The organism is Paenibacillus sp. SAFN-117 (genome assembly GCF_051966115.1).
GTDB lineage: Bacteria > Bacillota > Bacilli > Paenibacillales > NBRC-103111 > Paenibacillus_L > Paenibacillus_L residui.
Window position 1 is genome coordinate 1 of sequence record NZ_JBQCLK010000028.1, and the last position, 57,671, is coordinate 57,671.

General features: G+C 50.5%; 50 protein-coding genes and 1 tRNA gene (1 of these 51 running past the window's edge). 6 read left to right on the top strand and 45 right to left on the bottom strand.

Annotation, left to right across the window (positions count from 1 at the left end):
- Positions 1–259: 259 nt before the first annotated feature.
- The 5 genes from ispG to ACTHRH_RS17685 all read right to left on the bottom strand — a co-directional run bounded on the left by ispG (position 260) and on the right by ACTHRH_RS17685 (position 5,898).
- Positions 260–1,357, bottom strand: coding sequence for a flavodoxin-dependent (E)-4-hydroxy-3-methylbut-2-enyl-diphosphate synthase (ispG, locus tag ACTHRH_RS17665; RefSeq protein WP_379287776.1), 1,098 nt, complete (start codon positions 1,355–1,357; stop codon positions 260–262).
- 90 nt (positions 1,358–1,447) lie between these two features.
- Complete coding sequence (gene clpX / locus ACTHRH_RS17670) at positions 1,448–2,701, bottom strand: ATP-dependent protease ATP-binding subunit ClpX (protein ID WP_144938847.1); 1,254 nt, start codon at positions 2,699–2,701, stop codon at positions 1,448–1,450.
- 19 nt (positions 2,702–2,720) lie between these two features.
- Positions 2,721–3,305: an ATP-dependent Clp endopeptidase proteolytic subunit ClpP gene (gene clpP / locus ACTHRH_RS17675; RefSeq protein ID WP_440416837.1), complete on the bottom strand. Its 585-nt coding sequence runs from the start codon at positions 3,303–3,305 to the stop codon at positions 2,721–2,723.
- 288 nt (positions 3,306–3,593) lie between these two features.
- On the bottom strand, positions 3,594–4,895 hold the full coding sequence (tig, locus tag ACTHRH_RS17680) for a trigger factor (RefSeq protein ID WP_144938853.1): 1,302 nt from the start codon (positions 4,893–4,895) through the stop codon (positions 3,594–3,596).
- 97 nt (positions 4,896–4,992) lie between these two features.
- Positions 4,993–5,898: a hypothetical protein gene (locus ACTHRH_RS17685; RefSeq protein ID WP_144938857.1), complete on the bottom strand. Its 906-nt coding sequence runs from the start codon at positions 5,896–5,898 to the stop codon at positions 4,993–4,995.
- Positions 5,899–6,071: 173 nt separating this feature from the next.
- Between ACTHRH_RS17685 and ACTHRH_RS17690 the strand changes: the two genes are divergently transcribed.
- Positions 6,072–6,148: transfer RNA gene (locus ACTHRH_RS17690), tRNA-Arg, on the top strand.
- 1,104 nt (positions 6,149–7,252) lie between these two features.
- On the opposite strand, the gene ACTHRH_RS17695 is transcribed toward ACTHRH_RS17690, so the two are convergent.
- The 13 genes from ACTHRH_RS17695 to ACTHRH_RS17755 form a co-directional block, all read right to left on the bottom strand.
- Positions 7,253–8,023, bottom strand: a complete 771-nt coding sequence (locus ACTHRH_RS17695; protein WP_144941962.1) for a hypothetical protein — start codon at positions 8,021–8,023, stop codon at positions 7,253–7,255.
- The gene (locus ACTHRH_RS17700) at positions 8,010–8,465 is read right to left on the bottom strand and encodes a TFIIB-type zinc ribbon-containing protein (protein ID WP_144941965.1); all 456 of its coding nucleotides are present in this window, start codon (positions 8,463–8,465) and stop codon (positions 8,010–8,012) included. Before ACTHRH_RS17700 ends, ACTHRH_RS17695 begins: the two co-directional genes overlap by 14 nt.
- Before the next feature lie 614 nt (positions 8,466–9,079).
- Positions 9,080–9,832 carry a DUF1266 domain-containing protein gene (locus tag ACTHRH_RS17705; protein ID WP_144941967.1) on the bottom strand — a complete coding sequence of 251 codons (753 nt, stop codon included), beginning with the start codon at positions 9,830–9,832 and terminating at the stop codon, positions 9,080–9,082.
- A 724-nt stretch (positions 9,833–10,556) separates the two neighbouring features.
- Entirely contained in the window at positions 10,557–12,398 is a 1,842-nt protein-coding gene (asnB, locus tag ACTHRH_RS17710) for an asparagine synthase (glutamine-hydrolyzing) (protein WP_144941969.1), read from the bottom strand.
- A 250-nt stretch (positions 12,399–12,648) separates the two neighbouring features.
- Entirely contained in the window at positions 12,649–12,981 is a 333-nt protein-coding gene (locus ACTHRH_RS17715; RefSeq protein ID WP_144941971.1) for a hypothetical protein, read from the bottom strand.
- Between the two features lie 629 nt (positions 12,982–13,610).
- A complete protein-coding gene (locus tag ACTHRH_RS17720) occupies positions 13,611–15,185 on the bottom strand; it encodes an FAD-dependent oxidoreductase (protein ID WP_440416841.1) in 1,575 nt (524 codons plus the stop codon).
- A 211-nt stretch (positions 15,186–15,396) separates the two neighbouring features.
- On the bottom strand, positions 15,397–17,253 hold the full coding sequence (locus ACTHRH_RS17725; protein WP_440416843.1) for a hypothetical protein: 1,857 nt from the start codon (positions 17,251–17,253) through the stop codon (positions 15,397–15,399).
- Positions 17,250–18,182 (bottom strand): helix-turn-helix transcriptional regulator, encoded by a 933-nt coding sequence (locus tag ACTHRH_RS17730; RefSeq protein ID WP_144941667.1) that lies wholly within the window; start codon positions 18,180–18,182, stop codon positions 17,250–17,252. Before ACTHRH_RS17730 ends, ACTHRH_RS17725 begins: the two co-directional genes overlap by 4 nt.
- 164 nt (positions 18,183–18,346) lie before the next feature.
- On the bottom strand, positions 18,347–19,834 hold the full coding sequence (locus ACTHRH_RS17735; protein WP_186328522.1) for an extracellular solute-binding protein: 1,488 nt from the start codon (positions 19,832–19,834) through the stop codon (positions 18,347–18,349).
- Between the two features lie 122 nt (positions 19,835–19,956).
- On the bottom strand, positions 19,957–21,780 hold the full coding sequence (locus ACTHRH_RS17740) for a cache domain-containing sensor histidine kinase (protein WP_144941672.1): 1,824 nt from the start codon (positions 21,778–21,780) through the stop codon (positions 19,957–19,959).
- The gene (locus ACTHRH_RS17745) at positions 21,777–23,354 is read right to left on the bottom strand and encodes a response regulator (protein WP_379287790.1); all 1,578 of its coding nucleotides are present in this window, start codon (positions 23,352–23,354) and stop codon (positions 21,777–21,779) included. Before ACTHRH_RS17745 ends, ACTHRH_RS17740 begins: the two co-directional genes overlap by 4 nt.
- A 215-nt stretch (positions 23,355–23,569) precedes the next feature.
- Entirely contained in the window at positions 23,570–24,508 is a 939-nt protein-coding gene (locus ACTHRH_RS17750) for a carbohydrate ABC transporter permease (protein WP_144941676.1), read from the bottom strand.
- Entirely contained in the window at positions 24,508–25,455 is a 948-nt protein-coding gene (locus ACTHRH_RS17755) for an ABC transporter permease (protein WP_144941678.1), read from the bottom strand. Before ACTHRH_RS17755 ends, ACTHRH_RS17750 begins: the two co-directional genes overlap by 1 nt.
- A gap of 1,148 nt (positions 25,456–26,603) precedes the next feature.
- Here ACTHRH_RS17755 and ACTHRH_RS17760 point away from each other — a divergent pair.
- On the top strand, positions 26,604–27,530 hold the full coding sequence (locus ACTHRH_RS17760) for an IS1595 family transposase (protein ID WP_440416847.1): 927 nt from the start codon (positions 26,604–26,606) through the stop codon (positions 27,528–27,530).
- A 526-nt stretch (positions 27,531–28,056) separates the two neighbouring features.
- On the opposite strand, the gene ACTHRH_RS17765 is transcribed toward ACTHRH_RS17760, so the two are convergent.
- The 3 genes from ACTHRH_RS17765 to ACTHRH_RS17775 form a co-directional block, all read right to left on the bottom strand.
- Positions 28,057–29,109 (bottom strand): flavin-containing monooxygenase, encoded by a 1,053-nt coding sequence (locus ACTHRH_RS17765; RefSeq protein ID WP_379288242.1) that lies wholly within the window; start codon positions 29,107–29,109, stop codon positions 28,057–28,059.
- 157 nt (positions 29,110–29,266) lie between these two features.
- Positions 29,267–31,210 (bottom strand): ATP-binding cassette domain-containing protein, encoded by a 1,944-nt coding sequence (locus ACTHRH_RS17770; protein ID WP_440416849.1) that lies wholly within the window; start codon positions 31,208–31,210, stop codon positions 29,267–29,269.
- Positions 31,194–32,075, bottom strand: a complete 882-nt coding sequence (locus ACTHRH_RS17775; protein ID WP_186328439.1) for an energy-coupling factor ABC transporter ATP-binding protein — start codon at positions 32,073–32,075, stop codon at positions 31,194–31,196. The genes ACTHRH_RS17770 and ACTHRH_RS17775 overlap by 17 nt, the downstream gene beginning before the upstream one ends.
- Before the next feature lie 104 nt (positions 32,076–32,179).
- Between ACTHRH_RS17775 and ACTHRH_RS17780 the strand changes: the two genes are divergently transcribed.
- On the top strand, positions 32,180–32,776 hold the full coding sequence (locus tag ACTHRH_RS17780) for a biotin transporter BioY (protein ID WP_144939889.1): 597 nt from the start codon (positions 32,180–32,182) through the stop codon (positions 32,774–32,776).
- Positions 32,777–33,209: 433 nt separating this feature from the next.
- Here ACTHRH_RS17780 and ACTHRH_RS17785 read toward each other — a convergent pair whose 3' ends face one another.
- The 3 genes from ACTHRH_RS17785 to ACTHRH_RS17795 all read right to left on the bottom strand — a co-directional run bounded on the left by ACTHRH_RS17785 (position 33,210) and on the right by ACTHRH_RS17795 (position 35,768).
- Positions 33,210–33,845 (bottom strand): XTP/dITP diphosphatase, encoded by a 636-nt coding sequence (locus tag ACTHRH_RS17785; protein ID WP_144939891.1) that lies wholly within the window; start codon positions 33,843–33,845, stop codon positions 33,210–33,212.
- A complete protein-coding gene (rph, locus tag ACTHRH_RS17790; protein ID WP_144939893.1) occupies positions 33,832–34,587 on the bottom strand; it encodes a ribonuclease PH in 756 nt (251 codons plus the stop codon). Before rph ends, ACTHRH_RS17785 begins: the two co-directional genes overlap by 14 nt.
- Positions 34,588–34,718: 131 nt before the next feature.
- Positions 34,719–35,768, bottom strand: coding sequence for a GerMN domain-containing protein (locus ACTHRH_RS17795; protein WP_144939895.1), 1,050 nt, complete (start codon positions 35,766–35,768; stop codon positions 34,719–34,721).
- A gap of 181 nt (positions 35,769–35,949) precedes the next feature.
- Between ACTHRH_RS17795 and ACTHRH_RS17800 the strand changes: the two genes are divergently transcribed.
- The gene (locus tag ACTHRH_RS17800) at positions 35,950–36,501 is read left to right on the top strand and encodes a phosphatidylglycerophosphatase A family protein (protein WP_379288199.1); all 552 of its coding nucleotides are present in this window, start codon (positions 35,950–35,952) and stop codon (positions 36,499–36,501) included.
- A gap of 35 nt (positions 36,502–36,536) precedes the next feature.
- Here ACTHRH_RS17800 and ACTHRH_RS17805 read toward each other — a convergent pair whose 3' ends face one another.
- The 4 genes from ACTHRH_RS17805 to ACTHRH_RS17820 all read right to left on the bottom strand — a co-directional run bounded on the left by ACTHRH_RS17805 (position 36,537) and on the right by ACTHRH_RS17820 (position 40,749).
- Positions 36,537–37,538, bottom strand: coding sequence for an MBL fold metallo-hydrolase (locus ACTHRH_RS17805; protein ID WP_379288201.1), 1,002 nt, complete (start codon positions 37,536–37,538; stop codon positions 36,537–36,539).
- Positions 37,535–38,278, bottom strand: coding sequence for a class I SAM-dependent methyltransferase (locus ACTHRH_RS17810; protein ID WP_144939901.1), 744 nt, complete (start codon positions 38,276–38,278; stop codon positions 37,535–37,537). The genes ACTHRH_RS17805 and ACTHRH_RS17810 overlap by 4 nt, the downstream gene beginning before the upstream one ends.
- Positions 38,279–39,759: 1,481 nt before the next feature.
- Positions 39,760–39,984, bottom strand: a complete 225-nt coding sequence (locus tag ACTHRH_RS17815; RefSeq protein ID WP_144939903.1) for a helix-turn-helix domain-containing protein — start codon at positions 39,982–39,984, stop codon at positions 39,760–39,762.
- A gap of 120 nt (positions 39,985–40,104) precedes the next feature.
- The gene (locus ACTHRH_RS17820) at positions 40,105–40,749 is read right to left on the bottom strand and encodes a YhcN/YlaJ family sporulation lipoprotein (protein ID WP_144939905.1); all 645 of its coding nucleotides are present in this window, start codon (positions 40,747–40,749) and stop codon (positions 40,105–40,107) included.
- Between the two features lie 227 nt (positions 40,750–40,976).
- Between ACTHRH_RS17820 and ACTHRH_RS17825 the strand changes: the two genes are divergently transcribed.
- Entirely contained in the window at positions 40,977–41,981 is a 1,005-nt protein-coding gene (locus ACTHRH_RS17825; RefSeq protein ID WP_144939907.1) for a ketoacyl-ACP synthase III, read from the top strand.
- Between the two features lie 67 nt (positions 41,982–42,048).
- Entirely contained in the window at positions 42,049–43,029 is a 981-nt protein-coding gene (locus ACTHRH_RS17830) for an NAD(P)H-quinone oxidoreductase (protein ID WP_144939909.1), read from the top strand.
- 3 nt (positions 43,030–43,032) lie between these two features.
- Here ACTHRH_RS17830 and ACTHRH_RS17835 read toward each other — a convergent pair whose 3' ends face one another.
- The 17 genes from ACTHRH_RS17835 to ACTHRH_RS17915 all read right to left on the bottom strand — a co-directional run.
- Complete coding sequence (locus ACTHRH_RS17835; protein ID WP_144939911.1) at positions 43,033–43,311, bottom strand: hypothetical protein; 279 nt, start codon at positions 43,309–43,311, stop codon at positions 43,033–43,035.
- On the bottom strand, positions 43,308–43,640 hold the full coding sequence (locus ACTHRH_RS17840) for a restriction endonuclease subunit S (protein ID WP_144939913.1): 333 nt from the start codon (positions 43,638–43,640) through the stop codon (positions 43,308–43,310). Before ACTHRH_RS17840 ends, ACTHRH_RS17835 begins: the two co-directional genes overlap by 4 nt.
- Positions 43,641–43,660: 20 nt before the next feature.
- Positions 43,661–43,948 (bottom strand): nucleoside-diphosphate sugar epimerase, encoded by a 288-nt coding sequence (locus ACTHRH_RS17845; protein ID WP_144939915.1) that lies wholly within the window; start codon positions 43,946–43,948, stop codon positions 43,661–43,663.
- Positions 43,949–44,029: 81 nt separating this feature from the next.
- Positions 44,030–45,409 (bottom strand): UDP-glucose dehydrogenase family protein, encoded by a 1,380-nt coding sequence (locus ACTHRH_RS17850; protein ID WP_440416855.1) that lies wholly within the window; start codon positions 45,407–45,409, stop codon positions 44,030–44,032.
- Entirely contained in the window at positions 45,406–46,371 is a 966-nt protein-coding gene (locus tag ACTHRH_RS17855) for an SDR family NAD(P)-dependent oxidoreductase (RefSeq protein WP_144939919.1), read from the bottom strand. The genes ACTHRH_RS17850 and ACTHRH_RS17855 overlap by 4 nt, the downstream gene beginning before the upstream one ends.
- Positions 46,368–47,264, bottom strand: coding sequence for a UTP--glucose-1-phosphate uridylyltransferase GalU (gene galU, locus ACTHRH_RS17860; protein ID WP_440416882.1), 897 nt, complete (start codon positions 47,262–47,264; stop codon positions 46,368–46,370). Before galU ends, ACTHRH_RS17855 begins: the two co-directional genes overlap by 4 nt.
- A gap of 40 nt (positions 47,265–47,304) precedes the next feature.
- Positions 47,305–47,904 carry a class I SAM-dependent methyltransferase gene (locus tag ACTHRH_RS17865; protein WP_144939921.1) on the bottom strand — a complete coding sequence of 200 codons (600 nt, stop codon included), beginning with the start codon at positions 47,902–47,904 and terminating at the stop codon, positions 47,305–47,307.
- 131 nt (positions 47,905–48,035) lie between these two features.
- A complete protein-coding gene (locus ACTHRH_RS17870; protein WP_440416858.1) occupies positions 48,036–49,166 on the bottom strand; it encodes a glycosyltransferase family 2 protein in 1,131 nt (376 codons plus the stop codon).
- A gap of 207 nt (positions 49,167–49,373) precedes the next feature.
- Positions 49,374–50,687: a glycosyltransferase family 4 protein gene (locus ACTHRH_RS17875; RefSeq protein ID WP_440416860.1), complete on the bottom strand. Its 1,314-nt coding sequence runs from the start codon at positions 50,685–50,687 to the stop codon at positions 49,374–49,376.
- Between the two features lie 30 nt (positions 50,688–50,717).
- Positions 50,718–51,665: a GDP-mannose 4,6-dehydratase gene (locus ACTHRH_RS17880; protein WP_144939925.1), complete on the bottom strand. Its 948-nt coding sequence runs from the start codon at positions 51,663–51,665 to the stop codon at positions 50,718–50,720.
- A complete protein-coding gene (locus tag ACTHRH_RS17885) occupies positions 51,662–52,696 on the bottom strand; it encodes a mannose-1-phosphate guanylyltransferase (RefSeq protein ID WP_144939927.1) in 1,035 nt (344 codons plus the stop codon). The genes ACTHRH_RS17880 and ACTHRH_RS17885 overlap by 4 nt, the downstream gene beginning before the upstream one ends.
- 559 nt (positions 52,697–53,255) lie before the next feature.
- Positions 53,256–53,576, bottom strand: coding sequence for a hypothetical protein (locus ACTHRH_RS17890; RefSeq protein WP_379288215.1), 321 nt, complete (start codon positions 53,574–53,576; stop codon positions 53,256–53,258).
- 47 nt (positions 53,577–53,623) lie between these two features.
- Entirely contained in the window at positions 53,624–54,748 is a 1,125-nt protein-coding gene (locus tag ACTHRH_RS17895) for a CgeB family protein (protein ID WP_440416863.1), read from the bottom strand.
- Complete coding sequence (locus tag ACTHRH_RS17900) at positions 54,745–55,926, bottom strand: CgeB family protein (protein ID WP_379288217.1); 1,182 nt, start codon at positions 55,924–55,926, stop codon at positions 54,745–54,747. Before ACTHRH_RS17900 ends, ACTHRH_RS17895 begins: the two co-directional genes overlap by 4 nt.
- 71 nt (positions 55,927–55,997) lie before the next feature.
- Positions 55,998–56,714: a sugar phosphate nucleotidyltransferase gene (locus tag ACTHRH_RS17905; RefSeq protein ID WP_379288219.1), complete on the bottom strand. Its 717-nt coding sequence runs from the start codon at positions 56,712–56,714 to the stop codon at positions 55,998–56,000.
- 63 nt (positions 56,715–56,777) lie between these two features.
- Positions 56,778–57,509: a glycosyltransferase family 2 protein gene (locus ACTHRH_RS17910; protein WP_379288221.1), complete on the bottom strand. Its 732-nt coding sequence runs from the start codon at positions 57,507–57,509 to the stop codon at positions 56,778–56,780.
- A protein-coding gene (locus tag ACTHRH_RS17915; RefSeq protein WP_379288223.1) for a hypothetical protein crosses the window boundary here: on the bottom strand, positions 57,506–57,671 show its 3' portion. The gene runs 698 nt beyond the window's last position; only the last 166 of its 864 coding nucleotides appear in the window; its start codon lies off the right edge, out of view — the gene reads right to left on this strand; the stop codon is at positions 57,506–57,508. The genes ACTHRH_RS17910 and ACTHRH_RS17915 overlap by 4 nt, the downstream gene beginning before the upstream one ends.

The window sequence follows — 57,671 nt, forward strand, 5'->3', positions numbered from 1 at the left end:
AAACGGCTGTTTTGGCGCAAACTAACTGTAGGTTTTCCAGTTAGTTTCCATATTTCTTCCGAATATAGAAATCTAACGGTATGAAATCCATTTAGTTTTCAATTTCCATTTATATATAATTTCACCAATAAAATTAAAACCGATTTTCTCTATATTAAAAAATCCCGGCCACATAATACAGGACCGGGACAAATGCTTTTAACGCATATATTTTTATCGGATGGCTTATCTTACCTTGTTCGAGCAATTGTAATAAAAATTAATGCTTGCGTCCGGGGATAACCCCGGTTTCCTCATAAACGGCAACGATATGATCAATTTCTTTCTTCAGTTCGCTGACGAGCTCCGCCTCAGGAACCTTGCGTACGACTTCCCCATAACGGAATAGCAAGCCTTCCCCGCGGGCGCCGGCAATACCGATATCCGCTTCACGAGCCTCCCCTGGCCCATTCACAGCACAGCCCAGCACCGATACTTTAATCGGCACCTTAAGTTTGGAAATATACTCTTCCACTTCATTCGCGATGGAGACAAGGTCTATGTCAATCCGCCCGCAGGTCGGGCAGGAGACAAGAGTCGCTGCATTGGAAATCAGACCGAACGTCTTCAGCAGTTCTCTGGCAACCTTCACTTCCTCCACCGGATCGGCGCTTAATGAAATGCGGACGGTAGAACCGATTCCCATCGACAGCAAAGCTCCAATCCCTGCCGAGCTTTTGATCGTTCCTGTATGAAGCGTGCCTGATTCCGTTATTCCTAAATGGAGCGGGTAACGGATCACTTCGGCCGCTTTGGAATAAGCTTCAATCGCCATCGGAACATCGGAGGCTTTAAGCGAGACGATAATATCGTGGAAATCCAGCTCTTCCAGAATTCCAATATGGAAAAGGGCGCTCTCAACCATCGCCTCCGCTGTAGGATAACCGTATTTCTCCAGCAGATGCCGTTCCAGAGAACCGGCATTCACCCCGATACGGATCGGGATTCCCCGTGCCTGACACGCCTTCACTACTTCCTGAACTCTCTCCCGCTTACCGATATTGCCGGGATTGATTCTAACCTTGTCGATCCCGTTCTCAATCGCCTTCAAGGCAAGCCGGTAGTCGAAATGAATATCTGCAACAAGCGGGATGCTGATCTGTTTCTTGATCTCCTTAATGGCATCTGCCGCTTCCTGGTTATTCACAGTAACCCGGACTAACTGGCATCCGGCCTCTTCCAGCCGATGAATTTCGGCAACGGTCGCCTTCACGTCGGCCGTCTTGGTCGTGCACATGCTCTGAATGATAACCTCATTATTCCCGCCGATCGTTAAATCCCCTACCCGGACGGGAACGGTCTCCGTACGATGGTACATAATTCTTCTCTCCCATGACGGCAAATATCCTCCCGAGCAGTCCGATATCGGACTGCCTAAGAGGATGATCGGCCGGAAAATAGTTGCTTGTTATGCACTTTCTTCCTTTTTCTTATCATCTTTGGTCGTGAGCATCGGAGCAATCTTCTCCTCCACGACTTCTTTGGTCACCGTGCAATTGCGCACATCCGTCCTGGATGGGATGTCATACATAACATCGAGCATAATCCGCTCCAGAATGGCACGCAGACCACGGGCTCCTGTGCTCCGTTTGATCGCTTCTTTGGCGATGGCCTCTAGTGCATCCGCTTCGAATTCCAGAGCTACGTTATCCAGCTCCAGCATCTTCTGGTACTGCTTAACCAGTGCGTTCTTCGGCTCCGACAGAATGCGGACAAGCGCATTCTCATCCAGAGGCTCCAGCGTGGAGATTACCGGAAGACGACCGATAAATTCCGGGATAAGCCCGAATTTAAGCAGGTCCTCAGGCAGAACCATGGATAAATATTCTCCCGGCTTCAGATCTGCCTTGATGCCATCCGTACCGAATCCGATCACCTTCTTGCCGATTCTGCGCTTGATGATCGATTCCAGACCGTCGAAGGCCCCGCCGCAAATAAACAGGATGTTCGTCGTATCGATTTGGATGAACTCCTGATGCGGATGCTTTCGGCCGCCTTGCGGAGGAACGGAAGCTACCGTACCTTCCAAAATTTTCAGCAGTGCCTGCTGTACCCCTTCACCGGAAACGTCTCTGGTAATGGACGGATTCTCCGATTTACGGGCGACTTTATCGATTTCATCGATGTAGATAATGCCTCGCTCGGCTTTCTCCACGTCGTAATCCGCAGCCTGAATAAGCTTGAGCAGAATATTCTCAACGTCTTCGCCGACATAACCGGCCTCGGTCAAAGAAGTCGCGTCGGCTATAGCAAACGGTACGTTCAATATCTTCGCCAATGTCTGTGCTAAAAGCGTCTTCCCGCTTCCCGTCGGGCCAAGCAGTAAAATATTGCTCTTCTGCAGCTCCACATCTTCAATCTTACTCTGGGAGTTGATGCGCTTGTAATGATTATATACTGCGACAGACAGAGATTTCTTGGCCTGATCCTGCCCTATGACATACTGATCGAGAATGTTGCGGATGTCCTTAGGCTTCGGAATGTCCTTGAGATCGATCTCTTCCTCATGCCCTAGCTCCTCTTCCACAATCTCCGTGCACAGCTCGATGCACTCATCACAAATATATACGCCAGGACCGGCCACCAGCTTGCGAACCTGGTCTTGGGATTTACCACAGAACGAACACTTCAGTTGACCTTTTTCTTCATTAAATTTAAACATGGCTTCACCCCTATTCCTTTCAGATCGTTCCGGTAATCACTTGATCGATGAGCCCGTACTCCTTAGCTTCCTCGGCGCTCATGAAGAAATCCCGGTCGGTGTCCCGCTCTATGACTTCAATCGGTTGTCCCGTGCGTTCTACATAAATCTGATTCAACCGCTGCCGGGTACGAATAATCCAGTCGGCATGAATCTTAATATCGGAAGCTTGCCCTCTGACCCCGCCAAGAGGTTGATGGATCATCACTTCGCTGTTCGGAAGGGCAAACCGCTTGCCCGGAGCCCCGGCTGTTAATAGAAGGGAGCCCATACTTGCCGCCATTCCAACACAAATGGTCGACACGTCCGGCTTGATGTGCTGCATCGTATCATAGATCCCCATGCCGGCCGTCACCGAACCGCCAGGAGAATTGATGTACAAGTGAATGTCTTTCTCGGAATCTTGAGCAGCCAGAAACAGCAGCTGGGCTATAACCAAATTGGCAACATCATCATCTATGGCGCTACCAATAAAAACAATCCGGTCCTTTAACAGGCGCGAATAAATGTCATAGGAACGTTCTCCGCGATTTTCCTGTTCGACGACCATGGGTATTAAGGCCATGTGGGGATCCCTCCTACTCCTTGATTAAAGCAAAATGAACCGGTCTGAAACAGCCTTTCAGTCCACCTTCATTTTATCATGTTTAACGTATTGTGTCATATTTACACTATCCTATGCAACCCTTCATTAACGTTCCGGTTAAACGCCTTGGCATGCATTAACTTATTCCTGAACAGGGGCATCTAGAGCAATCGGAAAGTCGGTTCATCTTCTTCATAATGAACTTAAACTTTCCGATGTGGTAAAACAAAGGCACGTAACTAGACGCGCCTCTGACTAGACTATGTTTTAGCTTGCAGCAGGAACCGACTTGCTGTTATCCACTAGGAAATCAATTGTTTTGCGGATGCTGATATCCTTGCCCATATTTTCCAAGGTTCCGTTCGCTTCCAGAATGCTCCGGATTTCTTCCGTCGTCCTCTGGTAAGTCTTGGCCATGTTCTCGAGCTCTGCGTTGATTTCCTCTTCACTGGCTTCAATGTTCTCGGCTTTGGCAATGGCCTCGAGCACCAGATTGTTGCGAACCCGCTTCTCTGCATCTCCGCGCATTTGCTCCCGAAGCGCTTCTTCGTTCTGACCGGAGAATTGGAAGTACAGCTCCAGATTCATCCCCTGCATTCTCAAACGATCTTCGAAATCTTTAAGCATGGTTTCCACTTCGTTATCGATCATGACAGAAGGAATGTCCACCTCTGCCGCCTCCGAAGCTTTGTTCACCAATTCTTCCTGAATTTGCGCTTTGTTGGCTTGCTCTTTTCTTTCCGCAAGCTTGCGGCTCAGGTCTTCTTTAAACTCATCCAACGTCTCAAACTCGCTCACATCTTTAGCGAACTCATCATCCAGCTCAGGCAGATTCTTGCGCTTGATCTCATGAAGCTTCACCTTAAACAGGGCCGGCTTTCCTTTCAGATCCTCTACATGGTACTCCTCAGGGAAAGTAACCTCGATGTCCTTCTCTTCTTCCTTAGCCATTCCCACGATCTGAGCTTCGAAGCCCGGGATAAAGCTGTTAGAGCCAAGCTCCAAGGAATACTTCTCGGCCTTGCCGCCTTCGAAAGCTTCGCCGTCGACAAAACCTTCAAAATCGATGACGACCATGTCGCCGTCTTCCGCCGTGCCCTCTTCCACAACAATAAGCTCGGCATGACGCTGCTGCAGTCGTTTCAGCTCGGCATCCATCTCTTCTTCCGTAACTTCGGAGCTGCGTTCCGTAACTTCCAATCCCTTGTATTCGCCAAGCGATACTTCAGGCTTCACTTCCACTTTGGCTTTAAATTTCAGAGCCTGTCCCTTGCCGATTTCTTCAATATCGACTTCCGGACGGTCAATCGGTTCGATTCCAGTTTCCTTCACGGCCTGTATGTAGGCTTCGGGAAGCAGAATATCTAATGCGTCCTGATACAGGGCTTCGGCCCCGAACCGTTTTTCGAAGATCGCGCGCGGAACTTTTCCTTTGCGGAATCCCGGAACGTTAACTTTTCCAACTACTTTCTTAAATGCTTTATCCAATGCGGCGTCAAATTGTTCCGCTTCGACTTCGACGGTAAGAACGCCTTGGTTCTTCTCTATTTTTTCCCAGCTTGCTTTCATTTTATGCTTTCCCCTCCAAAAATGTACCTAACTTTTTCACGTTTCAGCTTACATAACCATTTCATTATATCATAAAACCTTTTCATTTCAAGAATAGCTATGAACGCGGAAAAACATCCCTGACAAAGCTCTTAAACATAGTAGTCGCCCGCGCCAGAGCGAACTTGAGCCTATCCGTCATCCCATACAGTTCCAGTATGTCCTCCTCATCGGGGGTGCCAACCATTGTTTCCTCCAGCACGAGATGAAAGGCGCAGGCCCACGCGTCCATCTGCTCCTCCGATAAGGACAGAAGCTCACGGTAAATGGAAGTTCCGTAAGCATAAGCGAGAAACTCCTGCCAGGTTTCCGAGGCAAAATACGCCAATACCGGATGCTTGGACTCGCTGAACGACAGAAATCTTTCTACAATAGAATAGGCTTCCTGAGGAAACTCTTGAAATGAGGGTGGAGTATCCTGGATATCCAGCACGATCTTCTCGCCAAGCTTCTCCAGCGTTACCGTCCCCCCTTCCCCCCTTCGTTTCAGTACCTGCAGAACCTTGAACTGAAGAATCGGAGGAAGCCTCGGGGAAACAAGCCAATTCTTGAGCGCTTCATTAATAGAAGGGTGATCCAGGCAGCTTAATTGCTCCAATGCAAGAGCTTGCTTGGCCAAGTTCGTCCCGTCCTGCAATATTTGCAGCAGTTCGTTAACGTAATTGGCGTTGTTCTTCTCTTTACCCGTCAACTGCCGGCGTCTTAATTCTTCTTCGCTGATGTCCTCTTCTTCCTCCGCGTATAGCTCTGGCTGCATCGTACGCAGCCAATCCAGTAGCGCCTGCCACTCCTCATTCGTCCTTGGGTCGCCGCTGTCACACTGTACTAAAAAATGGAGTAATTCTATCGCTTCGCGGTATCGCTCGGTCTCGAGCATCCGCGTCAATTCCATTTGGTAATAATCTATCGTTTTCGGAAATAAAACGACGTTATCCTTAGGTTTATCGGTTATTGCCTTCACCATCTTTCCATAATAAAGCTTTAGCTAGATACTATCGTTTTCGGAACAAAAATGCAAAAAAATGAGCCCAAAAAAATACGAAAAATACCTGTTGATTTTCTTTTGGTGCTGTGTTAATATTAATCATGTTTCGCGCTAAAAATGATTAACCGCCCTTGCAACAGTTTATTTATCAAGTCCCAGTAGCTCAGCTGGATAGAGCAACGGCCTTCTAAGCCGTGTGTCGGGGGTTCGAATCCCTCCTGGGACGCCATACTTAGATATCAAAGTCACCATGTTATGGTGGCTTTTTTGCTGTTTCCAACTTTCCAGCCATACAACAGTGAACCTACAACTTGATCTATATATGGTGTACTCTCTGCTAGAACGCTGGACACATCATGTTTGCAGATGCTTAGCACGGTTTGCTGGCTGCACGGCATGCATACACTGTATAATTCTGTATTCGCAGGGATTCACAAGTTGGACCGAATCTAGAATCTTATGGGACATCGCCCTGTGGGTTGACCAAATAGCTACTTGCAGGGGGATTATGAATTCAGGAAGGCATTCTGAAAGGTACATCATACATCGCATGGGCGGCATGACGTATACCCATGTAAACTGCCAGTATGCCGGCCATTTGCAGATACACAGGTATATACAGCTTTCTGGATATGAATTCTCAGGAGCTTCCCACCCATGTAGAAAAGAGAATGGTGATCTATGTCGGATTCTGGGCATAGCATATTTCAAAATCAAGGTGCTTGGGTTCTGAAATTTTAGGGTGTCATCTGGCATACACGGTGTATGGGCTGGACATGCCCTGTATGGTACAGATTTAATGTACATTGTACACATTCAAATACAGCATCCCCAGCAATGTATACCGCATGTACAGCAGATTTTGATTACAACCATACATGGCCCAATTTCAGGAATTCTCAAATGCCGAGCATATTCCAGGGGTAGTGAGTAATCGTTGAAATCCGCATTCGCAGGGATTCCAAAATCCCAGAGAGCCATCTGGATATACACTATACATGAGCTTGGGCATGTATCCCAGCCATACATGCATATGTGAGTAAGCCTGAATAAGCATGGAACACACCCATTCCCCCTTGTATAGCCTTACCAACCCGAACTGAATAAGAACTAAATGAATAAAATTTAAAAATGGGGCTACATGAACCTCGTAGACCCCACGTTTCCAGAGAGTATACACCATTCTCCACATGTACAACCTCTGGCTTATTCTCTTTACTCATTTTACTCACTACTTACCCACGAGCATACACTGCTTACCCATATACACTGGATTTAATAAAAGTGGTTTACTCAACCATGGACTGCAGACATTCAAGTTGTTCAACCTTTTTTATAGAGCTTTGCTTACAAATTCAGTCAATTCAACAACTGCCGCACTGAATTGGGCAGTTCCGTTAAGAGCCTGCAACCCTCTTATCGCTGTGTTGATAAATCCTTTTCTTGGGGGGGTATTTCTAATTTCCTGCTTGATTACTTCAATGTAATCATTTAGTTGTTCTTTTTCATCAGGAGAAAGATCGTCTGTAACTGATTCCATCACTTTTGAAATCAAACTTTCTAACTGTGTAGCATCAATACCATTGTTTTGGGTTGCATTCACGGTACCATTGTCATTGGCTACGTTTACTTGCGCAACACCACCACTAACATTAATCACATATTTCACATCCTCGTCATAACCCATTTTAATGCCTATTTCTGTAAGATAGCCTTCAATATAATTCACAAAAGGCAGAATTATACGATTGCAAAATTCTTTTACTGAATCATTGGTATCTCTTGCATAGTTTAATGTCATATCGTAATAAAAATCATGAAAATTATCTGCAGCATATTTAAGGTATTGGTATGTATAAGAGATTTCTTCCTGTTTGGTATTACCCATAGAATAGAAAGCAGTACTTCTTTCAACAGGTTCAAAATCTTCTGGTTTTACATACTCTTTTATATAATCTGAGATGATTTCATTTTCATCTATATAGGCTAAAAATTTCTTTAATAGAGCCATGCCCGTTTGATGATTACAGGTAATCAAACGATTAGCAATCGTTCTAAATTCCATGGAAATAATTTTTAATTGTTTTTTATCAATATTCTTCATATCTCACTCCACAAAATGGGCAATAGCTGCCACATAGTTTATAAATAGGTTTAATCTTAGCTTCGCGCTTACAGCATGGATATTTAACAATTTCTAAGGCCTCTATACCATAATTAATCGGATATTCTTCTTCGTGAGTTGGTTTTTTACCCGCTTTGAAAGAAACAAAGGAACCTTTGAATTTTGTTTCCAGACTTTTGAATTCATTATGGATTAAATCGTAAGCATGATTTTTGGCTTTCTTAAACGCTAATTCGATTACATCGTCGGTGAAATAATTATCGGCTTTTAACCCACAGCTTGGACACCATATTTCTATTACATCATCTGCGTGATAATCACTTGGGCGAACCTTAAAAAACTCTCCGCACAGTGGACATTGTAGTAATACAAATCCCTGATCATCTGCTGGTATCGAGATTTCTCCTAATATTGTGCTCAACTGTTTCCTCCTTTCTACATGCTGAATAAACAAAAGAAGAAGCATATATTTCATTCTCTAAAATACCGTATTGTACATATTTCCCATCATACCAATAATATACAACTATGTATAGATCATCAGCACTACTTTCTACATATACAGCAAGGGACTGGCAGCATTCGTCAGTCCCTATATAAGAAGGTGTGTGTATATTGGGGGGAGTGTAAAATTTTCTATGTACCAAGAGTTGGAGCCTTCACAGGCGACAAAAAAGTAGGGTATTCTCGGGATTGCTAAAGTCACCGTCCCGATGGATAACCCTACCAGCTTACACAAACTTCTTGACGATACCATTGTGTTTGAAACTAATCTTACAGGATTCTAGAGACTGCTGCTTATCTAAAGTTAATGTTCTCAAATTTGATAATGTTGCAATAATCTCCCAATTAATAATCAGTAGTAGGCCTTAGTCAGAGGTCAGGTTGCCGTCTCAACATTTGCATACAAACTGAGAACCCAGGGACGGCATCCCCTGGGTTCTCCATTTGAACATAACGTATTCTATTAATTGAAGGTTCCTATGTGCATCAAGCACACACTCTCTCAGACCTTTTCCAAATGCTACTTCCTGTTCAGGATCGCTTAATGCCAAATTCATTCCAGATCGAGTCCTTTTCCTCCAGCAATTCTTTTCCATTCCAAAGGATATCGTAAATGTCCCCTTCGTAAGCAATGGCTCGGCCAAATGCAAATGAAATAAAATAATCCTTCCAGGATTGGAAGATATGACTGGCGGAATCAGCAGCTCTCTTCATATAGCCCCATGCCTGTTCTTCGGTAATATAGCCCAGTATGCAGCTCCATCTTGCAATGTTTACAGCCCGGTCAAAATCCCAGGCAGCAATCGTGTTCACCCGGTCAAAATCGGATTGCGTAAAGGAAAGCTTCTTCATCATCGCTTCTTGGGCGGATTCATAGCATTCCTGCGATTTGCCCACTTCCTCCTCTGTAAAAGACTGTCCAGCTTTCAACGCCATAAGAAGCTCATCATATTTCGCACGATGCCCTTCCGTAAGCAGCCATTCCAGGGTTTGTACAGCTTCTTCCCGATTACTAACGTCCCAGGCTGAAGAAAGGCCTTCCTTCAAAATTTCATGATCTATCTTTACCCGCAGTATCCGTGGCGACTCAGACCGGTAAAGAGCGAGATTGGCACCGTAGGCAAGCAAATGCTGTTTCTCCTTCGGTAAAGAATTAGCCATCTCCATTTCTTGTCGCATTTTCTTATTCTTTTTCTCAATTCGCTTGCTCGCGGTAATCAAACCCACAATAAGTAAAATCACAACGGCCACAATAATTCCCACAACAATTAGAAAAGTCTTCAAACCAGCATGTTCCTCTCCATGTTTTATTCGGCGCAGTTTAAATATACGTTTAAATATGAATACATGTTTGTTTTTTGTTAGCGTACTTTAATGTTTAACAAATCCCCCTTTCCATCGAACCCATCATCCAGATAAATGGGTAAACAATTTGGCAGCTTTAAAGCAGGGACTCTCCATTCGCAAATGTGCCAAACCAGCGGGCATTTCCGTACAGAAACCTTTACTTTGGCGATACAAAATTCTTCATGTGCTTGCTCTGGCTAAGGATCAGTCTCCGGTACGGCAACCACTAGCATGATGTTCTTCCTTGACGAACGAAAGATCAGCACTTACTACTTTTCATTAAATGAAGATATGTATCTTACTGCACGGAATATTTGCTAAAAGTCGCTGGTAATGGGCTTTCAGTATATGCGAGACAACCATGAGATGCCCTTCTAAGCTGCATAAAATTTAAACTGTGCCTTTTATGTATTTTCAATCGGAGGACGGGGTACCCCTTCCAACCAATTGTAAGGCCGAGTGCTGGTAGCACTCGGCCTTCCCTAGGTTATTTTATCACAATAAATTTTATACTCAACTGCTAACTAGATTAAAACACACAGAAAACACATAATTAAACTAACGCAAGCATTGCCTGCTGTGTTCCGAATTGCACGAAAGCGGACCTGCCATTAAATGCCGGATATCTCACTACAAATGGTTCCGGCTTTACATTAACGCATTATCGAATGGATACCCGGTAAGTGCGAAGCCAAAAGTCGACTTGTGCCAAATAGGCAAACATTTGCGGACCGTTCATTAGTTGCCCAAACCAGGGGGAAGTAAACGGGGCTGTTCCCTCGGCCATTTGGCGGATTTTCGACGCATTGATCAAGGGTAGCAGCGGAGAAGAGGCATCGTCAAGTATGTCCAGCACCCATTTTTTCACGGCGGCCAAATAGTTCGGATTATGTGTTTTCGGGTAGGGGCTCTTCTTGCGGGTCAGAATATCTCGCGGGAGAAGATCTTCCAGTGCTTGACGCAGTATTCCTTTTTCGTGTCCCCCGGCCGTTTTCATTTCCCAAGGGATATTCCATACATACTCCACCAGCCGATGATCACAGAACGGCACGCGGACCTCCAGCCCGGCGGCCATACTCATCCGGTCCTTCCGGTCCAGCAGCGTCGGCATGAACCGGGTTATGTTCAGGTATGACATCTCTCTCATTCGCGCCTCCTGCGGGTTCTCTCCGGGTAGACGGGGGACCTCGGCAATGGCCAGATTGTAGCTTTCCTTGATATAGGAACCGGGGTGCATCCAGGAACGGACATCCTCGGAAAGCAGGCCTGCCCTTTCCTCTGCTGCCAGAGCCCACGGGAATGTTCCGGCGTTCAGAGCTTCCTCGCGATAAAACCATGGATAACCGCCAAATATTTCATCGGCGGCTTCTCCGGAAATAGCGACGGTGGCGGATCGTTTAATTTCCCGGCAGAACAGGTACAAAGACGCGTCAACGTCCGCCATTCCCGGCAAATCCCGCGCGATTACCGCTTGCTTGAGAGCAGAGACAAGCTCCGGCGTATCAAACTCGACGTGATGATGGCAGGTTCCCAAATATTCGCTCATGCGGCGGATCCAGGGGGCATCGTTGTTCGGTTGAAAAAGGCTGGCTGTAAAATGCTTGTCATTATCCGTGTAATCTACCGAATAAGTGTGAAGCTCTCCCCGGCCGGTACGACGATAATAATCTGCGGCCAAGGCCGTTAAAGCGCTTGAATCCAGCCCTCCGGAAAGCAGGGTGCATACAGGCACATCCGAAATCAATTGGCGCTCCAGAGTATCGCGAAGAAGTTCCCTGATCTTCTCCGCTGTCGTACCGATGCCGTCGGAATGCGGTTTGCTTTCGAGGCGCCAATAACAGCTGAGACGAACCCCATCGCGGTTAAACAGCAGGCTGTGTCCCGGTTTGAGCTCCGATAGATTCGAATATATACCGCATCCCGGGGTTCTCGCCGGCCCCATCACCAAGATTTCCGCCAAGCCTTCCAGGCCGACCTGCGGTTTAACCGCCGGGTGTGCCAATACCGCTTTCGGCTCGGATGCGAATAAGAGCGCCCCATTCACTTGCATATAAAAAAGCGGCTTAACCCCCAATCGGTCCCTGCACAGAAAAACATGACGCCTCTGCTCATCCCATACGGCAAAGGCAAAAATTCCGTTTAACCTGGCGGCGCATTCCTCTTTCCACTCCATGTAAGCGGCCAAGAGCACTTCCGTGTCGCATTGCGTCCGGAAGCGATGCCCCAACAGCTCCAACTCCTTTCTTAACTCGGGAGCGTTATACAATTCTCCGTTATAAACGATAACATAGGTATAATCGCCGCTCTGCCGGAGCATAGGCTGAGCGCCGTTATCCGGGTCTATGACGCTTAACCGGCGATGTCCAAACGCACAATGCCCGGAAATCCACAGCCCGGAGGCATCAGGCCCGCGTGCAGCCAGTGTTGCGGTCATCGCCTCCATATACAGCCTCTCGGAGGCTAAGTCCCTCTGCCAGTCAATCCATCCGACTATTCCACACATACCTTGTTCATCCTCTCGTTGCGAAGATAGAATCGTCTTCAATCCGTTGGTTAAAAACCGCCCGATTTCACCGATTCTTCCAGAGTGAATGCGCTACGATGAGATATAAGAAGGAAGGCCGTTAAGGCTTATCATGCTTATATCGTAAAAAAGGTATATGTACAGAGGAGAAGGATGATGTATGTCCCCGCCCCCCGTTTAATATTTTTCTATGGTAGATAGACAAACAATCATAGATTCAACCTTGGACTCATACGCACTTATTATCGAAAAAAAGCAGCGGAAGATAGACGGTGACCACAATGACCACTATTCCCGCACAAACCAAGAGAAGGGGAAGTTCAACGGCCCATAACCGGTAACGCAGCCGCTTGGAGCCTAACGATCGCCGCCATTGAACTGCGATCCAAACCAGACTGAACACAATGATCGCTGACAAGCCGATAAACATTCCCAATCCCTTCAGTTCCGCTAAGCTCTGAGGATATGCCCCCTCCTCGTCAACACACGCATGAACCCTGGGAGCATAAAGCAGGATTAAGATTAGAAGCACCCATAAATAGCATAGTATTGGTCTGTGCATTTAGCCCTCCCCGACCTTTGATTCCATTAACAGGAAATAATCAAAATTATAGCATGAATCCGTTCGGAATAGACGGCAAAAAAGCCCGCTTTGTCTAAGACAAAACGGGCTGGACTTCCAACCGTTGGCATCCCTCTTCCCCAAACGTAAAGCTCTAGCGGTTCTGCCCCGCCAAACTGAGCGAAGGGGATAATAGTCGAAGGCAGTAGGAGCGATTTCGTTAGTCCCGGTCATACCTCTTTGCTCCGCTCTCCTCTTGGCAAACATAAGGCTTCCAGCAATTCTACCCGCCAAACCCGAGCGAAGGGGATAGTAGTCGAAGGCAGCTGAAGCGATCTCGCTAGTCCCGGTCATACCTCTTTGCTCCGTTCTCCTCTTCGCCAAACATGAAGCTCCCAGCGGCTCGTCCCGCCAAACTGAGCGAAGGGGATAGTAGTCGAAGGCAGCTGGAGCGATCTCGTTAGTTCCAGTCATACCTCTTTGCTCCGTTCTCCTCTTCGCCAAACATGAAGCCCCCAGTGCCTCATCCTGCTAAACCTGAGCGAAGGGGATAGTAGTCGAAGGCAGTAGGAGCGGCGATAGTTATCCCCGTTCCCAAATTTCCTCCGTGCGCCCGTTTGCTCTACCCGCTAGACCGCGTGAATCGACGGCCACTTCAGCTCCACCCCGGCCTGTACCAGAATCGACTGGTAATCCTCCAGCTTCTGCTTATCATTGCGCACTTCGCGCGGCTTGACTCCGTGCTCCACACAGTAGGCGGCCAAATAACCCGCCGCTTCGCCGATGTTCCATTCGACCGGATGCAGCCGATAGCAACCGTTTGTAATATGGGTCGTGCCAATGTTTTTGCATGCGGGCAGCAAATTGTTGACCCGGACCGGAATGAGCGAGCCCAGAGGAATTTGAAACGGCAGGCTCGGAACATCAATATACGTGCGCAGCCCCGTGCTCGGATGCAGATCGATCCGGTAGCAGCCGATGCCGACCGAATCCGGGTAATCTTCAGCCGTTAATCCCGGTCTGCATGCGGGACTCAGATGCTGCTCCACAACGGTCAATTCGGCCCGAATTCTTCTTGCCTCGCGGATGTACGGACTTTTGGCCAACCCGTCCTCCGTGCCGACAGCATCCTTCCTAAGCCTCAGCCCCGGGTAACCGTACCGTCCGTCCGGACGCGGGGCCTCGGTTTGCATCCAATACAGCAGGGACAAGCTCAATTGCTTGGCGTTCTCCAGATGCTTGATGCGTTCCTCCTCCGGAACATCGATGATGGAGCCGAGCCAATAATCGTTCTGCGGCCAGTTGACGATCGTCATATCGCTGGCAAAAGTCCCTTCCGCAAACAGGGAACGGTCAATGACTCTCCGGTATTGCCATAACGAGAACGACTTGCCGTCCGGGAAGAAGCTGTAACGGATCGGCTCCAGCGTATGCGGAACAAGTCCCATCCAGCTTAACTGTTTGTCAGGCCAGAAATCCGCCTGGTACCCCCTCCAGAAATCATACTGGGCCGGTTTCGGAATGGTGAAATCCTCCCCCTCGAGATGATCGACCAGGAAGCAGTAAGTAAAGGCCTGCATATCCTGAGGATCGGCCTCTCCTTCCAAGGCATGCGGCTCGCCGGTCTGGCTGACGGATTCCGAGCCGGTTACATACTCGACTCCGGCCAAGGGGAGCACATCCCCCTCTTCCGTGGCATCCAGAAAATACGGGGCGGTCAGCACGACCTCATCCCCCGTGTCCAGGCTCCGGACATGGACCGCTGCAACTTCGTCGCCCGATGTTTCCGCACGGACACATTTATAACGAGTCAGTACGATTAGCGTCCCGCTATGAATGTAGGGAGCCAGCATGTCATTCAGGACAGCCAAGGCGGTACGGGGCTCATGGGCTACCCGGCTTACAGTGGCATTGCCCGGGTTCAAATAAAGATCGGAGCGGGCTGCTGCCGTCAGCGGAAAATTGCGGCTGTAATAATCGCGCACCCGATTTCGGAATTGCCGATAGCTGGCGGTGCAACCGAACTGCTCGATCCACGGATGCTCATCCGGGGGAACCGCCTGGCTTGTCAATTGGCCTCCGATCCAATCCGTTTCCTCGGTCATGAGCACCTTTTTGCCCATCTTGGCACAAGCCAAGGCAGCCGCGCATCCCCCCGTTCCACCTCCAATAATAACAACATCTGCATGCAGCTGTTTCATCATCCGCCTGGCTCCTTTCCAATATCGTAGAATAAAAACTCGCTCGCTTAAGCAATACTGAGCAATCGTTTGGTCAGATGTCAGATTCTGCGCCATCCGATTGAAGTTTCGTCTTAAATATAGACGTAGACTTATCCCTGCAGGATTGGGGGTTATCACTCTGATAGACCATCATTCGACGGATAAGAATTATTAATTATTTCTATTAGAACAATTATTCATCAAAGACCGACTCATCCAGCAGGCCAAGCAGCAGACCCGCCGAGGTTATCGCGTTGGTCCATCCGCTTTCCATGCAATACGGCCCCCATCCGGTATCCCCGTTGTTGCCGAAATATTCTCTATGGCGCAGATCATACGCCCGCATCCACCCTCCATCGAACAGCGGATTGGGACTTTCGATTTGAATGCCGCACAGAAAACGGGACAAGTTTTGATATAATTCCGCGTATTTATCTTCTTGGGTCGCTTTCCATGCTTCCCACGCATTCATAAGCAGGAAATTATTCGTATATAATTGGTCGGCAATCTCCTCCCCGTTATATAGAAACACTCCCGTATCCTCTTGCCCGAACCGTTCCGGATCGGGGTTGTCCGCTTCTTCAATACCGCCCAAACTATGAAGATGGCTTAACAAATAGTGCGTAACCTCATCCAATCCTTGACGGATCCGCCCCGTCGGGTCCTTGCGGCTGAGATACCCCAAAGGGAGAAGGAAACGGGAAAGCCCGGATGTCCGGCTGTACATAAATTTAAGCTCTCCCATACGCTCCAGTAAAGCCAGAGAGCCCCGCATCGCCGTATCCAAATAGGCGGAGTCTTGCGAAACGAGATAAGCCTGTAGGAAAGCCGCATGAGCTATACTTTCGAAATGCGGATTAAAGCTCGCCGCATGCTCCGCCGATGCTTGGGCGGCCCCTTTGGCCTCCATCTCCGCCCCGATCAGCATGTTCGGCCTCAGGCCTGTCTCATGCTGCGTAGACAGCAGTGCCTGTGCGACCGCCATTCCTCTCCGCTTATATTCCTCCTTGCCGGTCCGGCGGTACAAATACAGAAGCACGAAGCAGACCCAGGCATTATCGTCCGTAAAAATCTGATCCGGCCTCTCCCCAGGGAACTGATACCATTTGAAAAATCCGAACGTCTCCGATTCAGGATTCATATCCTGATACCCTTGATCGAATAAATATTGCAGCAATCGGTGGGCCCTCTCGCTCCAGCTCGGGTCCTTCGTATACCGGGAATACAAATGCATCATCAATGCGGTATGCGCATGGCAGTCGGGGCGGCGGTCCGGCGATACCCGGGCGGTCACGGAGTGGACGTTCTCATACACACCCGTGGATCCGTCCTCTTCGGGGAGCATGCCGGAACGAAGGAACCATTGCGCATTCCGGCGCACAGCCTCCTCGGCCGGCTTATCGGCGCCTGTACGGATAATCGGGTCCAATCCGGCCAACGGAATGCCCGTAGCCTGCGATAGCTTCGCCAACACTTGGTTCCACAGCCAATGGGGCCTCAGGACCGTTCCATGAGGGCGGGATAGCAGCGAGAAGGCGCTGTAGACGACAAGACCTTCCCCCATCTTCTTAGACAGCAGACCGGGAAATGCGGACGTTCCGTCATCTTCTCCCGACTCGCGGGTTTGCCGGAAGGCTCCAAAGTCCAGCCAAGTTTCCGTATGAATGGAAAACCCGTAGGCCATCGCGCCCTCCCACTCCAGCAATGCCCCTTGGGGAAGGGAAGCATCCTTGAGCGCTACCCTCAGCTTCTCAAGTGTTCTTCTCGATTTGGGAAAATCCTGCTTCCAGCCGAACAACCGCGAGCTGGGAAAATCGAAGGCGCTGATCAATTCCGCATACAGTCTTCCCCCTTGCTCTACATAACGCCACAGCTTCTCTATTACCGGTACAGATAGAGCGGTTTCCTCGTCCACCTTGCCCGATCCTACGACCAGCACAGCATCATACGCATTCAACTCGTGATGCTCCAATTGGTTCAGCGAATACTGATTCGCCTCTATGGACAATGGATGGTCCAATTGCCTTTCCGAATAGATGGCAGCTTTCATGATAAGTCCCTCCGTTGATGTATTGAGGCCGCCAATGCAGGTCGGCCATAAAGCTCCTGATATTCCGTCGGTGACAAGCCGGCAATTTTCTTAAATGCTTTACTGAAGGAGTGAACCGATTGATAATGCAACAGCTCCGCAACCCGGGTAATCGTTGTATTGCCGGTTTGCAGCATTTTCATGGCGCGCAGCATTCGGCTGCGCGCCCAGTAGGTCTGCAGGGAAACTCCCATCTCCAGCCTGAAAACGTGGGACAAACGGGAGTAGCTGTAGCCTAAGGCATCGGCGATTTCATTCAGTTCCTTAATTTCCGTCATGCTCTCATCCATATAACGGACCGTTTGATAAACGAGCTCCTTCGCTCCGTTAATGGGAGCAGGCTTTCTCGCGGCCTGCTGCTGGCCCGGACGGGCGCGGAAAACGCTCACAACGATTTGCTGCAAAAAACTCTCCGCCATAGTCTTGGCCATGGAATCCGGGCGTTCCAGCTCCCTTAACAAGCCCAGCAGCATGGTTTCAATGGTACCGTCGTCCTTCAACAACTCCATTTGCTCGCAAGTCAGCTTGCCGAAGCGTTCGGCCACCGGTCCCCGGGCACCGTTGGAAAGCCGGAAGCGAAGCCCGAGCAGGCGCAAGGGATAATTCTCGGAGTTTTCTACCCGCCAACGATCCGGGGCTTGGCATACGATAATATCCCGCTCCTGCAAACGAAGCTGGTCACCTGCGCATAGAAGCGAACCCGTTCCGTTCATGACGTAATACAATTCCGTACTGTTCGCATGGACGGGGGAAGAGGAGAAGCCATCAAGAAAACAGCTATCTCTTACCTGCTCAAGAACAAAATGCCCCAATGCAATCGGCCGGTCTAAAAACCGTTTATCAAAACACCATCCCTCCGAACGGGCAGTATCGCTTTCCCTCGCCAACACCGATATTCGCCTCCCTTGCCGCTCCTCCCGGAGCCTCTTTTATGTCCATTGTGATAGGTCTTCCGTTAAATGATAAGAAGGCTATCTTACGATAACGGGGAAAATATTAAGGTTATGTAAAAGAGAAATAGAAGAGCCGGGGAAGTTCTCCCCGGCTTGCTTCCTTATTTGGACTGATCATACCAACCCGACAATTCCCGAATGACTTCTTCTCCGCCCTGGGATTTCCATTGGCTCACGAAATGGTCGAATCCGTCCAAGCTTTCGGCCCCCGCGATGACTTTAATGATGTAATCGGACTCGAGCTTGGTCAGCTTCTGCATGTTATTGCCGACGACAGGCAGCGGAGGAGCCAGAACGGTCGGATCTTTACGGGAGATCGGACCCTGCTTCTGAATTTCCTCGAACGCCTCATACAGCACCTGATCCTTGCGGACCCTCAGCAGCCACAGCTCCTCGTAAGCCGTAGAATCCGTGCTTGTCATGAACCAGTCGGCATTCCCGCGATCATCGTTGAACTTCGGCAGGATCGGGAACAGCTTGCCGCTGTCATCCTTCTTGTGATGAACGTTCTCTTCCCCGATGGAAAGGCTCTTGAACAGATCCGGCTGAACCTTCATGTTCATATATTTCATAGCATCCTCTTTATGCTTGGAGGATTTCGGAATGGCGATATACCAGCTTACTCCACCGCCCTGCAGCCAGTTTCCTGTCTGACCGTCCTTGCCTTTCAACGCCGGAATCTGGGTAATTTTCGCTTCAGGCATATTTTTCTTCAAGGCTTCGGTTACTGCCGGAGCTATTCCCCAGCCGTAGGTAATGACTCCCGCTTTCCCGGTCGTAAACTTCTGCTGCACGGTGGCTGATTTATTCACCGGCCATTCGGGATCAATCAATCCTTCGTTATACAGCTTGTTCATAAACTCCAGATATTCCTTCATACCCGGATGGTCCAGCCTGTGAATCAGCTTGCCGTCCTGAACCTCCCAAGGGGTTACAACCCCGAAGGCGCCGGAAATTTCCGGGATGATGCTCTCAAAACCGCTAAACGGGACAATGCCTTTCTTTTCCTTGATCGCTTTAAGCAGCTCATAGAACTCATCGATGGTCTCCGGTACCTTCATGCCCAGCTCATCCAGCAAATCCTGGCGGATAGCCAGAGAACTGCCGACGAAAGCCCGCGGATGCTTCTCGGGAATCCCGTAAATTTTTCCATCGACTTTAGCATTCTCGAACAGCTCCGGCGGATTGACTTCTTTTATCGTTTGTCCGTACTGTTCCAGCAGCTCGTCCAACGGCTCCAGCGCGCCCTGTGCCGCTAGGCGGTTGTACTGCGAGCCGGACAGCTTAATAATATCGTAGGGCTCCTTGTTGGCCATCAGCAGGTTAAGCTTGTCGTCCGGATTTTCGAGCGGCAGCGTTTCGTATTTGACTTTATATCCCGTTTGCTCTTCCAGAAATTTAGCTACCGGGTCGGAATTCGGATCGAAATTTCTCTGGAACCCGAGCTGTCTCAGCTCCGGCTTCTCGCTGCCCGCGCTGCCGCTTCCTTTGTCGCCATCGGCTTGGGTTCCGGAGCCGTTGCTGGCACAGCCCGCCAAGACTGAAAACGCTAACGAAAAACTGATCATACCGGCTATCGCCTTTTTCATGCTTGCTTCCCCCATTGGTTTAATATTGTGTTTAAGTCAGAGGTTGACTGGTTTGAGTATAGCATGATTAGGATTTGTCGTATTTGTCCACAGTTGCTTGTTTTGTTGTCCTGGCCGATAATTCAGCCCGTACCCCCGCCGGAATTCTCCACCTCGTTATACGGCAAAGCCGGATAGCGGATAACGACCTTCGTCCCTTCTCCAGGCTCGCTATAGTAGGACAAACCGTAGCCTTCTCCGTAATGAAGCTTGATTTTGTCGATGACATTGCGGACTCCATAACCGCTGCCGGGTCTCCCCGCCAGAATCTGCTCCGTCTCTGTGCGGCTCATTCCTACCCCATTATCCTCTACGCTAATAAAAATTTGATCTTCTTCACGGCAGGCGTGAATCCGGATTTTGCCTCTCTTGTCCTTCCGTTCCTGGATACCGTGCAGAATAGCATTTTCTACGAGCGGCTGCAGTATAAGCTTCACCGTCGCGCAGTTTTCCACCCCGGGCTCGCATTCCAGCTCATAGTCCACCATTCCGCCGAACCGTTTATTTTGCAGGTCAAGGTACATTCTGACATGCTCCAATTCATCCTGCAGTGTAATGATATCCCTGCCTCCCCTTAAGCTTAGCCGGAAAAATTTCGCCAGCATCCCGACCACTTCACTGATTTCCGGAGCCTTATGCTTTAAAGCCATCCAATGGATCATATCCAATGTGTTGTAGAGGAAATGGGGATTAATTTGCGCCTGCAGCGCCTTCAGCTCCGCGCTTTTCTTGAGAACCTCCTCCTCATATTTCTCCTTGATCAGCCTCTGCATATTTTCACTCATCAAGTTGAAATGCTGCTGCAGAACCCCCAGCTCGTCCGTACTGTCCACCCGAGCCCGGAAATCCCACTGCTCTTCTTCAATCTTGCGGATATGCCGCAGCAGAAGCCGAATCCTGCGCGTAATTCCCGACGATATCCAAAACGCCGTCAAAATGGCGATCACGGTCACAACAATTAATACAAGCAACAGATCCCGCGCCAATGGATTGATTTGCTGCGAGATTTCCTCCTGCGGGATAATCGCGACCAATCTCCAGCTCGTCCCTTCCACCTGCTTATGAATGACTATGGACGGTCTGCCGTCCGGTCTGGCCGTCAAGGTTCCTTCCGCTCCCGCCGTCCCGGAAGAATCATTTTGCAGCAAATCCAGGTCAATCCGCTTGCCGATCTGGGCTTTATCCAGCCCGGACATGATCACCCCATCCTGATCTGTTAAATAGACCTGTCCAAGGCGGGTAATATTGGTCTGGCGGATAATTTCGCTGATGCTCTCCTCCAAAATATCGATGGCTATGACGCCCAGAATCCGTCCATTAAAACCGCCATCCAACTGCAAGGGACGGACACAGGACAAAATCTGCTGCACCCCCCGCATATCCTGAAAATCGTATTCGTACGTCGGGCGGCAGTAGATGCCGTCCTGATTGCTCAGCATATCGCGGAACCACTCGGTTTGCATTGCTTCCTTCATCGGCAGAATGGTGCTGTTCTCCCGGGAGTAGATCCAGTCGTTATTGACATACAAGCGGATTCCGTAGATTTCACGGCTGTTTTGCGCTGAACGGATAATTTCCAGCAGCATCTGATAATCATCGATCTGCTGGCTTAACGTGTAGGAAGCATCCTTGTTGGCAAGAATTTCATTCAGCGATTTGTTCATGAACAGCATGCTGGAAACGTCCTTGACGTTATTGAGCTTGTAAGAAATAAACGTGTTCGCTTGCTCGAAGGACCGGCGGGTGGAATCTACAATCCGCTGCTCGACCATTCCTGATGTTTTATGATAAGAGATCCACGAGATCGATCCTACCGGTATAACGATCAGCACTATATAGGTCAACAGCAGCTTTTGCTTGATGCGCAAATTATTGAACAGCGCAAAGATTGAGAAACTTCTGCTCATAGAAATCCTTCTTCCGTCTTCTCGCGGAACTCGGAAGGGTTCATTCCCGTCAGCTTGCGGAACACCTTGGCGAAATAGTTGGCGTCCTGGTATCCGACCTTGCCGGCGATTTCATACAGCTTAAGCTTGCGGTCCTTAAGCAGCTGCTTGGCTTTCTCGATACGAAATTGAGTAATATAATCATTGATGGAGATGCCCTTCTCTTTTTTGAACAAAATGCAAAGATAGGTCGGCGTTAAATAAACATGCCCGGCAATCGAAGCAATCGAAACATCGCCGTCATAATTCGCTTGAATGTATTTGACGACTTCCCGGATAACCGACTTCTCGGCGGGCTGGCCGATGATCTCCATATTTTCCTTAATGATCCCCAGACGGCGAATCATGAAATTTCGGATAGTATATAATTCGCCGGCAACGAACACTGACGACCACAGCTCGTCATTCTCGAATTCCCACATCGTCTCGGGATACAGCTTCGTCATCGCTACATACCAGCGAAAAAGCTTCGTCCGGACGGCATCGATATCCGGCGAAGGAAATAGAACCAGATCGTTGACGCACTGGTCCAACAGGTCGATGGCCGCATCGATATCGCGCTGTTTAAGCAGCTCCTCGAAACGGATATAGTTCTGCTTATCGAATAACAACTGCTTAAGCTGCCCTTCCTGCGGGAGCTTGCTGTACCAGATCGATGTGTTCCAACCACGGTAAAAACGATGCTGAAGCGCTTTCAACGCTTCCCTGTAAGACCGCCCCAATGCGGCCGGATGGTGGCATATACTCCCAACGCCCGCAGAGTAGGCTTGCTGGTTGTCCTCCTTGCGGAGCATGCGATTAAGCCATAAGGAGATTCGCTCTAGCTCACTGTCGGAACGAATGCTGAAGCAAACGACCCCCATCCCATCCATAACTGCTGTAAGCAACAACAGCTCCTGAGCTTTTCCCTCCACGATAGCTTGTCCTTCCCATAAGTCCCATTCCGCCGCTTCCCTGGCAGTGAATACGCAGCATATATATTTACCCTCTCTCGGAAAACCGCCATGCAGCGTAAACAGCTCCTCAAGGATTCTTTCGGTGCCGGGATCGGCCGGGGAAGAGAGCTGGAACAGCTCTTTGAGCGCCTTACCCGTCAGTTCCGCCAAATTCTCGTCCAGCGCTTTGCGGATTTGCAGCAGTTTGCTGTTTTCTTCCCTGGACTTGCTGATTTCTTCCGCCGTCCTGCCCAGCAGCGCTTCCAGTTCGTGAATCTGAACGGGCTTTTCGATATAATCGACGGCCTGAAGCTTGATAGCGGATTTCAAATAGGCCACATCCGAATAGCCGCTCAAGAAGATAATTTTACAATCCGGGGCCAGCTCCTTGAGCTTCCCGGCCAGTGTAATTCCGTCCATTCTCGGCATCCTCACGTCACATAGGACAATCTCCGGGCGCAAGAGCATAAACCGCTCCAATGCCTCTTCCCCGTCCTCCGCTTCGCCGACGACCTCGAGTCCCAGCTGCTCCCAAGAAATGAACTCCCTCAGCCCGCTTCTAGTCATCTCCTCATCGTCTACCAACATGACCTTAATCAAGAAATGTCCTCCCAACTCTTGGAATTTCTAAGCGTAAAAGAAAAAGAGGTCTGCCCGGACAAACGGACATACCTTTAACAGAAAAATGTCAAAATAAGGAATTTGCTATGATGTTGTGCGAAAATCAAAGATTAACCGGCTTCGTCATTTTATTGAAAATGACGACAGCCCGTTTGTCAAGAAATATAAGCTTAATTTGTTGAACGCTTTCTTTACTACCCTTTAACAGAGCCTACCAGTACCCCTTTAACAAAATACTTCTGCAAGAAAGGGTATACGCACAGAATCGGAACGGTAGCCGTTATAATGGATGCGGCCTGCACAGCCTCCGGTGTCTTGTTCAATTCCCGGCTTACATCAATTTCCCCGGCCTGTGTCATCACCTCGTTGGTAGATGCAATCAGCTCTTTTAAGTATAGCTGAAGGGGCTTGAGTTCCGGGGCGGTAATGTATACCATAGCGGCAAAGTAGCTGTTCCACAAAGCGACGGCATAGAACAGGCCGACCGTAGCCAGCACCGGCTTCGACAGCGGAAGAATGATGCTGAACAAAATCCGGCCGGTTGAGGCACCGTCCAGTTTGGCGGATTCCTCAAGACTCTCCGGTAAAGCTTCGAAATAGTTTTTGACAATCAGCATGTTGAAAACAACGATCATGGTCGGGAGGAACAAGGCCCACATCGTGTTGACCAGACCGAGATTTTGCATGAGCAGATACGTCGGAATGAGTCCTCCGTTGAACAGCATAGTAAAAACATAAATAAGCAGAAAAGCTTTGCGTCCCACCAGATGGGGCTTGGACAGCGGATAAGCTGCCAGAACCGTCATCAGCATGGCGGATAGCGTCCCGATTATGGTGACGATGATCGTAATTTTAAAGGAATTTATAAATTGTTTATTGCCAAGCACCAGCTGGTAGGTCCCGGTTTGAAAGTCGATCGGATAGATTGTGACGAGACCGGATACGACCGCCGCTTCGCCGCTGAACGATTTGGCGATAATGTTCAGGAACGGGAAAAGCGTGGCCATCCCGAGCAGAATAAAAAAGACATAGTTCAATACTGTAAAAATACGTTCGCCGAGCGACTCGCGAATTCGTCCGCCCTGGACTTTAACCCGGCCAGAGGGTTGCAGAGTTTTACCAGTGTCCGCCATTACCAGATGCTCCTTCCTAAGTACTTGCGGCAGATAAAGTTGCCGGTCACTACGAGGGTAAATGCGACAACGGATTCAAATAGGCCTACCGCAGTAGAAAAGCTGTAATCCGAAGCCCCGAGTCCCACCCGGTAAACATACGTTCCAATGACATCCGCAACGTTATATACAACCGGATTATACATGACGAGAATTTGCTCCGTACCCGCCTCAAGCATGCTTCCTAAACGGAGAATAAGCATCAGGACAATGGTGGAAGCCATTCCTGGCAAGGTTACGTGCCACATCTGCTGAAATTTGTTGGCTCCGTCCATCTTGGCCGCTTCATAGAGCTGTGGATCAATAGAGGAAATGGCCGCCAAATAAACGATCGTACCCCATCCGACCTCTTTCCAGCCCTCGGTCACTACGAGCAAAGGACGGAATACGTTCTGATCCATAAAGAAGCCTATCGGTTCGCCGCCAAGCTTCTCTATCAAGGTATTGACGATTCCTCCATTAAGAGAAAGCAGATTGATGAATAATCCGCTGACGATAACCCAAGAAATAAAGTGCGGCAAATAAATGATCGATTGCACGACTTTTTTGAACATCATTTTGCGGATTTCATTCAATAGAATCGCAATAATAATCGGTGCGGGGAACAAGAAAATAAGCTTGTACACGCTGATGATAACGGTATTCCGGAACACACTGAGGAATTGGTCGTTGACCATCAGCTTCTCAAAATGCTTCAAGCCCACCCATTCGCTGCCCGAGATTCCGCGAAAAATACTAAAATCCTGAAATGCAATGACCAACCCGTACATAGGAGTGTATTTGAAAATAAGCAAAAACACCAAGCCCGGGATGAGCATTAAATACAAGCCCCATTCCTTGCGAATGCTGGCCCACTTACTACCCGAGGACCGGCTCCGGGAACGGGACTGTTTGGTTGCTGCCTTCATGCAAGCGCCTTCCTTTCCCGATGAAGTATGATCAATTCCGCTATAGTCCTATTGTCTACCCGGACGCCTCTTTCTGGAAGGATGCAATCTTACGATAATGAAGAAAATATTAAGATCATACTGAATATTTGAAGATACGCCGGTAACTCTCCTCGATAAACCTTAGACTGTTATTCTGTTGGCTCAGATTCTGTTTAGCCATCATTATCTCCCTCCAGTCCTTTTGACTGTTATCCCATTCGCTCAGTTTCTGTTTAGCCACCATTATCTCCCCTCCAGTCCTTTTGGCTGTTATGCCATTCACTCAGTGCTTTTCTGCCGCCCATCAGCTTCCCTTTCCCACACCTTTGTCTGCTAACCCGTTTACTCTGTTTCTGTTTAGCCATCATTATCTCCCCGCTAGTCCTTTTGACTGTTATCCCATTCGCTCAGTGCCTTTTCAGCATCCATCAGTTTCCCTTTCCCACATCTTTTGTCCGCGATCCCGTTTACTGAGTTTCTGTTTAGCCACCATTATCTCCCCTCCTGTCCTTTAGACTGTTATCCCATTTGCTCAGTTCCTATTGAACCGCATTAGTATTTCTTCACACCTTTGATTGTTATCCCATCGACTCAGTTTCGTTTGGGCGCTTTCTCACAACTTTTGGCCCTTATCCCGTTCACTCAGTTTCTGAATGGCCCTCATAACCTCCTCTCCAGTCCCTCTGACTGTTATCCCATTCGCTCAGACGTACCCCACTCGTTTCTTTGACTCTTTAAAACATAGAAACTTCTGATCAAAATTCAAGACTGATTGGTTTGAATTTTTGCCAAAAAACTCTTTATAAAAATGCATTCTACTTCGATTTAAACATCGCTTTTCATTTAATAATCATTGAAAAGGGAACGTATATTCGGTATAATAAATGCAAACAAATGTTCGTTTTGGAGTGATTATAATGTCCTCTTTTGCTTCGGAGGTTATGGAGTTAGAGCGGCGTACTGGCTTTCATTCAGGTTTGTATCGAAAATGGACTGGAAGTTTCGATTCGAAGAGGGATGAAGAGTCGGACAAGAGTTTTGGCTTGGGGGCATTTTTGCCTCGAAACGCGGATAAAGATTGCCGTTCGGATTTGCACCGAAAGCCAGAAACGGATGCGGGTCGAAGTGTGGATTCGAAGATTATTCAAGATGTTTTGTTAAATCTGTCTATGGATCGGTACTCCAAATGGGACGAAGGTGCTTTCCGGCAAGAGGAAAAAGCTTTTCGGAATCGCTTTAAAACCGAGGAGGATTGTGTACAATTCATCTATCAAGCGAAATGGCCGGATGGCTTTTCCTGTCCTCGTTGCGAACATAGGCAGGCGTATGTCATCCGTTCCCGCCGGCTGCCGCTCTATGAGTGCCGAAGCTGCCGACATCAGACTTCCCTGATCGCTGGTACAGTGATGGAAGGAAGCCGGACTTCACTGTGCAAATGGTTTCTCGCTTTTCATCTCGTTGCCAATACCGAGCAAGGCACGAATGCCGTTCAGCTCAGTTCGTTCCTGCAGGTCACTTATAAAACCGCCTGGGCGATCCTTCACAAGATTCGCCAAGCTTTGTCTCAGGCTGATAACGCTAATCCGTTAACCGGTGTAGTGAAGGGAGGCACAGCCTTTCATCGCCCTTTCCGCAGCGCTGCATCGGTCTTAGGGCTCTATCCCGAACAGAGGCCTGTATTCGTCGTTGCTTCCTTGGACAAAGGAGCTGTACCTCAGCAGGTCAAAATCAAAACCGTTCGTCCGGAAGATATGGAGGACGGCAGAATCTATCGGTCTGCGGGCGAGCACTTCATCAAGGAGCATGTCAGCCCGGATGCGCTCGATGTGGATATCGAGACGAGGCGCTACCATTATCAACGCGTTCCTTCCCTGCGGAATTATTTGCGCAAAGCGAGAGCGTGGACCAATCGAGTATTTAACGGGATCGGACCGAAGTATTTACAGCATTACCTGGATGAATTCTGTTTTCGTCTGAATTTACAATTGCAGAAAGTCCCAATTTTTGATCATCTCGCCCGTGCTTGTATAAGGCTATCGATGGAAAGGCCATAAACATCGAAAAGAGTATCCTATCCCCCATGACTCGGTTTGATCACAGGGGTGGGATTGGTTTATGTGCATTTAGGGTTTTATGTGTAGTCAGGTTTTTATGTGCGCTCAGAGCTTTTCTGTGCAGGGTTTGATGTGCATTCAGAGCTTTTATGTGTGGTCAGGGGAATATAGTTAGTTTTCATATGTATGTAAATTTATTCCTTTATTAATGTTGCACATTTGATCCAGGGATATTTCTGACGAAATGCCAAAGTTGCAATGGTTGGGTTAGTTTGGTTAGTTGGGGTCGTTGATGGTTACTATCTAACAGAACGTCGCGCCGTTTATTTTCTGAGCGAAGGGGATAACAGTCAGAAGCTTGCGAAAAGGGATATATGTAATATTTCTGGGTAAAGAATTCAACAAAAGGTATGGTTAAAGAAAATGAGTTGCACTTTGAAAAGGAACAAGCGCGGTGCATGGAGATACCGGTCTTACCCAGTTTCGCGAAACCAGACAATGGTTGACAGCCTAGTATGCAAACGTATCACATATTTGTTCGCAAATGATTAACGATATATTCCGCATCACTCCCAACCCCGGTTAACAAGGCGGAGGCGCGATTATATTGCCAAGGTAATCCTACATAATATAGATTTGGAACCGTTGTACTAACCCCCCGGCTATGGACCGGACGACCATTCTCGTCTAATACCCCGGGTATCTCCAGCCATGAATAATCCGGACGGAAGCCGGTTGCCCAAATGACGTTATCCGGGCTCAACTTCGTACCATCTTCAAACTCAATTTTTCCAGAACTAATCCTTACTGCCCTTGGTTTCATGCGGACTTGTCCGGTTCGGATCAACTGGGGGATGGGGCTTCCGAATACCGGGTCTTCCATCCGCCGAAGCTTTCGTCCCCAGAATAAATTTCCATCCGCTCTCAATAGACCCAGCTTATCCAGCCACCAAAAGACGCTTTTTCCCAACCACTGAAGCGGAAGGAATTTCATTCGATGACCCACCGATAAATAAACTTCTCTCTCCCCTGCTAATTCTGCAGCGATTTGTGCCCCCGAGTTTCCTCCGCCGACAACAAGGACGGCGCCTTCCTGCAATTGGGTTGAATTACGGTAAGAGGTGGAATGTAACTGCCTAACGGACATCGGAACTTCCTGAGAAAAGCCGGGAACATAAGGGCGTTGAAAAGGGCCTGTGGCGACTATGATCCTTCTTGCCTGAATGACTCCGGAAGCAGTCCAACAACGGAACCCGGAACCGTCCTGCTGTAAACGAATAAGTTCCGTATTTAGCTGTATATTGAGAGAAAACCTTTTGGCATAAGTTTGTAAATATCGAGCCACCTCATCTTTGCTTGGGTAACCATTCCCCTCTCCTGTCATTGCTAACCCGGGCAAGGAGCTGTAGTGTCTCGGAGTAAATAAAACCAGAGAATCGTATCTTGATTTCCAAACTGCCCCTATTTCCTCGTTTTTGTCTATGATTAAATAGGAGATGCCGGTTTGTTGTAAAAAATATCCCGCAGCAAGTCCAGCTTGTCCCGCTCCAATAACAAGAACATCCACATCTCTTTTCAACATTTTCATGACCCTCTTTCAAAGAGTATATTTAAATATGAACATATGGTCATATACCATTATATATTTTATATAGTTTTTGTCAATGGACTGAAGAATGTATGGATTACCGGCAAAAATAAATCCTGCGGCTCTTGCTCGCAGGATTGTATGTTTGTTAACTCCATTGCCGGATGAGGAAAAGCATGGCGAATATGAACAGGCCGCAAGCGATGAAAGTCCAATCCTTCGCCTCTATTTTCAGCATAACACCGGAAGTGCGCTTCATCCCGGTTCCGGTATATCCTCTAATCTCCATCGCCGATGAAAATTGATCAGCCAAATGAAGCAAAGAGGCAAGCAAGGGGATAAGAACTGCGGGTAGTTCACGCAAGGCTATTCGTCCGGGCTTGCTCCCGGATTTCGCTCTTGCTCTTGCAATTCTTGAGAAGCGTTCCCATTCCGAGAAAATTAGAGGAATAAATCGAAAGACCAGAGCAACGGACAGAGCCAAGGCTTCCACCGGAAGCCGGATACGTTTCAAGAAGGACAAACCTTGCTCCAATCCCTGCTTCATTCTCATGGAGCCGACAGCCAAGGGGAGCAGGGCTCCGATCAGCAGCAGACACCAGATTCGGGAAAGCTGCAGCATTGTTTGCTGAGCAGCCTGCATGGAAAAGCCGATGGACAGATGAAATCCATCAGTTCCATGCACGGATAGCCGTAACCCGGCCACAACGGAAGAGAGGACCATAAACAGTAAAAAGCCTGAAGCCAGTCGGCGGACAGGCCTCCACCCGGCTTTTGCCCCAACCAGCGCGGCAGCCGTAATGATTAACCCGGCGGCAACCCCCGCCCAAGAGCGCTGCAGCAAGATCCCTACGGATATTAACATATATACGACCCATATGGAACGGGGATCGCAGCTTTGCAGCCAGCTCTTGACCGGGGCCCCGGCGGCCGGCTTCGTCACGCTTGCCGTTTCCCGGGAAGCTGCCGTAGCTGCCGGAACAGGCTCGGCGACACGCGGGTCATTGCCGACTCCCGGCATGGGCTTATTGCCTCGCTCGGTAGTACCGACTACAGATGCATTACTTTTGCCTTGTGCGGTAGTGCCGACTACAGATGCATTACTTTTGCCTTGTGCGATGGCGCTATCTCCTTGCGCAAGGCCGTTTTGCGCGGTAGGACCCGCTATCAGTGCCGGGTCATACCCTTGCGCAGTGGCACCGGCTATCGGCGACGGGCCGTTTTCCTGCGCGGCGGCGTCGCTTCCTGCCCGCGCATGAAGAGCAAGCGCGATTGCGGCGGCCAGTTGCTCCGGCGCAAGCCAGCCTGACGGCAGCTTAAGCCCCTGCCGCTTCAGCAGCTCGGCCGCCCGCAGCCCGTCCGGAGGCAGCAGGCCGGCCTCCAGCAGCAGCTCCGGGCGGCGCAGCAATTCCTCGCCGGGTACTGTCGCGGATACCTTTCCGTCATTGATAATCCATACAAAATCCGCCATAGGGAGGAAAGTATCCAGATCATGCGTAGCCAGTACTATTCCGGCACCAGTTTCCCTCTTCCACGTTTCAATGTACCGGGCAAACGATCCCAGCCCTTCCCCATCCAGGCCTGCGGTCGGTTCATCCAGCAGGAGCCACTCCGGGCGGCAGGCAAAGGCTGTAGCCAGAGCAACTCTTCGCTTCTGCCCCCCGCTAAGCGTTAACGGATTTTCCTCCAGAAGCTCTTCAGGAAGCCCAACTATCGAAAGCGCCTGGGCTATCCTTCGCTTCTCTTCCTCCGGGGACAGGCGGAGCGGTTTCAACGAATATTTGAACTCCTGCAGAACGGTCCGGGTGAATAGCTGCTGCTCGGGGCTTTGAAATACCAGGGCGCTTCTGCGGAGAATGTCCCGGCTTATCCGGCCCCTATTCCAGAAAGGCTCTCCCCCTAACGCTATCGTCCCTTCCGATGGCTCCGTCAATCCGGCCACAATATCCAGCAGCGTTGATTTTCCGGCGCCTGTACGTCCTACCAGCAAAGTTAGAGATCCGCTGTGCAAGGTTGACGTAACTTCCCTGAGCAGCCATGTCTCCTTATGCTTCGGCGAAGTAACGCCGATGCCTTCAAGCCGTAGATCCATAATTGTCCACCGCCTCGCCAAGTTGTTCCACAGTTACAGGCCACGAAGGAAGGCGAATGTTCCGCTTCCGCAAGGACCGGGCCACTTGTACGGCATACGGCTGCTCATACCCTAGTCGCTGACAGGGGGTAACGTCATCCGCATGCGAATGATTTTCCCGGCTTCTGTCTCTGTCTTGCGCTGTCACATCTTCTCCGTAGAAAAAGGAGGGGACTGTCCCATCGAACACAAGCTTCCCGCGGTCCAGCGCTACTACCCGATCCGCCCAGGCCAGCTCCTCCATCCATTGGGTAATCCAGATGATGGTCGTCCCCGCTCGCTTAAGCTCTTGCGCAATATGAAGCACATTAAGCCGGGAAGCCGGATCGAGCATGGCTGTCGCTTCGTCAAAGACAAGCACAGCCGTATCCGTAACCAACCAGCCGGCTACAGCCAGCAGCTGCTTCTGCCCTCCGGATAGCTCTCCAACCGGATGGTCGAGAGGCAAATTCAAACCAACACGGCTGAGCGCCTGCTCTGCTTTGTCCGGCATTTTTGCAGGCTCTACGGCCTCATTTTCCATAAGAAAACAAACATCCTCGTATAGAGTTTCGCCGACGATTTGCGCATCCGGCTGCTGCCCGATCATTCCTATCCGCCTTCCGTTGACCCATCCCTGCTTTATCGTACCCGCCGAAAGAGGACAGCTACCGGATAGAACTTTAGCCAGAGTGCTCTTTCCGCTGCCATTGCGCCCAACAATCCCGATCCATTCTCCTTTAGAGATGGAGATATGAATGTTGGAGAGCACTTCATGACTTCCGCTCCCTTTTCGAAAATATACCGATGCTCCTTCTAGCAAAAACTTCTCGTCCACCGATTCCACGATTTTCCCGGAACCTCTTTTCCATATGTAGTCTTTGTGATAAAATGCGAATTGTTAACCATTAAATACATAAACAAGGTTAACAAATGAAAGGAGAATATGCAATGAAAACTTCGGCCGTTACGGTTCGCGGGTTGACCTTCAGCGCAATGTTCGCTGCTTTATTGGTCGTCCTCAGTTTTGTAACAATTTACACCGGTTTTTCCCCTGTACCCATTACTCTGCAAAATTTCGCCGTAATGCTGGCAGGTGCCATCCTCGGCGCCCGCTATGGATTGATAAGTATCGGGACGGTAGTTGTGTTAACCACCCTCGGTTTTCCACTGCTGCACGGAGCGGGAGGTCCGGGACTGATCTTTGGGCCCACCGGCGGTTTTATATGGGCATATCCGATATCCGCTTTGCTTATAGGTTTCTTTGTCAACCGAATTCAGGGAAGAGGTGTGGCCGCATTCATCCTGATCTTCGTAGTTATGTTCGCATTCGGTTCGCTTTTGCTGTACGTTACGGGTATCCCTTGGCTTGCTTATTCAAGTAAAATATCTTTCGGCAAAGCGCTCGCGATCGGCTGCTACCCTTACCTGCCAGGTGATGCTATCAAAGCATTCGCAGCTGCTCTTATTGTACTGCCGGTGCGAAAAATATTCCCCGCCTCCAGGCTCACAGAAGGCAACAGCCACATCATTCGTCGGGAGCCCTGATCTGCTTCCCGTTCAGCGCTTTCCACCAGTGTCAATAAACGGTTGGAATGCAGCTTGGAGGTGGCCGGCTGAGGGCCGAAAGGGTTTTGTAGCATGGACAGACATGAACTTTCTGGTTTATGCATATTTTTATGAGAAAAGCATCTGCAGCCAATTCCTATGGCGAGTTCTTCCGCTATGTTCGAAGAAATGGGAGAGACCGATCGCCGAATGGAAGAAGCTTGAAATGTTACATCGATCAAAGTACGAGACAGAAACTGAATCCACAAAAAAAACCGCCCGGGCTTTAACACCCTGGGCGGAACCATGATCGTCCGTAAGCCGACCTTTCTCGCTGAACGGCGGGCAGGCACCTAAAGTGGAACCAGCCTTGATATTCTTGTTGCTGCTGCACTCTTTGGAGTGTAAAAATGATCATCGGCGAGTTCATGCTTTATTTTTTCAATTGCTCGAATAAGCTCTGCAATGCTCTGGCCCGATGGCTGATCCGGTTTTTCTCATCGAGGGACAATTCCGCCATGGAGCAATGATATTCCGGCAAGTAGAACAAGGGATCGTAACCGAATCCCCCATCCCCTCTGGCTTGCTTCAGAATATAACCCGGCACGCGTCCTTCCGCCTGATGCTTCGTGTCTGTGGCGGGATCGTAAAGCACAAGCGCACAGACGAAGCTGGCTTCACTGAGGCATTCGGGATGCCCGTCTCCCGGGGATGCTTCGGCTGCAAGCTTATTCAGCTCGGACAACAGCTTGGCGTTATTGGCGCTATCCGATGCATTCTCTCCGGAATAACGCGCCGAATATACACCGGGGGCACCGTCTAAAGCATCGACGCATAGGCCCGAATCGTCCGCCAAGACAGGAATCCGGAGAACGTCCGCTATGGTGCTTGCCTTAATCCAGGCGTTATCGGCAAACGTTTCACCATCTTCAACAATGTCGGGCAGCCGGTCGTAATCGGCCAGGCTCCGCACCGTCCATCCCAGCGGTTGAAACCAGTTGGCAAACTCCCTAACCTTGCCGGGATTGCCGGTGGCGATGACTAAAGTCTTTTCTTTAACTGGTTGCATGATTTCCCACCCCGATGCGGGAGGCGATATCGCCCAGCACCTTCTTCTGTTCTTCGATCAGCTGCCGGATTCCGGCTTCGGACACTGCAAGCAGCCCATCCAATTCGGTTCTGGAGAATGGGGCCTCTTCCCCGGTCCCTTGAATTTCTACGAATTTGCCGGAGCCCGTCATCACCACATTCATATCTACCTTGGCCGAGGAATCCTCAGCATAGTTTAAATCCAGGCAAACCTGCTGGTTGACGATCCCCACACTGACCGAAGCCAGAAAATCAGTTATCGGGTAAGCGGATAATGCTTGGTTCTTGAACAATTTATCAACCGCTATGGCCATAGCGACAAAAGCTCCGGTAATTGAGGTCGTCCTGGTGCCCCCATCCGCTTGGATGACGTCGCAGTCCAGCGTAATGGTTCGCTCACCCAAACGCTCCAAATCAACGACCGAGCGCAGAGCACGCCCGATCAGCCTCTGGATTTCCATCGTCCGGCCGCCCAGCTTGCCCTTCACCGATTCCCGCTGGTTACGGACCTGGGTTGCTCTCGGGAGCATCGAATACTCGGCATTTATCCAGCCCTTGCCCTGCCCTTTCATAAACGGAGGAACCCTGTCCTCTACGGTAGCGTTGCAGAGCACTTTCGTCTCTCCGACACTTATGAGCACAGATCCTTCCGCATATTTAACATAATGGGGAGTCAGAGACAGGGGTCTAAGTTGGTCGTACTGTCTTCCGTCAATTCTCATTCATGAAGTCCTCCTAAGCTTGCTAGATAGCACAATTACACAATTAGAGTATACCTCATTTTACCAAAGCCTATGAGGAAAATCATCCGAAGGCGAAAAAGGAAGCCCGAACTCCCCTTTTCGCCGCATCATTACATCTTCAGATCATTGACGTGGGCAGGACGACTGACCGGCTTTGCATAGTTTTGATCGTCGGTTGCACTGACCTTGGCTTCGCCATCCACCAGAATCTGAACCTGGCTGGCTCCCGTATTTTCAGTGACCGACAGAACGATCGAATTGACCGCTTCGGGAGTCGTCTTGTCGTTTTCATTCAACAAACTGGCATCAAAATTAATCGTTACGAGCTCGTTATCCTCCGAGTTCTCCACTTCCAACACCTTGGCTGAGGCGGACAGCACCGGCAGCATTCCTTTATTGGCACCCGGGCCTTTAATCAACTCCTCCACGGCGGCCTGAACGATGTTGTCTGTCCGGTCTACCATACGTGTCACAGGGACGAAGTAGGTGAAATCGTCGGATGCTTTTTTCAGGAAATAGAGAGTGACCGGAGTCGAGCGGCCAAGATTGACCCCGCTTGCGACCTCCATATTGATGCCCAGATCCCGGCTCAGAGCCCCATTGATCGGAGTGTGATCGACCGGCATTTCCGTTAGCGGGTTGCCGTTGATGCTCAATTCCACCTGCTCAACCGTCGGGAATCCGGTCAGCGTCCAAGTAATGGCCTCCAGCAGCTTGCGCTCATCCTCTTTCTTATAATTTTGGAACGATTTATTGAAATCTACTGAAGCCGTCTTGGTTTCCTGATCGATATTTACCGTCATTTGCGTTCCTGCCGGAAGCAGAGCGGAGAAGCCTTCGGGAAGAAGCGCCTCTCCTGGTCCGCCTTCCACCATGTACTCAAGCGATTTTCTTGCAATCCCTTCCTCCCAGGGAAGATTCAAGCTGATCGGCGCGACAAACCCTTTGTCATCCTTGAAATATAAAGTTGCCCTGAACGTATTACCGGCCTGTTCCTGAGCTGCCGTTTCGTTAACCGTCCGGTTCATCATCTCTTCGGCGCTAACCGGCGGCGGATCTATAAATTGGCTCTCTTCCGACTTGTTAGCGGAACAACCCGTGACCAGCAAGATGATGGCTCCAGTAATGGCAGCCCTGCGCACCCCTTTCGTTACGGCCATTGTTTTTACCTCCTCCAGTGTGGTTAATGTAGTAATATGTATACGAGCTGTCCCGCATTTTATAACTACTTTTTGTCCACAATAGTAAAACGTGTTTCCGGAAGAAGGCGGCCCTGGCAGCCTTAATGGACTATAGTGCCGAAATCGATAGAAAAGGAACTAGAGGAAGGGGGATCCGGTTATGAAAAAATACAGTCTGGACAGCCGGAAAGTAGAGCAAGCCATGAATGACTGGCTTCATAAACGGGGCGTGCAAAGGACGGACATCGCGGAACTGGTTATGTATCTTCAGCAAGGATATTATAGCGATTTGACTTTGGAGGAATGCTTGGCAAGTGTGGAGAAAGTGCTGGCCAAGCGGGAAGTTCAGAATGCCGTGCTGACTGGAATCCAGCTGGATTTATTAGCGGACCAGGGCAAGCTGTTCTCCCCTCTGCAGGATATGATTGAGAATGATGAAGGCTTGTATGGCTGCGATGAAGTGCTGGCTTTATCCATTGTCAACATATACGGAAGTATCGGCTTTACCAATTTCGGATATTTGGATAAAGTGAAGCCGGGAATCATCGGCAAACTGAACAAAAAGGGCGGCCCGATGGTCCATACGTTCCTCGATGATATCGTCGGAGCGATCGCAGCGTCCGCTGCAAGCAGCATCGCCCATAATAAACAGAAGATTGCGGAGGAGAAGAACGCCCGTCAGGCGGAGCCTACGGACGGATCGGAAATATAGCAAAAAAACAAGTCTGGGGACACGCCTTCCCAGACTTATTTTTTGCTACTTGTATATAGATGGATGCCATCTTGCGTCTGCTCGGCTACACGCTCGGCCCTGTGCAAATATATAACATGAGCCAGCGTTTCAGCCATGGCGAAGCGAAGCTGGTGCATCGTCAGCCGCTCTCCGAAGACCTCGCGGCACAGCTGATAGACCGTTAACGTACTCCGCAAGCGCTCCTCCATCTCCGCAAGACGTTCTTCATGATGCTTGATCAAGGCCACTGCCCTTTCAGCGAACGAATCGAAAGGATCCCGATGACCGGGGTAAGCCCATCTCACTTCGTACCTGTTCATTTCAGACAAGCTGTTCAGGTAAGAGTGCAGAGGATTATCCTCCGTGTCGGGAATGAAGCTGACATTGGGAGAGATTCTCGGCAGAACATGATCACCGCAGAACATTTCTTGCCGCTCCCGGTCATAAAAGCAGACATGGCCGTAAGCATGGCCGGGGGTATGAATCATTTCACAACTCCGTGTCCCTATAAGGAACGGTTGTTCAAGGTTATAAAAGCTTACTTGAGCAGGCATGGGATGGACGAGCGGAAGGAAGCTTTCGAAATGCCCGTGAAGCTTGGCCGCTGTGTCCTCATCCATTCCATGATGAATAAACAAATCATAAATTTGTCCGTTCATCGGGAAGCTACCGGACCACATCCGTTCCGCCTGCCGTTGACCTTCCTCCGAAATCCATACGGGAGCCCCGCTCCGCTCCTGAAACCATCCGGCCAACCCGTAATGGTCGGGGTGATGATGGGTCAGAACGATCCGCTCAATATCGCCGTAGCCTATTCCGTACTTCCTTAATGCTTCCTCCCACACCTGCTCCGCTTCGGGGGTATGTAAACCGGGATCAATCAAAGTATAGCCGTCACGTCCCCGAACCAGATAGCTGTTAACCCATCTAAGGGGGAAGGGAAGAGGTACTTTCACCCGAATCGGCATTCCAGGCTCGGGCGGGTCCATCGCTAAGAGATCATCTATACGGCTCATCGGCCACTTCCTGCTTTCCGCCCGATCATGATCAGCCGAGGAGAGGTTTTCTCATCATAGTCCGCCCCTTGGTAGTCCCCGTAGACTTGTTGGATCATCAGTCCGGCTTCCTTACACATGAGGTCAAAATCCTCGAGCCGGTAAAGCTTGACCTGTTCCATATAACTCCGGTCCCTGCGCCCGGATTCGGAGATGGTGATTTGTTTGCGCACATATCCATCCTCGATCGTTCTTCTCTCATCGATGATTAATCCCGCTTCTTCCCGCACGGAATGCGGAACCAGATTAAGGGCGACATGCTCCGCGTTCAAATAATCGATCAGAAATCGCCCGCCCGACACCAGCAAACGGCTAATCTCGCCAAGCACCTTGGTATTCTCCCGGTCATCATTAAAATAGCCGAAGGAGGTAAACCAGTTGACAACAGCATCGTAGCCCCCGTCTGCCGGCACCTCTCTCATATCTCCCTGCAGCCAGTCAATGCGGCCTTCCGTGTCCCGGCGTTTCGCCTCACGGAGCAGTGCCTCGGACAAATCCATACCGGTCACGCGGAATCCCAGATCGGCCAGAGCCAAGGAGTGACGCCCCATTCCGCAGCACAGATCAAATACGGAAGCCCCCGGCTCCAGGTCCAGCCAGCCGATCATTCGTCCGACCTCCTCCCGGGCCTCCTGCATGTCTCTGTGCTTGTAAACCATTAAATAATCTTCCCCGAAGCTTTTTTCATACCATTCTGTCATGTTACATTCTCCTGTACTTTCCAGTAGGTTTTACCTTTTATTGTACCGTTAATCTTCAGCCCCGGCAACGAGATTTGCCTCTCTCCCAAAAGCCTGCACTGATCGCCCTACTCTTCGTTCACGAATTTCGTCCCTTCTTTTCCGTAGTACTTGGAAAGAAACCACCACTAGATGCATTATGTTAACTGAACCAAAGTATTATAACGGTTATCCCAGTTACTCAGTTACTCAGTCCCTCGTTCTTTGTCCTTTCGGTCGCTAACCCATTCACTCAGCAGCTTTTGTACTTAGACCTGTACCTCCTTCACCGCCCTTTTGACTGTTATCCCATTTGCTCAGTAACGCTCATGCTGTTTTGTCTCCTTCTCGTGTTCTTTTGACGGTTATCCCAATTACTCAGTTACTCAGTTACCTAGTTACTCAGTTTCTCAGTCCCTCGTTCTTCGTCCTTTCGGTCGCTATCCCATTCACTCAGCAGCTTTTGTACTTAGACTTGTACCTCCTTCACCGGCCCTTTGACTGTTATCCCATTTGCTCAGTAACGCTCATGCTGGATAGTCTCATTCTCGAGTTCTTTTGACGGTTATCCCAATTACTCAGTTACTCAGTTACTCAGTTACCCAGTTACTCAGTTTCTCAGTCCCTCGTTCTTTGTCCTTTCGGTCGCTATCCCATTCACTCAGCAGCTTTTGTACTTAGACTTGTACCTCCTTCGCCGCCCCTTTGACTGTTATCCCATTTGCTCAGTAACGCCCATGCTGAATAGTCTCATTCTCGAGATCTTTTGACTATTATCCCATTCGTTCAGAATGTTCTGGGGAGTAAATTGGCTCGAACTACTATGGGAGGAGACTATTTCGGGTTATCTGTATTAATATGAACGCTGTTTGGAGCCCGGCCGATGGAATCCGGAACGTTCATCCTTTTCTGAGACTAGGGGATAATGTCCAAAGGCATCGGGAAAACCATTCGGAATCGATGGAATCCGGAACGTTCATCCTTTTCTGAGGCAAGGGGATAATGTCCAAAGGCATCGGGAAAACCATTCGGAATCGATGGAATCCGGAACGTTCAACCTGTTCTGAGGCAAGGGGATAATGTCCAAAGGCATCGGGAAAACCAATCGGGATCCTGGAATCCGGAATGTTCAACCTGTTCTGAGGCAGGGGGATAATAGTCCGAAGGCATCGGGGGAACCAATCGGAATCGCGATGGAGAGGTAATCGGAAAAGGTAAAATGGAATGACATCGGAGCACATTTCTTTTTCCCTTAGGGTCATACTCGTTTTGGATAAAGTTCTGCTGTTAGCTTATGCTCGAGGGGGGGTTTAGGAGTTGAAGTCGCGCCAAACGAAAAGAGGAGGTCAGGCTGCTATACTCTCGAAAATCGGACAAATTAAAGCCTTCCCCTTGCTCTCCCCCCCGGAACGGGAGAACAGAAGGAAAGGCTTCTGGCCGAAACCGCCTTGCATGGCTTGCCCTTAAATTTTTATTTCCCCTAGCTTAATGAGCTCAACTACCGCTTGTGAACGACCTTTAACATTTAATTTTTGCATGACATTCGATATATGATTTCGCACAGTTTTCTCGCTGATAAACAGCTGCTGCGCGATATCCTTGGTCGTTTTATCCTGGACCAGCAGTTCAAAGACTTCTCGTTCACGGTGAGTTAACAAAAACTTGCTCTTATGATCGCTGCCCTTCATAGATGTGTCACCCCTCCTTGCTCGGGATTTATATAAGTTACAAGGTAAAGGGATACAGTCAAATTTATACTATGAAAGGCTAGCAATGTTGGTGCTTTGTTCCCTAAAAATAGGCGACCGCTAAGGCGTCACAGCCGGTTGATCGGTAGTCACTCTCGTTGGAAAAATACGCTCGACCATCGTGCTGAATTCTTTCACGAAACCGCTCAAGGGGCGGCCTTCCTGAAAATCCTTCGCGTATACATTCATCCGCTCGACAAAATCCGGATTGGCTGAAACATAAACGTCCTTAACATTGGCGTTCACCGACTTAACTTTATCGGCTATTTTTTGCTTCACTTCCGGAGTGACGTCTCCAATGATGGACGGGTTGGCCTGATCGGTGTTTGCTACTGAGGAGCCCGTATGCAGGTTTACGGCTACATAGGCATTGTTATCGGTAATAAGCACATTGGCGGTCTCCACCTCATCCAAGGAAGCGACGGCATCGGCGACTTGTTGGCTCATCTCCATCGTGGAATTGGCATTGATCCGGCTTCTTTCCATCACCCGGTCGTTAGTATTGTACGGAGTCGTCGTCGCATTGGGGATCGTTCCGTCCCCCACCCGATTCTCTCCATACGGATTAGCTTGATCCAGTCCCCTTTGGTTAATCGGAGTCGCTCCTTGTCTGGTCTCTGCTCCGCAGCCGGTTAAGCTTAACACAGCCGCAGCCGAAACCAGAACGAGGGTCAGCGCCACTTTTTTAACAGGATATAGATTCACTTTATCAGCCCCTTCATATGGTGTTTAGACTTAATAGTCGTTCGTAGTTTGTGCATTCAGCGGAAAAATATGCTTAATTATGTCTGGCGAGTGGAAGGTAAACCGGGGACGCTTTAAAAAGAAATTGACGATGGTGTGATTTTTTTGTAACCTAATATTAGTACCTAGTGATAATAGTTGGTCCCAATAAGGTTGGAATTTCAAATTAATGTAGAGAAAAAGGAGCGATGATCATGTCCCATCATGCTGCCGTTACGGCCATCGGAAGCAGCGTCCCGGAACGAATTCTTGATAATAAGGCGTTGGAACAAATGATCGACACAAGCGATGAATGGATTGTGCAGAGAACGGGAATCAAGGAACGCAGGATAGCTTCCGAGGATCAGTTTACGAGCCACCTGTGTGCTAATGCAGTGGCACATATGATGAAGCAGTATAATAAGGAAGTCCGGGATTGCGATTTCATTATCGCCTGCACCCATACACCCGATCTGCCTTTCCCTATGGTATCCTCCATGCTGCAGAGCCGTTTCGGCATTGAACAGGCTGGAGCCATGGACTTGAATGCCACCTGCGCCGGATTTGTCTATGGGCTGCACCTTGCGGATACAATGATCCGCTCCGGAATGCATCGCAAAATTTTGGTCGTCGCTGGAGACACCATGTCTAAAATTACCGATTATACTGACCGGACCACATGTATCCTGTTTGGAGACGGAGCAGGCGCAGCGCTTGTTGAGAGACAGCCGGAATCCGGCTTTCTCGGTTATCATTTTGATACGGACGGAAATGGAGGCTCTCTTGTTTACCGAACGGGCCTGGCGAAGAACCTTAACGGTAATCCGCTCAAGGATTCCGGATTGTTCGTCCAGAACGGACGCGAAGTGTACAAATGGGCGGTTACCACTGTTCCTGCCGGGATGCGGAAAGTAGCAGAGAACAGCGGACTTGAGCTTGAGGATGTGGATTGGTTCATTCCGCACAGCGCCAACCTGCGAATGATTGAATCCATCTGCGAGAAGAGCGGATTCCCGATGGACAGAACTTTGTACAGCCTTGTCCATTACGGCAACACCTCCGCGGCCACCATCCCTCTTGCTTGGGACCAAGCGGTAAGGGACGGCAAAATAAAGCCCGGTGACCGCGTAATGCTGTACGGCTTTGGCGGCGGGCTTGTCCAAGCAGGCCTGTTGATCCGATGGGGAGGACTTCCTGTTAAGTTTGCGAAATAAGGAAGGAAGGGTAGAATAGTTGAAAGATAATGATTAGGCTTCAATAAGCTTAAACAGGAGGAAAACAATGAAAGCTGTATGGTTGGATCCCGAAACTCGTCTCTTGAAAATCCGGGAATGGGAGGATCCTGTTCTTGAAGCAGACGGTCTGATCGTCCAGGTGAAAGCAACGGCGTTAAACCGCGCGGATCTGATGCAAAAGAGGGGCTTATACCCTCCGCCTAAGGGAGCCTCCCCTATCCTGGGGCTGGAGATGGCCGGAGAAGTGGTGCAAGTAGGCGGCAGCGTCAAGGATTGGAAGCCGGGTGACCGGGTATTCGCCCTGCTGCCGGGGGGCGGGTACGCGGAGAAGGTCAGCATTCCTGCAGGAATGGCCATGCCGATTCCCGACGGGTGGAGCTATGAACAAGCGGCGGCCGTACCCGAGGTCTTCCTGACAGCCTACTTGAACCTGTTTATGCTGGGAGGCTTAAGGGAAGGCAGCACCGTACTGATTCATGCGGGAGCTAGTGGTGTCGGCAGCGCAGCCATTCAGCTTGTCCGGGAGGCGGGCGCCGTGTCGATCGTCACGGCGGGGAGCCCTGAGAAATTAGAGGCTTGTCTTCGGCTTGGAGCCCACAAAGCGATCAACTATAAGGAGGGACCCTTCGCTCCCCAAGTTAAGGAGGCTACCGGGGGACTAGGCGTCGACCTGATTCTGGATTTGATTGGAGCCTCCTACTTCGAGCAGAATCTCGATTGCCTTGCCGTCAATGGCCGCCTTGTTCTAATCGGCCTCATGGGCGGAAGCCATATTCAAAATCTCGATTTAAACCGGCTGTTGATGCGCAGAATTCAGCTGATCGGCTCGACTCTTCGCTCCCGTCCGGTAACGGAAAAAATCGAGCTCACCCGGCAATTTAACGAATTCGCCTCCCGCCGCTTCGCGGAAGGACGAATGCAGCCTGTCATCGATTCCGTCTGGGAGCTGGAGCAGGTTAACGAGGCCCATGAGCGAATGGAGCGCAACGAAAATATCGGTAAAATCGTGCTGCGCACCCCGTGGTAGCCTTCACGAATCTCTGCGGCACATACATTCCGAGGCAAGCCAGGGGGATGCCGGCTTGCCTCTATACACCTCGCGGACTTTCAGAGTAAGCAGCCTTTCCGCGAGCACTCGCTGGTAGCCGGCAATTTCCTTCAAATATTTCTCCGCCAGTTCGGTATCCCCGCCCGTCCAACGGGCCGTTTCGGCCAAGCCTTCCAGCATGGCTGCTACCGCCCCCTGGCTGCGGACCAGCGATTCCAGAATATTCAGCTTAAGCTCGTTTTTCTTTTCCAGAAAAGTCATTGTCCGTTACCGCCCATGTCAAAAAATCCTCCCCCGAATGCGGGCTGCTCATTCCCTTCATGGCCCAGTATAATGCGCAAATTTCGGGCCAGCCCCATTTCAAGCTTGGTCATTCCACTCAGCAAATCAACCACCTGTTCATGAAATTCAAGAGAAAGCTTCACTTGGGATTCATGATCCTCTTCGAAATACGAAGGATGAATATGCTGATTAATCCACTTTCTGGACTTTTCCGCTTCAACGGCCTTCGCTTCCAGCATTACCGAGATGTTATGCTGCATCTTGGCCGTAGAATCCAGCATATACAAGTAAGAGTCCGACCTCTCCAATACGCTCCCCTCCTTGGACCTTATTCCTCGCCCGCCGGTTCTATTTCTTTCATCACAACGGTTAAATTATCCGCGATAGCCTCCTGTAGATCAGCTAATATGTTAAGATAGGAGGTCAAATTTTTGGTTACTCCAAGAGAATGCTGGGTTACGGCCTCCACTCCCTGAAAATTCATCTGAACATCGGGAATGGCCTCAATCACCTGAGCCATGTTGACCGTAATATAACGGGCAGATTCGATAATATCCGCCAGTTCTCCGTGTGATTTGGCCATATGCTCGATTATGGCGGTCACTCGAGATTGCATACCGATCCCCCCTTATTCTCACACCATTATCTTATGATAGTACTTCTGTAAAGGTTAAACGACTTTTACGTAACAACAGCCCTATTCCGACGAATCCCCAAGCCCGATTCCTTCATACTGAAAGCCCATCTCCCTTAATTGACCGGCATCCCATACATTCCGGGTATCCAGCAGATAGCTTCCCCTCATCCGGGAACGAATCTGCTCCCAATCCGGTTCGATGTACTCTTGCCAATGGGTTAGAAGGACGAGTGCATCCGAACGGTCCGCCGTTTCCTCTAACGATGTGCAGTACCGGACAGGCAAATCGGGGTTCACTCTCCGGAACATGGGAATGCCTTGGGGATCATGGGCTTTAATATCCGCCCCAAGCTCCGCCAGCTGCCGGATAATAGAAGCCGCCTGGGTTATCCGCGCGTCATCGGTATCCGGCTTGAAGGTCAAACCCAGGATCCCTACCGTCTTGCCGTACAAACTTCTCAGCCGGCGGCGGATCTTGGCGACCACGTAACGATGCATCGCCTGATTGGCTTCTACGGCCGCTCGCACTACCGTCAGCTCGCAGCCATATTTGGCGCTCGTAGCCAGCAGCTCGGACGTATCCTTCGGGAAGCAGCTTCCACTCCACCCGCTGGATACCTGCAGAAACCGGCTGCCGATCCGCGAATCCAACCCCATTCCCCGCGCTACTTCCCTGACATTGGCTCCAAGTGCTTCGCAAACCTGGGCAATTTCGTTAATGTAGCTTATTTTCACCGCCAGGAAAGCGTTGGAGGCATATTTGATCAGCTCGGCGCTCCGCGGATCGGTCTCCATATATGCGCTCCGCGTCTTGTTCCGGGGATAATGATCCTTGAGGAAGGCCTGCAGGGCTTCGGGATAGCGCCGCTCTATGAATGGGAGATACAAGTCTCGCATTATTTCGCCCGACCGCCTGTCGCTCACCCCGACGACGATTCTTTCCGGATGGAAAACATCCTCAACGGCCAAGCCTTCGCGCAGAAATTCGGGATTGCTGACGACGGATACTTGCCTGCCTGCCTCCCATCCTTCGTCTTCCAGCAAGGAAACCGCAAGCCCTGCCGTACCTACGGGCACAGTCGATTTGTTCACAATCACCGTCAGCCTTGCGGGATCCAGGTGCCGTGCAATGGAGGATACCGCTTGACGGTAATAAGTCAAATCGGCCGAGCCCCCGGGAGCCGAGGGAGTTCCGACGCAGATAAACACAGCATCGGCCTCCCGGACGGCTTCATAGGACATCGAGGAGAACAATGTCCTCCCTGCTGTCATCTTTATCAATTCCCCCAGCCCCGGCTCATAGATCGGGCTGTTTCCCAAGGCTATCTGTTCGACCTTCATCCGGTCCATATCCACAACCGTTGTCTTGTAACCTAACGCCGCTAATGCAGCCGCAGTTACGCTGCCCACATAACCGGCTCCGATGCAGACTATCTTCATTCCGCTCCCTCCTTGGACAGGACAGAGCGATAAGCGGCGATCGTCCGTCTGAGGCCTTCTTCTAATGTGACGCTCGGCCTCCAGTTCAACAGCTTAATCGCCTTATCGATACGGGGATTTCGCTGCTTCGGATCGTCCTTCGGAAGCGGCCGGAAGATAATCGGACTATCCGATCCCGCCAGCTTCCGAATCAGCCGGGCCAAATCGAGAATGGAAATCTCCCCGGGATTTCCAAGATTTATGACCTCTCCATCGGCCGCAGCCTCCCTCATCATGGAACGAAGCCCGCGAATCGTATCATCTATATAACAGAAGGAGCGGGTCTGACTGCCATCCCCGTATACCGTCATCGGCTGTGAGGTCAGCGCCTGCGTAACCAGGTTGGAAATTACCCTTCCGTCATCGTTACGCAGAGCGGCCGAATAAGTATTGAATAGCCGGGCGATGGCAACCCGAACTCCCCATCTCGAATAATACTCATAACAGTACACTTCCCCCAGCCGCTTCGATTCGTCATAACAGGCTCTGGGACCCATGGTCGTCACATGCCCGCGGTATTCCTCGGATTGGGGATGAACCTCGGGATCCCCATAAACCTCGCTTGTACTCGTGTACAGCAGCTTGGCGTTCCAAGTTCGTGCGAAATCGAGCATCCGTTTCGTTCCCAGCGTATTTGCGGCAATTGTCTCCAACGGATAAGCTTGATAGAATCGGGGAGATGCAGGGGAGGCCAAATGATAAATCTCCTCTACCCCCTGCACGTTCTCAAGGTCGGCCATTTCCGGCGAAGACACATCCGCATTAATAAACTGGAAGGACGGATGCGCCTCCAGCTCCTGCAGACGTTCCCTTAGACCGGTGCTCAAATTATCGATGGCTATCACCTGATACCCTTCCCGGATCAATTGCCGGGTAAGCTCCGAGCCCAGGAAGCCTGCCGCTCCCGTTACGACTGCTTTCATCCGTTCTCCCCTCTTCCGTCGCCTTCTTCCTCCGTCTGCAGAACGAACCTGCGCAGAAAATGGCGGAATTCCGTTCCAAGCAGCTCCCTGCGGGCGGCAAACTCCACCGTTGCCTTCAGAAATCCAAGTTTATCCCCGACGTCAAACAATCTTCCTTCGTATTGATAAGCTAGTAACGTATGATGCTTCGCCAGCATCTGCAGCGCATCGGTTAACTGAATTTCTCCCCCTGCATCTCTCTGGGTTCGTTCCAGAATTGGAAAAATGTCCGGCTCCAAAATATATCTTCCCGAGATGGCCAAATTCGTCGGCGGATTCTCCATGGGCTTCTCCACCAAGCGATCTGCCGAATAGAGGCGTTCCCCGCACTGTGTTCCGTCTATGATCCCGTACTTCTCCGTTTCCGATGGCAGGACCTGCTCCACTCCCAGACAGGAATGTCCGTGCTGCTCATACACATCGATCAACTGCTTCAGGCACGGAACCGGTGCATCTATGATCATATCTCCCAGCAGGACCGCGAACGGCTCATCCCCGATAAATTTCCGCGCACACCATATGGCATGCCCAAGACCAACTGCCTCCCTCTGCCTGACATAATGGAGGTCCGCTAATTGTGCTACTTCCCTTACTTTATGCAATAACGAATCCTTGCCGCGCTCCGCCAGCAGAAGCTCCAGCTCCAGATTACGGTCGAAATGATCCTCAATGGAACGCTTGCTCTTGCCCGTCACAACGATAATATCCTGGATGCCGGAGGCCGCCGCTTCCTCAATAATATATTGAATAGCCGGCTTATCGACGATCGGCAGCATCTCCTTGGGCATCGCTATCGTGGCCGGAAGAAAACGGGTCCCGAGACCCGCCGCCGGAATCACCGCTTTGCGGACCATGGCTCCCACAGCTTCATCCCTCCTCACAATCCGTAATCAATCAATTCCATACAGTCGACAACAATATGGCTCCGCGGGCATCCGTTTCATAGAACGGATTGAACACTTGACGGTATTGGGGAAAATTCGTCAGGATCATGCCAATCGGGTGGGCCAGATGGGGAAACTGCTTCACATCATCCATCGCAATATATGGAATTCCGAGCCGGACCGCATGGAATAGATCATTGTACGCCGTATCTTCATCATGGCCTCCATCAATCCAGGCGAAGCCGATTCCAGGCTGATGAAACGAAGGCAGGGTAACCCTGGTGTCTCCGAATGTAAAATGAACCCGCACATTGGATTGATGCTGGTTGATCAGATGAACGCAATCCTGGGATTGAGGATTCATATCAAAAGTAAAAATCTCGACCTGACTTACCAAATGCGATAGAACATAAGAAAAATACCCTTTGTTCGTTCCCGTTTCCAGCACTCTCCGAGGGTTTGCCTTCGCCAGAGCATACCGCAGAAATTGCACCTGGGACTCGGCTGTTGCGGGATCGTTATATTCAAGCAGATTTCCTTCCAGTATCGAAGCCTGATTGGCCAGCAAATGATATAGAGGCTGCGCCTTCATGTAATCGACTAAACCCAAAAGGACTCTCCCCTCTCTTATAAATAGAAGCGGTACATTAGGACTTCATTGTGCATAAAAGAGCCGGCTGGAGAAGGTCCTCTGTACAGACGGACACCCGACCTTCGGCCTGAAATGGCATTCTCTGCCTGTCAGCCGGCCCTTCTCCTCCGGCTTCGCCGCATCCTCCTTCGCCCGGACATCGCGGCCGCTCCCGCCTTCCTCGTCGAGCGTACCGAACGGACTCTTCCCTTGCCGCTTCTCGTTCTCCGCGCCCGTCTCCGGGAAATGCCCGCCCGGCGGATTCTTCGTCTTCGCTGACGCAGTTGTCTCTTGGCAAGCCGCGTCACCGGGCTTTCCATTACGGGAGGGGCACCGGCATCGGCTGCAGGCCCGGAATCGGGCTCCGGCAAATAGAACTGCTGCTCCATGGTATACTGATCCGCCTGGGAGTCCGCCATAATAAACGGCGGATGAACGAGCGGAAAGCTCATCGGCACCAGCGGCAGATGCGCAAGCGCGCTATCCGCATCATGCGCATAAGTGGAGCTTCGGCCGAACCCGATGTTGGTTACCAGATTCGCATTGGGCATCACACTCAGCCCGTTCTGCAGCCAACAGGACAAATTCCACTTATAATCCCAAGACAGCACATGCTTGCCGTCCAGGTGGTCCTGATACATCTTATGGAAGAAACGGATGGCATTGGGATCGCTCGTCACACTTTGCAGCCAGCCGTTACGGCTAATCTCGGGCCATAGGCGGAGGGAGTCATCGTAGTGGTTCCAGGCCCTGCGCCAGGTCGCCCAGCCCCAGATATGAAACAAGCGGGAAAAATAATAACTGGCTTCAAGCCGGCCGCGGCCCTTCTGAAAATTGTTGCCGGAGATCATCATAATCCGCTCGTCATTCCGGTACCGGTTCAGCAATTCCTGACAGAACGGAAAAAAAGTCGGATGCGGAAGACAGTCATCCTCCAGAATGATCGCTTCTTCCACCTGACTGAACACCCAGTTTAAGCCAGATGTTATCCGCTGATTCAACCCCAAATTAACCGGGGAAAACAAGGTCGATACTTCACATGGCCAATCCACCCTACTGACAACAGCGCGAGTTGCGGAGCATAACTCCGCTTCGCCCGGCTGGTCAGGACGGGGACCGTCGGCGATCAGAAACAGCTTCGTCGGTCTGGCTGACCGTATGGCGTTGAAAACCTGTTCAGTAACATCCGGTCTTTTAAAAATAAACAGGACTACGGGAACGGTAAGTCGGGACATGTTCATTTCATCGCCTCCCCATGGTTGAAAGTGAAGGCATCCTGCTGATGCCGTTTGGAAGATCCTTCAGCATCGGGAAATCAGGTGGAGATTCTCGCTCCACCTGACGCTTAGCTCCCGAGCTGCGGAGCTTCCCTGGTGAGGCGGCAGGACAAGATTCCAAAAGACAAGGTCTCTTTCTGCTTGCCGCCGGAAGCATTTTTCGAAGGGGATTCAAAGAACATGGAGCTGCTGTAATCTTTGCCTGATTCTCTGGCCAACAGCAGCCGGAGAATATTGGCTGTAGATCGTATGGGCTCCCTGAACGGATATCATTTGATAGTAAGGGTGATCGTCTACCAGCCGGCGCATATAATGCGCTGCCTGTTCGATATCCGGATCGGCCCACACCTGATAAGCCTTGTACGGGCCGTAATCTTGCCCGACCGGGATCAGCCGGTATTGGACGGGGCAAGAATTGTCATGGTTCATAAAATCGACATTGCCCGAATAATAGGTTCCGATAACGGGCTTGCCGAGGAACATCGCTTCAGCCAGCGGCAGGCCGAACCCTTCGGAACGGTGGAGGGAAACGTAACTGTGCGTCAAACTGAACAAGGCATTGATCTCTCTCCGGTCCAGCACCCGCTCCATCAGATGAATGTTCGGCCATCCTTCCGCCGCCCCTCTGAGCTTCGCCAATTCGATCCCCGCGCTGGAAATGATATCGGCATGCGGATTGTTGACCTTGATGACCAGCCCCACCCGCGGATCATTCCGATCGAACGCCCGCTTGAACGCCTCTATCGCTGCAAGAGGGTTTTTCCTCTCGGCGAAGCTGAACGTATCGTACATAGACAGGAACAGGAAGCGATCATGCGGCAGTCCGAAATGGGCGCGTGTCAGTTCATTCGGAACCCTCACCTCGATCGAATGGGGAATGTGGACGACCGGTACGGGTGATTTCTGGGCAATGGACTGCAGTACGAACTGGGACGGTGCCCATACTTCATGAACAAGCCGGAAGCTGTCGCACCATTCGTTGGGGAAGTCGGACAGCTCCCAGTGCCAAACCCCGATGTTCAAATGGTTATGAAAGACTTGCCCGTTATGCATCTGGTACGGCTTGAGAAAATCCGCGTTCATATGGAGCACGTTGACTCTAAAGACAGGCTCGCTCATTTCCTTATGCATCCACGATAAATCCGACGTCCGCGAAGGAGATCCCGGAATCTCGATGATGCCGAAAGGAACCTCTGCGGCCGTCAACGCCCGGGCGGCCGCTCGCAGGCTCTCTCCGATTCCGCTCTCCGCCCTTCCCGTGCCGATCAGATTGACGCCGGCAGGCAGTATAGGCAGCTGATAGCGGCGAACACGGATCCTCCTGCGATGCCCGGACGCCAAGCCTCTGCGCCTTCTGCCGATCAGAAGGCGCCTTCCTTTGCCGGATCCGGCAATGGATCGGCGAATGATATTCCTTCTGCGCCGCTTCCGCTTAAGGCGAGTACGGCGTCCTGCCGACCATTTTCTTGGCTTCAGGATAGCCATTCCGACTCTCTCTCCTTTCTACGATCGCTCTTAAACACGCTCGCGCCAGTAATTTAACAGGTCTTCCATCGTTTGCTCGAACGGAATTTCCGGCTTCCATCCGGTGGCCTGATGGAATTTACTGTAATCCCCAAGCAAAATTTCGACATCCGATGGACGCAGCCGCTCGGGGTCCTGCTGAACGGTAATTTCCTTATTACTGAAGGAAAGCAGAAGATTCAGCATCTCGCGTATGGTGCAGCATTTGCCCGAAGCGATATTGTAGGTCTCCCCGGGTGTTCCTTTCTCCAAAGCGAGCCAATAAGCCCGGACGACATCGCGAACATCGGTAAAATCCCGCTTCGCTTCCAGATTGCCGACCATAAGTACCGGAGGCTTGATGCCTTTCTCGATTTCCGCAATTTGCTTGGCAAAATTCGAGGTTACGAAATTTTCTCCGCGGCGCGGTCCGGTATGGTTGAAGGTACGGGTCGGGATTACCTTCAGCCCGTAGCTTTTGTGGTATTGATAGCCCAAATATTCCTGGGCTACTTTGCTTACAGCATAAGGGCTTAGCGGGCGGAGCGGATTCGTTTCCTTGATCGGCACCTCGTCAGGCTCCACATGCCCGTATTCCTCGCTGGAGCAGGCAATCTGAATTTTGCAGTCCAGATCATGCTTGCGCACCGCTTCAAAGATATTCACCTGTCCGGCCACATTATTGTGGATCGTATCCACAGGCGAATTCCATGAGGTCGGAACAAAGCTTTGTGCGGCCAGATGAAAAATAAGATCCGGCTTAACCTTCGCGAGCAAGGATTCCACCGAAAAAGGATCCCTCAATTCACACTCGACCAATTGAATATCTTTAAGATGACGGATATGGTCCATTCGGCTGCGATTGCGTATCGTTCCCGTCACCTCCACCTGCTTGCCGAGCAAATACTCGGCCAAGTGGCTTCCTACAAATCCCGATATTCCAGTAATCAATGCCTTCATTCTCTCTCGCTTCCTCCTTCTTCTTCGCGTTCCCACTCCTGCAGAACCTGTTTAATGAGCTGCTCATCCGATTTGTGGCATACCAGCAGCCCTTCCCCGGTAGAGACGATGATCAGGTCTGCGGCTCCGATGACGACCGTCTTCGCTTTGTCCGTAAAGACGATGTTGTTGAACGAATGTAAAAATCGGATGGGGCCCTCCGCCAAGTTGCCGTGCTCATCCGTACCGTGAATTCTTTCCAAAGACGTCCACAACCCGACGTCATCCCATTCGAAGTCGACCGGTACCGTCCAGATCGTATCGGCTTTCTCCAGCACCGCGTAATCCACGGATATTTTAGGCAGCTCGGAATAGCCTTCCTTCCAGGTATCCCCCGGCAGGTCTATTCTCTTCCAGATTGATGCTTGATAGAGCTTCATATAATAGGCAATCGTAGAAGGCTTCCAGATGAAAATCCCGCTGTTCCAATACATATTGGGCTGGAGAATCAGCTCCTGGGCCTTCTCGTGAGAAGGTTTCTCGATAAATCTGCGGACCCGCCGGATGCCTTCTGCGCTTTCCTCCGCCTCAATATACCCGTAGCCGGTCTCGGCTCTGGTCGGGATCACTCCAAGCGTAACGATGGCCAAATCGCTTTCCGCTCTCTGCTCGGCCTTCCACAAAGCCTTCATCAGCGCTTCGTCATCGGGAATATATTGGTCGGACGGAGCGGTCACGATCACTTCATCCTCTTCTCTCCTCAAGAAAAAATTCGCCGTCAGAGCTACGCAAGGACCGGTATCCCGAGGGGCCGGCTCCTCGATAATATGGTCCGCGGGCAAGTCCGGGAGCTGCTGCTCTACCAGGGATCGATAGGTTTTCGTTGTAACTACATAAATGCTCTCCCGCGGCAGCCATTTGCGAAACCGTCCGTACGTAACCTGCAGCATTGTTTCCTTCGAGGTGAGGGATAAAAACTGTTTAGGCTTGCGCTCAACACTTCTCGGCCAGAATCGGGTTCCTTTGCCTCCGGCCATAATGACGACCTTCATCCGCAGCTCTCTCCTTTCCATCTGGCAGTTGTTCACAAGTCCCCTAATGAATACATCAAGTTAACTGGCGCAACTCGTAATTTTATGCGACTGATGCTAGCCATGCTTGGAGTGATGTCGAGCCGTCGGAATAGGGGTAAAAGAACTTAAGGGATAAGTGTTACTAGGATACATAGTATGCAGTCTTCTTTTCATATAAATGAAGCAGAAACCTATCTTGAAAAAAATTGGCGGTCGTCCATCCCCTGTTTCATCGGGGCTTATGACCTTGACATCTATCTTCAGGCAATTCTTTCACTAGCAAAAAAAGGGCCGGTCATTTCGTAATTCAACAGGAATCTTTCGTAGAGAAGAATCATAGAATAGTAGAAAATATGGAATTTGCCATTAGAGAGGAAATAGGAGAAGAAGAATAGAGAAAAAGTAAAGGCTTGTCCCCGTAGGATGGAAGGATCTTCCCTGCTCGAGGGAAGCCTCCGCTAAGGACATAAAGTAGAATTCAGCATCTTCGGACTCTGCCGGAAAAACGGCTAGGCTCTGGAAAACGGCGGGAACATGTTCAAGCGGAAGCCTGAAGCCCTTCGGCTCCCTCCGCCATTCCCTGTGCCGCCCCTTCATCGAAGCCCTGCCGGTATCCGAGCTGATAGCCCTGCCAGTAAGGGCCGGTTCTGCGGGGGATGTAACTTCTTGTTCGTTTCGTTCCAAGCCGTCTGCGTCCGCGTGCAGCCTTACCCTTCCGACGGAACATGGACCGGCGGGAGGATAAACCGTTTCTCCGGCGCGCCGTTCTTCTTCTGGCCGGTCTGGCATGAAGCCGTATCGGAGAAGCTTTGCGGCTCCGCAAGCTCCTTCGTCTTGCCCGCATAGAATGAGCTGCCATAGTCATGCGACCTCCTTCTGTAAAATTGAGGCGACAGGCCGCGCCCGTCAGCCCGGCGTTTGTTCAAAGATGATAGTAAAGAGCTGATTCAGCCGCTGCTCGTAGGTGTGCTCATGCAGGGTCCGTTTTAAAGCTCTCAGCGCAATATCCCTTCTTTCCTCCGGCCGGCTTAAATAATAGTTCACCTTCTCGACAAAATCGCTCGGAGAGCTGTAGGTAATGATTTCTTCTCCGGGAACATAGAAGCTTGCAAGGTCGGATCTTTCGTCTGTTAGCTGAAAAGCCCCGCAAGCGGCGATTTCAAATGTCCGCGGGTTGAGGGATACCGCCGGAATTTTCCGGCTGTTGGAATTATAGGACTCATCATCGAAGGCGCGATGCAAATTGATGACGATTTGGGAAGCACAATAGACTTCCGAAGTTTCCTGCGGGCCCATCCATCTGCCCAGCTGAATCTTGCGGCGATACGTACGGAACCGCCTAAGTCGATGCCACCACCAGCCGGACAACAGGAAATTGCGGTGATGAAGATGGGGGAGCACTTGATTGAAGAAGGCGATCCGATTCCAATACCCGGTTCCGATAAAGCTGATCTCCCGGCGCCGGAACGGGTGAACGGGACGCGGCAGGAAAACATCGGGATTGGCCCCCAACGGCAAATAATGGACACGGGAACAGCCCATTTGCTGATAAAACGGGAGACAGCTTTTTTCAAGTGTGAACACAAATTCGTAATAGGGGGCGATTCGGCCTGTAATATCCGTATAATAAGGGTCATCCGTCAGCCATAGCGCTGTTCGGATTCCCCGCGAGTGGATCGTATTCATAACGTCCGGAGGAAGTACCATCCCCTCCAATACCAGCACAAGATCCGGCTGCACCCGATCGATAATGCCGAGAATCGGATCATTAGGCAGAGCCGTTTCGCAATAGGCCGTCATTTTACGCAATGCCGCGGCCACCGCCTCGTCCAGCGGAGAGTAGGGGAAGCCTTTGCCGCTTGTTACGAACAGAACCCGCTTGTTCCATAACCGCGGTTGGTGCATCGCGGCGAACTGCTGCTTGACCGCCAATGCTCTTCCATAGTGGCGACCTTCTATAAGTCCTTGCTGATAACCGATCATTCTTCCCGCAGTATAACGAGGCTGGGCCCTTCCCGGCGAACGTCTCATGATGTCACCTCCGATCGTTTATTTGCTGACTCGAGTCTATCGCCGAATACCGTCGTTAACAGCTGAATCAGCCGATGGCGGTAAGTATGCTCCTTCATGGTTCGGTGTAACCCGCGCAGCGCTACTTCCCGCCGTCGGTCTTCATGATTTAAATAATATTCCACTTTCTCGATCCATTCCTGTGCGGATGTATAAGTTTCTATCTCGCTGCCGGGAATATAGAAATCGTTCAGGTCCTGGCGAATATCGGTGAGCTGCAGAGTCCCGCAGGCCGCCATCTCAAATGTCCGCGGGTTGACGGACAGCGCGGGAAGCCGGCGGGAATTTTTATTATGCTGGCTGTCTTCCGCAGCCCGGTGGAGATTGACGACGATCTTGGCTCCGCTATAATAGGCCGCTGTCTGCTCGAAGGGCGTTCCTGCAAGCGTAATCCGATGCTTTAACCGCGGATAGGCTTTGAGCCTCGTCCAGAGACCTCCCGAAATCATCACTTTCTTCCCGGTCAAGTATCGGCTGATTTGATCGAAGAAGGAGATCCGGTTCCAGAATCCGGTGCCGATAAAACAAATATCCGTCCGGTACTCGCTGCCTACAGGCTGAGGGTAGAACACCTTGCGGCTGGCCGCCAACGGCAAATAGTGCACATTTGGACAGCCAAGGCCTTGGTAGAAGGGAACACAGCCCATTTCATGCGTAAATACATAATCATATAAAGGGGCGATTTGGGAGGAGACGTCCGTGAAATACGGATCGTCGGCGAACCATACCGCGGTTTTCACCCCGTATTGCTTTAGTGCCTGCGCCTGCTCGGGGGGAAAAGCATGAACTCCGTTCAAGACGAGGACCAAATCAGGAGCAAGACCTGCAATATAGGCCGCCGCGTCCGCCTGCATCGGATTGACGACCGACACTCGCGAGACCAACGATTCAAGACCGCTGCGAATGCCTTCATTAAGGGCAAACAGCGCCTCGTGAACAAAAACGACATGAAGGTCATACAAAATTTCGGATGGGTCCGGAACCTGTTCCATCACCTTCCGGCAGCGGCCGTAATGATAACCGTCGCTCCATCCGTCTGCATGGCCTGCGCGGAATCCGTCCTCTGTCCGCCCGCCTGCCAAGCGCCTGGTTTTGCCCGTCCTCCTGCGTATGAATGTAGCCTGTCTGCCGCTTCTCATGACATCTGCAGCTCCTTTCCCGAATGTTGTTCTTCTTCCGCGATGCGCCCGGTCCGTTAGAACCGGCAGCCTCACTCTTGCCGTTTAAGCATGTACTTGGAGGCCTCCTGCAAGGAAGAGAATGTGCCCGCATCAATCCACCAATCGGCCATTACTTCATAGGCAAGAAGCATTTCCTCGGCATACAGGTTGTTAACATCGGATATTTCCAGTTCTCCCCGCTCCGAAGGGACAATTCGCCTTATTCGATCAAATACTCCGCTGTCATACCAATAGATCCCGGTGACGCAATATTCCGAACGGGGATGGTCCGGCTTTTCTTCAATTCGGATAATACGTCCTTCCCTAAAGACGGGGACTCCGTAACGATAGGGCTCATCGACTTTCTTGAGCAGCACCATTGCGCCTTCCCTTTGTTCAAAGCTGCGGACGAAAGGTGTCAGGCTCTCCTCGAATAAATTATCCCCCAGCATAACGACGAATTTTTCCCCTTCCTGAATAAAGGGCCGGGCCAATTCCAATGCATTCGCGATTCCGGCAGCCTCCTCTTGAACCCGATAGGTAAGACGGACCCCCATCTCCGAGCCGCTCCCCAAATACCTGATGAAATCTCCGGCCGCTTCCCGGCCGGTCACCAGCAGAATATCGGTGATTCCCGCTTCGCGCAGCTTCAGTACACTGTAATGGATCATCGGATATTTCCCTACCGGCAGGAGATGTTTATTAACTACCGCCGTCAGCGGCGCCAATCGGGTACCTTTGCCGCCTGCCAGAATAACTCCTTTCATAAGCTTTCCTCCCCTTCATCCGTTATGGTCATGGACTTGACAGGTTGCCTGTCAGGTCCTTCATCAGATAAACCGATGCGGATGAACTCCCCATTTTCGAATAAATTTTCTTCGGTTGATATAAAGCAGTTTGCTCCGCTTCGAATGCCTGCGGAAGCTGGCACTGCCGATATGATGAACATACGCATCCCGGGCAATCAGCAGCCGGTAACCGGCTCTCCTTGCCCGATAACAATAATCATCGTCCTCGTAATAACCGGGAGTAAATCGCTCATCCAATTCCCCGATCCGCTCCCACAGCTCTCTTCTGAATAGAAAGCAGAAGCCGGTCAAGCGCCGGGTGGCCGTACGGATTCCCCTTCTCGCTTCCATATACCGATGAGCCTCGCAGTGGAACTGCTCCATAGAGGCATAGCCCAAGCGGACCTTCTGGCTTCCGCTTACCCGATTGGAGCAGGGGCCGACGATTCCTATATCCGGGGCGCTGTGCAAAGCTTCAAGCAATCGTTCCAGCCATCCGCCGGTTACGACTACATCATTGTTAAGGAGCATCAGGGAGCTTCCCTTCGCCAGCCTCAACCCTATATTGCAAGCGGCCGGAAAACCTCGGTTATCCGGCAGCCCGACATAAGTAAGCTGTTCCTCACGGCAATACTCCGCTGTACCATCGACAGAACCGTTATCCACCACGATCAGCTCATAAGGAGAGGAGGTAGAGGAGCGAATGGACTGAATGCAAGCCGCCAGCAGTTCCCGGCCATTATACGTCGGGATGATGATGCTCGTCATTGTCATGGCCGTTCTCCCCCTGCCACATGCGGCAGATCGTCCGAATCCCGGGAAAGCAGGGGGCCTGGAGGCTCCGACGCACTCCGGGGTTGGAGCGAATGACTGCTAACCTGCAGCTTTTCCTGCTCTCCCGAAGGGGCTTCTGCAGCACCCGCGGCTATGGGTGCC

What these genes read in the sequence shown, in the direction of transcription:
- ACTHRH_RS17795 (WP_144939895.1), bottom strand. Translation starts at nt 35,768, where the DNA reads ATGGCCGTAACGAAAGGGGTGCGCAGGGCTGCCATTACTGGAGCCATC.
- ACTHRH_RS17895 (WP_440416863.1), bottom strand. Translation starts at nt 54,748, where the DNA reads ATGAGACGTTCGCCGGGAAGGGCCCAGCCTCGTTATACTGCGGGAAGA.
- ACTHRH_RS17900 (WP_379288217.1), bottom strand. Translation starts at nt 55,926, where the DNA reads ATGAGAAGCGGCAGACAGGCTACATTCATACGCAGGAGGACGGGCAAA.
- ACTHRH_RS17725 (WP_440416843.1), bottom strand. Translation starts at nt 17,253, where the DNA reads ATGAAAGCTGCCATCTATTCGGAAAGGCAATTGGACCATCCATTGTCC.
- ACTHRH_RS17695 (WP_144941962.1), bottom strand. Translation starts at nt 8,023, where the DNA reads ATGAAGAATATTGATAAAAAACAATTAAAAATTATTTCCATGGAATTT.
- ACTHRH_RS17785 (WP_144939891.1), bottom strand. Translation starts at nt 33,845, where the DNA reads ATGCAACCAGTTAAAGAAAAGACTTTAGTCATCGCCACCGGCAATCCC.
- ACTHRH_RS17905 (WP_379288219.1), bottom strand. Translation starts at nt 56,714, where the DNA reads ATGAAAGGAGTTATTCTGGCAGGCGGCAAAGGTACCCGATTGGCGCCG.
- ACTHRH_RS17910 (WP_379288221.1), bottom strand. Translation starts at nt 57,509, where the DNA reads ATGACAATGACGAGCATCATCATCCCGACGTATAATGGCCGGGAACTG.
- clpX (WP_144938847.1), bottom strand. Translation starts at nt 2,701, where the DNA reads ATGTTTAAATTTAATGAAGAAAAAGGTCAACTGAAGTGTTCGTTCTGT.
- ACTHRH_RS17870 (WP_440416858.1), bottom strand. Translation starts at nt 49,166, where the DNA reads ATGAACATGTCCCGACTTACCGTTCCCGTAGTCCTGTTTATTTTTAAA.
- ACTHRH_RS17770 (WP_440416849.1), bottom strand. Translation starts at nt 31,210, where the DNA reads ATGGATCTACGGCTTGAAGGCATCGGCGTTACTTCGCCGAAGCATAAG.
- ACTHRH_RS17815 (WP_144939903.1), bottom strand. Translation starts at nt 39,984, where the DNA reads ATGAAGGGCAGCGATCATAAGAGCAAGTTTTTGTTAACTCACCGTGAA.
- ACTHRH_RS17715 (WP_144941971.1), bottom strand. Translation starts at nt 12,981, where the DNA reads ATGCACAGACCAATACTATGCTATTTATGGGTGCTTCTAATCTTAATC.
- ACTHRH_RS17880 (WP_144939925.1), bottom strand. Translation starts at nt 51,665, where the DNA reads ATGAAGGCATTGATTACTGGAATATCGGGATTTGTAGGAAGCCACTTG.
- ACTHRH_RS17890 (WP_379288215.1), bottom strand. Translation starts at nt 53,576, where the DNA reads ATGGCAGCTCATTCTATGCGGGCAAGACGAAGGAGCTTGCGGAGCCGC.
- ACTHRH_RS17735 (WP_186328522.1), bottom strand. Translation starts at nt 19,834, where the DNA reads ATGAAAAAGGCGATAGCCGGTATGATCAGTTTTTCGTTAGCGTTTTCA.
- ACTHRH_RS17780 (WP_144939889.1), top strand. Translation starts at nt 32,180, where the DNA reads ATGAAAACTTCGGCCGTTACGGTTCGCGGGTTGACCTTCAGCGCAATG.
- ACTHRH_RS17800 (WP_379288199.1), top strand. Translation starts at nt 35,950, where the DNA reads ATGAAAAAATACAGTCTGGACAGCCGGAAAGTAGAGCAAGCCATGAAT.
- ispG (WP_379287776.1), bottom strand. Translation starts at nt 1,357, where the DNA reads ATGTACCATCGTACGGAGACCGTTCCCGTCCGGGTAGGGGATTTAACG.
- ACTHRH_RS17875 (WP_440416860.1), bottom strand. Translation starts at nt 50,687, where the DNA reads ATGGCTATCCTGAAGCCAAGAAAATGGTCGGCAGGACGCCGTACTCGC.
- ACTHRH_RS17885 (WP_144939927.1), bottom strand. Translation starts at nt 52,696, where the DNA reads ATGAAGGTCGTCATTATGGCCGGAGGCAAAGGAACCCGATTCTGGCCG.
- ACTHRH_RS17835 (WP_144939911.1), bottom strand. Translation starts at nt 43,311, where the DNA reads ATGACTTTTCTGGAAAAGAAAAACGAGCTTAAGCTGAATATTCTGGAA.
- rph (WP_144939893.1), bottom strand. Translation starts at nt 34,587, where the DNA reads ATGAGAATTGACGGAAGACAGTACGACCAACTTAGACCCCTGTCTCTG.
- ACTHRH_RS17685 (WP_144938857.1), bottom strand. Translation starts at nt 5,898, where the DNA reads ATGGTGAAGGCAATAACCGATAAACCTAAGGATAACGTCGTTTTATTT.
- ACTHRH_RS17855 (WP_144939919.1), bottom strand. Translation starts at nt 46,371, where the DNA reads ATGAAAGCAGTCGTAACGGGAGCGGCAGGCTTCCTGGGCTCGGAGCTT.
- ACTHRH_RS17810 (WP_144939901.1), bottom strand. Translation starts at nt 38,278, where the DNA reads ATGACAGAATGGTATGAAAAAAGCTTCGGGGAAGATTATTTAATGGTT.
- ACTHRH_RS17755 (WP_144941678.1), bottom strand. Translation starts at nt 25,455, where the DNA reads ATGAAGGCAGCAACCAAACAGTCCCGTTCCCGGAGCCGGTCCTCGGGT.
- ACTHRH_RS17740 (WP_144941672.1), bottom strand. Translation starts at nt 21,780, where the DNA reads ATGAGCAGAAGTTTCTCAATCTTTGCGCTGTTCAATAATTTGCGCATC.
- galU (WP_440416882.1), bottom strand. Translation starts at nt 47,264, where the DNA reads ATGGTCCGCAAAGCGGTGATTCCGGCGGCGGGTCTCGGGACCCGTTTT.
- ACTHRH_RS17720 (WP_440416841.1), bottom strand. Translation starts at nt 15,185, where the DNA reads ATGATGAAACAGCTGCATGCAGATGTTGTTATTATTGGAGGTGGAACG.
- ACTHRH_RS17805 (WP_379288201.1), bottom strand. Translation starts at nt 37,538, where the DNA reads ATGAGCCGTATAGATGATCTCTTAGCGATGGACCCGCCCGAGCCTGGA.
- clpP (WP_440416837.1), bottom strand. Translation starts at nt 3,305, where the DNA reads ATGGCCTTAATACCCATGGTCGTCGAACAGGAAAATCGCGGAGAACGT.
- tig (WP_144938853.1), bottom strand. Translation starts at nt 4,895, where the DNA reads ATGAAAGCAAGCTGGGAAAAAATAGAGAAGAACCAAGGCGTTCTTACC.
- ACTHRH_RS17845 (WP_144939915.1), bottom strand. Translation starts at nt 43,948, where the DNA reads ATGCAATCTCGAGTGACCGCCATAATCGAGCATATGGCCAAATCACAC.
- ACTHRH_RS17830 (WP_144939909.1), top strand. Translation starts at nt 42,049, where the DNA reads ATGAAAGCTGTATGGTTGGATCCCGAAACTCGTCTCTTGAAAATCCGG.
- asnB (WP_144941969.1), bottom strand. Translation starts at nt 12,398, where the DNA reads ATGTGTGGAATAGTCGGATGGATTGACTGGCAGAGGGACTTAGCCTCC.
- ACTHRH_RS17750 (WP_144941676.1), bottom strand. Translation starts at nt 24,508, where the DNA reads ATGGCGGACACTGGTAAAACTCTGCAACCCTCTGGCCGGGTTAAAGTC.
- ACTHRH_RS17850 (WP_440416855.1), bottom strand. Translation starts at nt 45,409, where the DNA reads ATGAAGATAGTCTGCATCGGAGCCGGTTATGTGGGCAGCGTAACTGCG.
- ACTHRH_RS17825 (WP_144939907.1), top strand. Translation starts at nt 40,977, where the DNA reads ATGATCATGTCCCATCATGCTGCCGTTACGGCCATCGGAAGCAGCGTC.